Annotated in this window: 51 protein-coding genes, 6 tRNA genes, 2 rRNA genes, 1 other RNA gene and 1 pseudogene (2 of these 61 only partly in view); 24 read left to right on the top strand and 37 right to left on the bottom strand. The window is 30.6% G+C overall.

Annotation, left to right across the window (positions count from 1 at the left end; translation table 4 throughout):
- The 3 genes from ACM0IS_RS01140 to ACM0IS_RS01130 form a co-directional block, all read right to left on the bottom strand.
- Nucleotides 1-1,212: ribosomal RNA gene (locus tag ACM0IS_RS01140) — 23S ribosomal RNA — on the bottom strand; it reaches 1,673 nt to the left of the window's first position.
- A 263-nt stretch (nucleotides 1,213-1,475) separates the two neighbouring features.
- Nucleotides 1,476-2,981, bottom strand: a 16S ribosomal RNA gene (locus tag ACM0IS_RS01135).
- The 16S and 23S rRNA genes sit together here, the layout of an rRNA operon.
- Nucleotides 2,982-3,226: 245 nt before the next feature.
- Nucleotides 3,227-3,616: a hypothetical protein gene (locus ACM0IS_RS01130; protein ID WP_416756437.1), complete on the bottom strand. Its 390-nt coding sequence runs from the start codon at nucleotides 3,614-3,616 to the stop codon at nucleotides 3,227-3,229.
- A 188-nt stretch (nucleotides 3,617-3,804) separates the two neighbouring features.
- On the opposite strand from ACM0IS_RS01130, the gene ACM0IS_RS01125 reads away from it, so the two are divergent.
- Nucleotides 3,805-4,449, top strand: a complete 645-nt coding sequence (locus ACM0IS_RS01125) for a hypothetical protein (RefSeq protein ID WP_416756435.1) — start codon at nucleotides 3,805-3,807, stop codon at nucleotides 4,447-4,449.
- 43 nt (nucleotides 4,450-4,492) lie between these two features.
- Nucleotides 4,493-5,314: an MAGa7180 family putative nuclease gene (locus tag ACM0IS_RS01120; RefSeq protein ID WP_416756434.1), complete on the top strand. Its 822-nt coding sequence runs from the start codon at nucleotides 4,493-4,495 to the stop codon at nucleotides 5,312-5,314.
- A 41-nt stretch (nucleotides 5,315-5,355) separates the two neighbouring features.
- Here the strand turns inward: ACM0IS_RS01120 and ACM0IS_RS01115 are convergent, their stop codons facing one another.
- From ACM0IS_RS01115 to ACM0IS_RS01085, 7 genes are read right to left on the bottom strand one after another with little or no spacing between them, the layout of a single operon-like run.
- Nucleotides 5,356-6,942, bottom strand: a complete 1,587-nt coding sequence (locus ACM0IS_RS01115) for a hypothetical protein (protein ID WP_416756433.1) — start codon at nucleotides 6,940-6,942, stop codon at nucleotides 5,356-5,358.
- A gap of 16 nt (nucleotides 6,943-6,958) precedes the next feature.
- Nucleotides 6,959-8,290, bottom strand: coding sequence for an ABC transporter ATP-binding protein (locus ACM0IS_RS01110; protein ID WP_416756431.1), 1,332 nt, complete (start codon nucleotides 8,288-8,290; stop codon nucleotides 6,959-6,961).
- 1 nt (nucleotide 8,291) lies between these two features.
- On the bottom strand, nucleotides 8,292-9,572 hold the full coding sequence (locus ACM0IS_RS01105; protein WP_416756430.1) for an ABC transporter ATP-binding protein: 1,281 nt from the start codon (nucleotides 9,570-9,572) through the stop codon (nucleotides 8,292-8,294).
- A 6-nt stretch (nucleotides 9,573-9,578) separates the two neighbouring features.
- Nucleotides 9,579-10,652: an ABC transporter permease gene (locus tag ACM0IS_RS01100; RefSeq protein WP_416756428.1), complete on the bottom strand. Its 1,074-nt coding sequence runs from the start codon at nucleotides 10,650-10,652 to the stop codon at nucleotides 9,579-9,581.
- A gap of 1 nt (nucleotide 10,653) precedes the next feature.
- Entirely contained in the window at nucleotides 10,654-11,703 is a 1,050-nt protein-coding gene (locus ACM0IS_RS01095) for an ABC transporter permease (RefSeq protein ID WP_416755627.1), read from the bottom strand.
- A 2-nt stretch (nucleotides 11,704-11,705) separates the two neighbouring features.
- Entirely contained in the window at nucleotides 11,706-14,795 is a 3,090-nt protein-coding gene (locus tag ACM0IS_RS01090) for an ABC transporter substrate-binding protein (protein WP_416756426.1), read from the bottom strand.
- Nucleotides 14,796-14,806: 11 nt separating this feature from the next.
- A complete protein-coding gene (locus tag ACM0IS_RS01085; RefSeq protein WP_416756424.1) occupies nucleotides 14,807-20,347 on the bottom strand; it encodes a PDxFFG protein in 5,541 nt (1,846 codons plus the stop codon).
- Nucleotides 20,348-20,492: 145 nt separating this feature from the next.
- Here ACM0IS_RS01085 and ACM0IS_RS01080 point away from each other — a divergent pair, with 145 nt between their 5' ends.
- Nucleotides 20,493-22,832, top strand: a complete 2,340-nt coding sequence (locus tag ACM0IS_RS01080) for a hypothetical protein (protein ID WP_416756422.1) — start codon at nucleotides 20,493-20,495, stop codon at nucleotides 22,830-22,832.
- A 37-nt stretch (nucleotides 22,833-22,869) separates the two neighbouring features.
- Here ACM0IS_RS01080 and ACM0IS_RS01075 read toward each other — a convergent pair whose 3' ends face one another.
- The 6 genes from ACM0IS_RS01075 to infC all read right to left on the bottom strand — a co-directional run bounded on the left by ACM0IS_RS01075 (nucleotide 22,870) and on the right by infC (nucleotide 29,066).
- A complete protein-coding gene (locus ACM0IS_RS01075; protein WP_416756420.1) occupies nucleotides 22,870-25,818 on the bottom strand; it encodes a hypothetical protein in 2,949 nt (982 codons plus the stop codon).
- A 114-nt stretch (nucleotides 25,819-25,932) separates the two neighbouring features.
- Nucleotides 25,933-26,814: a translation elongation factor Ts gene (gene tsf, locus ACM0IS_RS01070; protein ID WP_416756418.1), complete on the bottom strand. Its 882-nt coding sequence runs from the start codon at nucleotides 26,812-26,814 to the stop codon at nucleotides 25,933-25,935.
- A gap of 22 nt (nucleotides 26,815-26,836) precedes the next feature.
- On the bottom strand, nucleotides 26,837-27,673 hold the full coding sequence (gene rpsB / locus ACM0IS_RS01065; RefSeq protein WP_416755622.1) for a 30S ribosomal protein S2: 837 nt from the start codon (nucleotides 27,671-27,673) through the stop codon (nucleotides 26,837-26,839).
- A gap of 231 nt (nucleotides 27,674-27,904) precedes the next feature.
- Nucleotides 27,905-28,258 (bottom strand): 50S ribosomal protein L20, encoded by a 354-nt coding sequence (gene rplT, locus ACM0IS_RS01060; RefSeq protein ID WP_416738679.1) that lies wholly within the window; start codon nucleotides 28,256-28,258, stop codon nucleotides 27,905-27,907.
- Nucleotides 28,259-28,318: 60 nt separating this feature from the next.
- The gene (rpmI, locus tag ACM0IS_RS01055; protein WP_078747323.1) at nucleotides 28,319-28,507 is read right to left on the bottom strand and encodes a 50S ribosomal protein L35; all 189 of its coding nucleotides are present in this window, start codon (nucleotides 28,505-28,507) and stop codon (nucleotides 28,319-28,321) included.
- The gene (gene infC, locus ACM0IS_RS01050; protein WP_416756648.1) at nucleotides 28,488-29,066 is read right to left on the bottom strand and encodes a translation initiation factor IF-3; all 579 of its coding nucleotides are present in this window, start codon (nucleotides 29,064-29,066) and stop codon (nucleotides 28,488-28,490) included. Before infC ends, rpmI begins: the two co-directional genes overlap by 20 nt.
- 378 nt (nucleotides 29,067-29,444) lie before the next feature.
- Between infC and whiA the strand changes: the two genes are divergently transcribed.
- On the top strand, nucleotides 29,445-30,308 hold the full coding sequence (whiA, locus tag ACM0IS_RS01045; protein WP_416756416.1) for a DNA-binding protein WhiA: 864 nt from the start codon (nucleotides 29,445-29,447) through the stop codon (nucleotides 30,306-30,308).
- A 48-nt stretch (nucleotides 30,309-30,356) separates the two neighbouring features.
- Here the strand turns inward: whiA and ACM0IS_RS01040 are convergent, their stop codons facing one another.
- The 6 genes from ACM0IS_RS01040 to ACM0IS_RS01015 form a co-directional block, all read right to left on the bottom strand.
- Nucleotides 30,357-31,658 carry an aldehyde dehydrogenase family protein gene (locus ACM0IS_RS01040; RefSeq protein ID WP_416756414.1) on the bottom strand — a complete coding sequence of 434 codons (1,302 nt, stop codon included), beginning with the start codon at nucleotides 31,656-31,658 and terminating at the stop codon, nucleotides 30,357-30,359.
- Nucleotides 31,659-31,746: 88 nt separating this feature from the next.
- Nucleotides 31,747-31,830 (bottom strand) — tRNA-Leu (locus tag ACM0IS_RS01035).
- 72 nt (nucleotides 31,831-31,902) lie between these two features.
- Nucleotides 31,903-31,978, bottom strand: a tRNA-Thr gene (locus tag ACM0IS_RS01030).
- 1 nt (nucleotide 31,979) lies between these two features.
- Nucleotides 31,980-32,055, bottom strand: a tRNA-Val gene (locus tag ACM0IS_RS01025).
- 3 nt (nucleotides 32,056-32,058) lie between these two features.
- Nucleotides 32,059-32,134: transfer RNA gene (locus tag ACM0IS_RS01020), tRNA-Glu, on the bottom strand.
- A gap of 5 nt (nucleotides 32,135-32,139) precedes the next feature.
- Nucleotides 32,140-32,214: transfer RNA gene (locus ACM0IS_RS01015), tRNA-Asn, on the bottom strand.
- 708 nt (nucleotides 32,215-32,922) lie between these two features.
- Between ACM0IS_RS01015 and ffs the strand changes: the two genes are divergently transcribed.
- Nucleotides 32,923-33,019, top strand: an RNA gene (gene ffs / locus ACM0IS_RS01010) — signal recognition particle sRNA small type.
- A 53-nt stretch (nucleotides 33,020-33,072) separates the two neighbouring features.
- Here ffs and rplL read toward each other — a convergent pair.
- The 6 genes from rplL to ACM0IS_RS00980 form a co-directional block, all read right to left on the bottom strand.
- Entirely contained in the window at nucleotides 33,073-33,444 is a 372-nt protein-coding gene (gene rplL / locus ACM0IS_RS01005; protein ID WP_416738676.1) for a 50S ribosomal protein L7/L12, read from the bottom strand.
- A 34-nt stretch (nucleotides 33,445-33,478) separates the two neighbouring features.
- Complete coding sequence (gene rplJ / locus ACM0IS_RS01000; protein ID WP_416738675.1) at nucleotides 33,479-33,976, bottom strand: 50S ribosomal protein L10; 498 nt, start codon at nucleotides 33,974-33,976, stop codon at nucleotides 33,479-33,481.
- Between the two features lie 311 nt (nucleotides 33,977-34,287).
- Nucleotides 34,288-34,878: an IS30 family transposase gene (locus ACM0IS_RS00995; RefSeq protein ID WP_416755906.1), complete on the bottom strand. Its 591-nt coding sequence runs from the start codon at nucleotides 34,876-34,878 to the stop codon at nucleotides 34,288-34,290.
- A complete protein-coding gene (locus ACM0IS_RS00990) occupies nucleotides 34,773-35,606 on the bottom strand; it encodes a hypothetical protein (RefSeq protein ID WP_416755905.1) in 834 nt (277 codons plus the stop codon). Before ACM0IS_RS00990 ends, ACM0IS_RS00995 begins: the two co-directional genes overlap by 106 nt.
- Before the next feature lie 771 nt (nucleotides 35,607-36,377).
- On the bottom strand, nucleotides 36,378-36,500 hold the full coding sequence (locus ACM0IS_RS00985) for a hypothetical protein (RefSeq protein ID WP_416756412.1): 123 nt from the start codon (nucleotides 36,498-36,500) through the stop codon (nucleotides 36,378-36,380).
- Between the two features lie 432 nt (nucleotides 36,501-36,932).
- Nucleotides 36,933-37,055, bottom strand: coding sequence for a hypothetical protein (locus ACM0IS_RS00980; protein WP_416756412.1), 123 nt, complete (start codon nucleotides 37,053-37,055; stop codon nucleotides 36,933-36,935).
- Between the two features lie 155 nt (nucleotides 37,056-37,210).
- Here ACM0IS_RS00980 and proS point away from each other — a divergent pair, with 155 nt between their 5' ends.
- The 5 genes and pseudogenes from proS to ACM0IS_RS00955 all read left to right on the top strand — a co-directional run bounded on the left by proS (nucleotide 37,211) and on the right by ACM0IS_RS00955 (nucleotide 40,955).
- Nucleotides 37,211-38,656, top strand: a complete 1,446-nt coding sequence (proS, locus tag ACM0IS_RS00975; protein ID WP_416756411.1) for a proline--tRNA ligase — start codon at nucleotides 37,211-37,213, stop codon at nucleotides 38,654-38,656.
- Nucleotides 38,657-38,822: 166 nt separating this feature from the next.
- Nucleotides 38,823-38,921: pseudogene (locus ACM0IS_RS00970) on the top strand (helix-turn-helix domain-containing protein); the annotation flags it as partial.
- Between the two features lie 105 nt (nucleotides 38,922-39,026).
- Complete coding sequence (locus ACM0IS_RS00965) at nucleotides 39,027-39,680, top strand: IS30 family transposase (RefSeq protein WP_416756409.1); 654 nt, start codon at nucleotides 39,027-39,029, stop codon at nucleotides 39,678-39,680.
- 380 nt (nucleotides 39,681-40,060) lie between these two features.
- On the top strand, nucleotides 40,061-40,603 hold the full coding sequence (locus tag ACM0IS_RS00960; protein ID WP_416756407.1) for an MG284/MPN403 family protein: 543 nt from the start codon (nucleotides 40,061-40,063) through the stop codon (nucleotides 40,601-40,603).
- A gap of 34 nt (nucleotides 40,604-40,637) precedes the next feature.
- Nucleotides 40,638-40,955, top strand: coding sequence for a hypothetical protein (locus tag ACM0IS_RS00955; RefSeq protein ID WP_416756406.1), 318 nt, complete (start codon nucleotides 40,638-40,640; stop codon nucleotides 40,953-40,955).
- Nucleotides 40,956-41,213: 258 nt separating this feature from the next.
- Here ACM0IS_RS00955 and ACM0IS_RS00950 read toward each other — a convergent pair whose 3' ends face one another.
- From ACM0IS_RS00950 to ACM0IS_RS00940, 3 genes are all read right to left on the bottom strand, one after another.
- A complete protein-coding gene (locus ACM0IS_RS00950; protein ID WP_416756348.1) occupies nucleotides 41,214-41,573 on the bottom strand; it encodes a DDE-type integrase/transposase/recombinase in 360 nt (119 codons plus the stop codon).
- A 161-nt stretch (nucleotides 41,574-41,734) separates the two neighbouring features.
- The gene (locus ACM0IS_RS00945) at nucleotides 41,735-41,902 is read right to left on the bottom strand and encodes a hypothetical protein (RefSeq protein WP_416756405.1); all 168 of its coding nucleotides are present in this window, start codon (nucleotides 41,900-41,902) and stop codon (nucleotides 41,735-41,737) included.
- Complete coding sequence (locus ACM0IS_RS00940; RefSeq protein WP_416756072.1) at nucleotides 41,887-42,243, bottom strand: hypothetical protein; 357 nt, start codon at nucleotides 42,241-42,243, stop codon at nucleotides 41,887-41,889. Before ACM0IS_RS00940 ends, ACM0IS_RS00945 begins: the two co-directional genes overlap by 16 nt.
- A gap of 58 nt (nucleotides 42,244-42,301) precedes the next feature.
- On the opposite strand from ACM0IS_RS00940, the gene ACM0IS_RS00935 reads away from it, so the two are divergent.
- The 6 genes from ACM0IS_RS00935 (at nucleotide 42,302) to tig (ending at nucleotide 46,397) form a co-directional block, all read left to right on the top strand.
- On the top strand, nucleotides 42,302-43,222 hold the full coding sequence (locus ACM0IS_RS00935; protein ID WP_416756403.1) for an MHO_1580 family protein: 921 nt from the start codon (nucleotides 42,302-42,304) through the stop codon (nucleotides 43,220-43,222).
- The gene (locus tag ACM0IS_RS00930) at nucleotides 43,188-43,643 is read left to right on the top strand and encodes an MHO_1590 family protein (RefSeq protein ID WP_416756402.1); all 456 of its coding nucleotides are present in this window, start codon (nucleotides 43,188-43,190) and stop codon (nucleotides 43,641-43,643) included. Before ACM0IS_RS00935 ends, ACM0IS_RS00930 begins: the two co-directional genes overlap by 35 nt.
- A gap of 13 nt (nucleotides 43,644-43,656) precedes the next feature.
- Nucleotides 43,657-43,875, top strand: coding sequence for an acyl carrier protein (locus tag ACM0IS_RS00925; protein WP_416755545.1), 219 nt, complete (start codon nucleotides 43,657-43,659; stop codon nucleotides 43,873-43,875).
- A gap of 26 nt (nucleotides 43,876-43,901) precedes the next feature.
- Nucleotides 43,902-43,976: transfer RNA gene (locus tag ACM0IS_RS00920), tRNA-Trp, on the top strand.
- Between the two features lie 46 nt (nucleotides 43,977-44,022).
- The gene (locus ACM0IS_RS00915; RefSeq protein WP_416756400.1) at nucleotides 44,023-45,042 is read left to right on the top strand and encodes an NAD(P)H-dependent glycerol-3-phosphate dehydrogenase; all 1,020 of its coding nucleotides are present in this window, start codon (nucleotides 44,023-44,025) and stop codon (nucleotides 45,040-45,042) included.
- A 53-nt stretch (nucleotides 45,043-45,095) separates the two neighbouring features.
- A complete protein-coding gene (tig, locus tag ACM0IS_RS00910) occupies nucleotides 45,096-46,397 on the top strand; it encodes a trigger factor (protein ID WP_416756399.1) in 1,302 nt (433 codons plus the stop codon).
- Nucleotides 46,398-46,840: 443 nt separating this feature from the next.
- On the opposite strand, the gene ACM0IS_RS00905 is transcribed toward tig, so the two are convergent.
- Nucleotides 46,841-48,490 carry an IS1634 family transposase gene (locus ACM0IS_RS00905; RefSeq protein WP_416756397.1) on the bottom strand — a complete coding sequence of 550 codons (1,650 nt, stop codon included), beginning with the start codon at nucleotides 48,488-48,490 and terminating at the stop codon, nucleotides 46,841-46,843.
- A 221-nt stretch (nucleotides 48,491-48,711) separates the two neighbouring features.
- Here ACM0IS_RS00905 and ACM0IS_RS00900 point away from each other — a divergent pair, with 221 nt between their 5' ends.
- From ACM0IS_RS00900 to ACM0IS_RS00885, 4 genes are all read left to right on the top strand, one after another.
- A complete protein-coding gene (locus ACM0IS_RS00900; protein ID WP_416756396.1) occupies nucleotides 48,712-48,924 on the top strand; it encodes a hypothetical protein in 213 nt (70 codons plus the stop codon).
- Between the two features lie 241 nt (nucleotides 48,925-49,165).
- Nucleotides 49,166-49,672, top strand: a complete 507-nt coding sequence (locus tag ACM0IS_RS00895; protein WP_416756262.1) for a hypothetical protein — start codon at nucleotides 49,166-49,168, stop codon at nucleotides 49,670-49,672.
- Between the two features lie 20 nt (nucleotides 49,673-49,692).
- Entirely contained in the window at nucleotides 49,693-50,007 is a 315-nt protein-coding gene (locus tag ACM0IS_RS00890) for a transposase (RefSeq protein ID WP_416756394.1), read from the top strand.
- Between the two features lie 430 nt (nucleotides 50,008-50,437).
- Nucleotides 50,438-50,809 (top strand): transposase, encoded by a 372-nt coding sequence (locus ACM0IS_RS00885; RefSeq protein WP_416756265.1) that lies wholly within the window; start codon nucleotides 50,438-50,440, stop codon nucleotides 50,807-50,809.
- Nucleotides 50,810-50,976: 167 nt separating this feature from the next.
- Here the strand turns inward: ACM0IS_RS00885 and ACM0IS_RS00880 are convergent, their stop codons facing one another.
- From ACM0IS_RS00880 to gmk, 5 genes are read right to left on the bottom strand one after another with little or no spacing between them, the layout of a single operon-like run.
- Entirely contained in the window at nucleotides 50,977-51,642 is a 666-nt protein-coding gene (locus tag ACM0IS_RS00880) for a ribulose-phosphate 3-epimerase (protein ID WP_416756393.1), read from the bottom strand.
- A gap of 3 nt (nucleotides 51,643-51,645) precedes the next feature.
- A complete protein-coding gene (gene rsgA / locus ACM0IS_RS00875) occupies nucleotides 51,646-52,494 on the bottom strand; it encodes a ribosome small subunit-dependent GTPase A (RefSeq protein ID WP_416756391.1) in 849 nt (282 codons plus the stop codon).
- Nucleotides 52,494-53,489, bottom strand: a complete 996-nt coding sequence (locus ACM0IS_RS00870) for a serine/threonine protein kinase (protein ID WP_416756389.1) — start codon at nucleotides 53,487-53,489, stop codon at nucleotides 52,494-52,496. The genes rsgA and ACM0IS_RS00870 overlap by 1 nt, the downstream gene beginning before the upstream one ends.
- Nucleotides 53,479-54,240, bottom strand: a complete 762-nt coding sequence (locus ACM0IS_RS00865; RefSeq protein WP_416756388.1) for a PP2C family protein-serine/threonine phosphatase — start codon at nucleotides 54,238-54,240, stop codon at nucleotides 53,479-53,481. The genes ACM0IS_RS00870 and ACM0IS_RS00865 overlap by 11 nt, the downstream gene beginning before the upstream one ends.
- Nucleotides 54,230-54,835, bottom strand: a complete 606-nt coding sequence (gene gmk, locus ACM0IS_RS00860) for a guanylate kinase (protein ID WP_416741805.1) — start codon at nucleotides 54,833-54,835, stop codon at nucleotides 54,230-54,232. The genes ACM0IS_RS00865 and gmk overlap by 11 nt, the downstream gene beginning before the upstream one ends.
- Nucleotides 54,836-54,910: 75 nt before the next feature.
- Here gmk and truB point away from each other — a divergent pair, with 75 nt between their 5' ends.
- The 4 genes from truB to rpsO form a co-directional block, all read left to right on the top strand.
- The gene (gene truB / locus ACM0IS_RS00855) at nucleotides 54,911-55,747 is read left to right on the top strand and encodes a tRNA pseudouridine(55) synthase TruB (protein ID WP_416756387.1); all 837 of its coding nucleotides are present in this window, start codon (nucleotides 54,911-54,913) and stop codon (nucleotides 55,745-55,747) included.
- A gap of 1 nt (nucleotide 55,748) precedes the next feature.
- A complete protein-coding gene (locus ACM0IS_RS00850) occupies nucleotides 55,749-56,567 on the top strand; it encodes a YcsE-related riboflavin metabolism phosphatase (RefSeq protein ID WP_416755565.1) in 819 nt (272 codons plus the stop codon).
- Complete coding sequence (locus ACM0IS_RS00845) at nucleotides 56,567-57,412, top strand: FAD synthase (protein WP_416756386.1); 846 nt, start codon at nucleotides 56,567-56,569, stop codon at nucleotides 57,410-57,412. Before ACM0IS_RS00850 ends, ACM0IS_RS00845 begins: the two co-directional genes overlap by 1 nt.
- A 154-nt stretch (nucleotides 57,413-57,566) precedes the next feature.
- A protein-coding gene (gene rpsO / locus ACM0IS_RS00840) for a 30S ribosomal protein S15 (RefSeq protein WP_416741809.1) crosses the window boundary here: on the top strand, nucleotides 57,567-57,671 show its start. It continues 162 nt past the right edge of the window; the window shows 105 of its 267 coding nt (coding positions 1-105); it begins with the start codon at nucleotides 57,567-57,569; the stop codon falls past the right edge of the window.

The following is a 57,671-nucleotide window of genomic DNA, read 5'->3' as shown; positions in this document are numbered from 1 at the left end:
ATGTACCCGTGGCTTCGGTATCGTGTTTTACTCCCGTTACATTATTGGCGCAAGATCTCTTGACTAGTGAGCTATTACGCACTCTTTAAAGGATGGCTGCTTCTAAGCCAACCTCCTAGTTGTTTATGAAATCTCACAACCTTTCTGACTTAACACGATTTTGGGACCTTAGCCGACGATCTGGGTTGTTGCCCTCGCGAGCCGGGACGTTAGCACCCCGGTTCCGACTGCATGATAATACACAATGATATTCGGAGTTTGATTATAGTCAGTACCACTAGACGTGGCCATTCCATATTCAGTGCTCTACCATCAAAGTTTAACATCACACGCTAGCCCTAAAGCTATTTCGAGGAGAACCAGCTATCTCCAAGTTCGATTGGAATTTCTCCGCTATTCACAAGTCATCCGGGCACTTTTCAGCGTACTACGGTTCGGCCCTCCACTTGGGATTAACCAAGCTTCAGCCTGCTCATGAATAGATCACATGGTTTCGGGTATATGTCAACATACTAGTCGCCCTATTAAGACTCGATTTCTCTGCGGCTCCGCTTTTTTCTGCTTAACCTCGCATGTTAACATAACTCGCCGGTCCATACTGCAAGATGTACGCCATCACCCATTAACGGGCTCTGACTAATTGTAAGTAAGTGGTTTCAGATTCTATTTCACTCCCCTCCCGGGGTTCTTTTCACCTTTCCCTCACGGTACTAGTTCACTATCGGTGTCTGATTAGTATTTAGCCTTACCGGATGGTCCCGGCAGATTCAGACAGGGTTTCACGTGCCCCGCCCTACTCAGGATACTATCAAAAGTCCTTGCCATTTCGCATACGGGAGTATCACCCTCTATGCTTAGTTTTCCCAAACTATTCTGCTATAACAAAGATTTGTAACTTTATGTAGATAGTCCTACAACCCCAGTTTAAAAAACTGGTTTGGGCTCTTTCACGTTCGCTCGCCGCTACTGATGAAATCATTTTTATTTTCTTTTCCTGTTGCTACTAAGATGTTTCAGTTCACAACGTGTCTCGCAAATGGAACTATTTTATTCATTCCATAGCAACTAGACATTACTCTAGTTAGGTTTCCCCATTCGGAAATCCCCGTTTCGTTGCTTATATCCAGCTCCACGAGGCTTATCGCAGGTAATCACGTCCTTCATCGACTTTCAGACCCAAGGCATCCACCACAAACTCTTACTTATTTAAAAGTTGTAACAATATTTTCCTATTGTTGTTGATGTATTCAAAGACATTTTAACGAATTATTATTTCTAATAATTTCTCGGTATCACAAAACAAATTGACTAATTTATTTTTTGATGTCGTTGTTATATTAATATCTTTACTATTCAGTTTTCAAAGAACATTGAGAGAAAGTTCTCTCAAAACTAGATATATCCCATGACAAAATTATTTGTTTTATAAAAAGGTAATTAAGTAACAATAAATGTTATTTATGTGTACTCCGTAGAAAGGAGGTAATCCATCCCCACGTTCTCGTAGGGATACCTTGTTACGACTTCACCCCAGTCACCAGTCCTGCCTCAGGCAGTTGTCTCCGTAGTTGACTAAACCGACTTCGGGCATTACCAGCTCCCATGGTGTGACGGGCGGTGTGTACAAGACCCGAGAACGTATTCACCGTAGCGTAGCTGATCTACGATTACTAGCGATTCCGACTTCATGTAGTCGAGTTGCAGACTACAATCCGAGCTGAGAAAGGTTTTTGAGATTTGCTCCATGTCGCCATATTGCTTCTCTTTGTACCTTCCATTGTAGCACGTGTGTTGCCCCACTCGTAAGAGGCATGATGATTTGACGTCGTCCCCACCTTCCTCCCAGTTACCCGGGCAGTCTCCTTAGAACATTTAACCAGAATAAGGGTTGCGCTCGTTGCAGGACTTAACCGAACATCTCACGACACGAGCTGACGACAACCATGCACCATCTGTCATTCTGTTAACCTCCACTATATCTCTATAGCTTTGCAGAAGATGTCAAGAGTGGGTAAGGTTCTACGCGTATCTTCAAATTAAACCACATGCTCCACCGCTTGTGCGGATCCCCGTCAATTCCTTTAAGTTTCACTCTTGCGAGCATACTACTCAGGCGGATGATTTAATGCGTTAGCTGCGCCGATGGTTCCCATCAGCTAATCATCATCGTTTACGGCGTGGACTACCAGGGTATCTAATCCTGTTTGCTCCCCACGCTTTCGTCTCTCAGTGTCAATATGTGCCCAGTTAACTGCCTTCGCCAAGTTGATGTTCTTCCTTATATCTACGCATTTCACCGCTTCACAAGGAATTCCGTTAACCTCTACACAATTCTAGTTAGCCAGTATCCAACGCGATTTGGGGTTGAGCCCCAAGTTTTGACGCCAGACTTAACTAACAACCTACAGACGCTTTACGCCCAATAATTCCGGATAACGCTTGCAACCTATGTATTACCGCGGCTGCTGGCACATAGTTAGCCGTTGCTTTCTGATTTAGTACTGTCAAGATAATAGCATTTCCTCTACTATTTTTTCATCCTAAATAACAGCAGTTTACAACCCGAAGGCCTTCATCCTGCACGCTGTGTCGCTCCATCAGGCTTTCGCCCATTGTGGAAAATTCCCTACTGCTGCCTCCCGTAGGAGTCTGGGCCGTATCTCAGTCCCAGTGTGACGGATCAGTCTCTCAACCCCGTTAAACATCATAGCCTTGGTAAGCCATTACCTTACCAACTAGCTAATGTTCCGCACCCCGATCTTCTAGTGGAGCTTGAGGGCTCCTTTTATATAAGAAACATGCGTTTCTTATAAGTATCCGGTATTAGCGCTAATTTCTCAGCGTTATCCCAATCTAGAAGGTACGTTAAGTACGTGTTACTCACCCATTCGCCAGCTAAGTTCTGAAGAACTCCGCTCGACATGCATGTATTAGGCACACAGCCAGCGTTCATCCTGAGCCAGGATCAAACTCTCGAAAAAATTGACTGTCATGTACATTGTATATATCTAGTTTTCAAAGAACTTTTTTGTGTTTGTTATTCGTGATAACAAGCGATAATATTATAACACCAAAATATTTTTTAATCAACAAATTTTTAATTTATTTTTTTAAATATTTTTTCGCTTTTAAGGCTATGTGTGTTGGAAATATTGATTAAATAATACCACTATATTATTACATTCCTAATAAAAAAATAAAAAATAACCAAAATGGCTATTTATTATTATTTTGATGCTTCTTCAGCTTTAAATCCACTGATAGTAGACACTAATTCGTTTGATTTAGCATTAGTTTTTAAATCTTTTATTTCATATTTGATAGTTATAGTTGTTGCTAAATAAGATTGTGGTTCAACACTTTTAATAGTTATTTGGAATTCTTCTTTATTGTAACCCTTAATTTCGATATTTTCAACTTTAACATTTTTAGCATATGTTTCAGCTTTATTACCATTATATGTAAACTCTAATTTATTATATAAGGTAAGAAAAGACTTAACATCTGGTCCTTGAACTGTTTTTTCTGTAGTTCCGCAAGCAACTACAGAAAAAACTGGTAAAGCTAAAAAAGTAGTTCCAATAACTGAGCTTAATAATAATTTAATCTTTTTCATGTAAGAAATATTACATTATTTATTGCAAAAAATTGAATATTTGCTAAAAAAAATAAATGTGGAAATTCTTTTTTTCATATTTAAGCTTTTTTTAAGATTTATTTAAATCTTAGCCAATTACAATGTATAATAACATAACAAAACAACAGAAAGCTAGTGGCTTTTTTTATATCATAGGGAGGAACAAAATGAAAAAAAATACACACTTAATTATTTTAATCAATGGTAAAAGAAGAAGTGGAAAAGGGCTTTTAAGTACTGAACTATCAAAGAAATTAAAAGAACAATTCGATGATAACATCCACATTTTATCATTTGCTCAACCAATTAAGCAAATTACACAACCAATCTTAGATGAAATTAACTGAGATGGTATTGATAAAGAAATCGTAAGACCTTTATGAATTGCGATGGGTGAAGTAGGAAGAAAAATTGACTCAAACGTTTGATGTGCTAAAGTGTTTGATAAGATTAGAGAAACTATGGAAAAATCATCTAAAGAAAACTTAAACAGTTTATTTATTATTGATGACCTTAGATTCCCAAATGAATTAGATTATTTCAAAGGTAATAAAGCATCACTTGAAAAACACGTAAAAGAAGGAGATGAAGTTAAAGTTTTAGCTATCAGAATTGAAAAATTTATGGATGCAACTAAATTCGTACCTGGAGTTGATGATAACTCAACTGAAACAAGTTTTGATAAATTAGTAAATATTTGTTTTGACGAAATTGTTCCTCAAAATACACTAATTGACTTAGAATGATATCCTAAATTTGACAATGTTAAAGTTATTGCTGATGTCATCATTCGTAATCACATTAATAAATAGTCATAATGACTATTTTATTTTTGCCTTATGTTAAAATTAAAATATGCCTAGAAAATTTTTTAACAAAACTGATTACTATATAGATTATGAAAAACAAGTTTTAATCTTAAGTGACCAACTATATGATAAGCTCCATTCTGCCGGACAATTTGATAAATATAAGAAAATGGGAGGGAGCTCTATTTCAGACATTTTAATTAAAGATGCCTTTAAAAATGAATTCAGTGCCTTTTGCCACATTACCCGTTTAAAGCTACCAGTACTGACACAAAAATATGTACATGCTGGAGTTGTGCTAGAACCTCGTATTTTTGATTACTTGCGTAGTAAGATGCCAAATACTACAATTGAAAATTATGAAGCAGCAGCTTACAATTATGATTTCTTTGCCTCAGATCCAATTATTGGAGGGGTACCTGATGGATATTTACCAGCTAAAAATATGATTTTAGAAATTAAGACTGCTGGTGAAAAGAAAAAGGACCTTTGAGCTAAAGAAGGTGTCGATCCTTCTTATCGTAAGCAAGCTCAATTATATTCATACTTAAAAGGTGCAGATTCTTACTCAATTGTAGCCTTATTCCTACGTCCTGAAGATTATGAGCATCCTGAAAGTATTGATTTAAGTCAACGTAGTTTACAAACTTATGCTTTCAAACTAAATAAACAAGATGCCCTTGATGATATAGCTAAAATTAAGAATTGATATAACTATTATACTAATACCAAAATCTCTCCTCGTTTTGATCTATCAATTAATGCTGATCAAATCGAATATTTAGAATGTGAAAACTTTGCTCAGTGAGAAGCTTTACTTGAAAAATGAAAAGCTCAAGGTAAAGCTGACCCTGATATCAAAGCGTAAAAAAATCCAGTACTAACTAAGCTGTTAGGCTGGATTTTTTCTTATATATTAGCATTAGTTGAAGTTTTTTTAGCAATTTCAATAATGTGGTCAACACCGTAAGGATTATTTTGCTTAAATATATCCTTTTCAGCAGGAGCATTAAATAGTAAGTATGGCTCTGATTTAGGTTTTTCAGCATAATATTGTCTATCAATTGTGAATAGAATTCTAGTTACATATGTACGTTGAGTTCTATCTAAAGAAGAAATAATTCTTAATGAGCCACTTCCATCAGTTGATTTTTCAAATAAGTTTGCAATAATTTTTTCACGTAATGCTTTATATTTTGCTTTTAGTTCCTTATTTAAATCATCATCGGCAACTGGATCTAAATCTCTTTTAATAAATGCAGTTACTTCTTCTGTCGGCTTATTTGCAGCCTTTTTGGTGTATTGAATTTGTAGATAGTTAATATCTTTTGGACTATCAGGACGAACTGGCTTGCTTTCTACTGTTTTAGATGATGGAGTTGTAAAAATGCTTTTTGCCATTGGTGGGAATCCATTTTTAATTTCAAATTCACCAGTAGCACTAATTTCAGGATTGCTAATTGCAGTTAATTTAAATTTAACTTTAAGTCCAAGTTTAGCAAGTAAAAGTGGATCAAGTTTGAATTGGGGTTGTAATCCAGGTTCAACAACTTTAATTACATTGCCTTCTTGTTTAGTTACATCATCTAAAATAGCAAATGTAAAGTTATCTGTATCATAATTACTTGCAATAATATCTTGGCGTGTAATTTGAGAAGGAGTTAACTTATTGTCAGCTTTTACAGATAAACGAATATCTTTAATGTTTGCTGCTAGCGCTTCTTTTAAAGCAGCATTTTTTAATTCAGTATCATCCTTTTTGAAGCCTTCAATATCTAGTAATATAGTTTCTTTTACTGAACCATCTTTAGCAGAAATTGCTAAAGCAACTTCTAAAGTAGTTGAAACTGCCTTTGGTCTACAGCTTTCAATTTCGGCTGTAAATAAATCTTTGTAAGGTGCTTGAGGATCAATGTTGATTGTAATTTGTTCTTTAGTTACATCTTTTGCTAACATTTCTGCTTTAGAAGGTACATCTAATGTAATCTTTTTAGCAAAAGTACTAATGTATTTACTTGCTATTAAAGCATTTAGGTCTGCTTCAGCAATATTAAATCCAGTTAAGCTTTTGAATTTTCTTGGAAATGAAGTAATTGTATCTTTGGCTTTATTGAAAAGTTGAAGTGTTAAATCTAAATCGTAGGCAATTCCTTCATCATTTAATTTCTTTTCTGCTTTTATGACTGTGATTCCAAATTGATCTTTGTTGAAATTTTCATCAGCTATAGTAATTAAACTAGCTAACTGAGTCTTATCCATAGCTACTAATTGATCTGCAGTGTATTGAGCCTTGTTTTTGATATCTAATTTAGTAATGCTATTAATTGTTTTATTTAGTTCTGATTTTAATTTTTCATTTAATTTTGCCTCAGTATCGGTACCTTTATCATCCTTAGTATCTGATTCTTGACTAGGTTGATAACAACTAACAGCTAAAACAGGAGTTGCTGCTAGTGTTAAACCACTAAGAGTTAGTGATATTCCTTTTAATTTCATAATATATTCCTTTATTTTATTTATAAATTCCTTTACGTCACTCATCTAGCTCTTCTGGAGTTGCTAAAATATAGTGATCATTATTAATTTTAATTCATTGTGGTTGGTATAAAGATGTGTAACCATGGATTGCTGGATTATAACTATAACCAATTAAACTACCTTTTTCACCTTCAATAGAAGGAACAGCATCTAATAATGATTTTGTATAAGGGTGCAATGAATGATTCATAATTTCATCAGTTGTTCCAATTTCCAGTAATCTTCCTTTATTCATAACTGCTATACGATCTGAAATATATTCAACCATACGTAAGTCGTGAGCAATAAATAAGATAGTTAAGTTGTATTTTTCTTTAAGTTCATTAAAGATGTTTACCACTTGAGCTTGGATAGAAACGTCAAGTGCTGAAATAGGTTCGTCAGCTATTAAAAGTGAAGGACGAAGCACTACAGCACGTGAAATACCAATCCGTTGTTGTTGTCCTCCAGAGAATTCTAGTGGATAACGTTTAAGTACAGAGTCATCTAGTCCTACTGATTTTAAGATGTCACGGACTAAAATTCTTTTACATTCGACTTCTGTTAATTTATTTAATTCTTCACGATGTTCTTTAGCTTGCTTTAAATATTGGCTAGCATCTGCTAATTCAGGATATTTTGCTAAATCATCTGCTAGTTTGTTATATAAAGCTTCAAAAGCAACATTTTCATTTAGTGCAATATCTGCAGCGAGTTGTTTTTTATATTCACCATAAAATTGTGGATAGCTCTTGCTTGGTAGCCATTGAGTATATAATTCTTTTTCTACGTCTTGGTCAATGTTAAATAAGTAAATTTCTTTCGCATTTTTAACATTAGTTAATCCCTCAGACACAACAGCTTCAACATTAATGTGTGGATTTAATGAGTTAGCAGGATCTTGGAAAATCATTTGAACTTTATTAACCATAAAGTTTTCAATTTCTTTATATTCTTTTAGTCTTTTTCCAAATTTAAATCCTCTAGTCATCTTTTTAGGTACAACTTTATCAAAAATTTTGATTTCACCAAAACTATGTGGCGTTAAACCAATAATTGCTCTTCCGATTGTACTTTTTCCAGATCCAGATTCGCCAACAAGTCCTAAGACTTCTCCACGGTAAATGTTCATATTCATATCAGTAACAGCACGGAATGCTTTGGTTCCAGAACCATAAGTAATATCAACGTTTCTTAAAGTAGCTAGTAAGGTTTTACCTTCTGGTACTTCTAGCATTCCTTCTACACCTGGTGTGTTGAAACGAATGTATTTTTGTTTAAAGAAAAGGAATTTTCTTTTAGTTTCATAATAAGGTTTTTGTGACATATTATTTAGACTTTGCTAAAAACTCCTTTCATAATTTTTGAATGTGTTTTGGTGGCTGATATTCTGGAGCGCGTTCATCAAGTAATGCTGATTTAACTCTATGAGTTTCTGATAAGTAATAAAATTTAGGTTCCTCTTGGAAATCTATTCCTAAGGCATAGTCATTTCTAACTGCAAAAGCATCTCCAACAATATTATTTAGGTTTGATGGAACTGAACCTCTAATTGTTGCTAAACGATCACCTCTATTAACATCAGGCATACTTAGAATTAGTCCTCATGTATAAGGGTGTTGAGGGTGTTGCAAGATTTCTTTTGCAGTACCCTCTTCAATAATTTGCCCAGCATACATAATTGAAATAAAATCACTAATTGAGGCAACTACCCCAAGGTCGTGGGTAATAAAGACAATTGAAAGATTTAATTTCTTTTGTAAGTCTTGAATAACATCAAGTACTAAAGCTTGTACAGTAGGGTCAAGGGCAGTAGTAGGTTCATCCATAACTAAGATCTTAGGTTCAAGAGCAACAATTGCTGCAATAACTACCCGTTGAATCATTCCTCCTGACATTTCGTGAGGATAAAGTTTCATAACCCCTTCAGGGTCTGAAATTTTAGTTAATTTTAAGAATTCTACAGCTCTGTTGTAGGCTTCTTTTTTATTTTTGACAACTTTATTAATTAGCATACCTTCCATGATTTGTTTTCCAACTTTCATAGTAGGATTTAAAGTTGACATTGGGTTTTGGAAGACAGCTGAAACAACTCTTCCACGGTAGTGAGATTTTTCTCAATCTTTAAATGTAAATTTCTCTACATTATTATTATATAGTTTTACTTCACCACTATCGATAACAGCATTATCACCCGTTAATCCATAGAGTAAAGAAGTAATAACTGATTTTCCAGATCCTGATTCACCAATAATAGCATGTACCTTTCCTTCATAAATTTGAAGTGAAGGCCCTCTTAAAACTTTATTTTTTTCACCAGGTCTAGATGGATTAGTAAATGATAACTGTACATCATTGATTTCAGCAGCTATTTTTACTTTTTCACCATTAGGTAAGACTTTATATTGCACATTCTTTTCGAATTCTTCTCAATCAAATAAGTTGTTTTTTGATGAGAAGAATGAGAATTTATTAGCTAGATAAACAGTAAACTTACGTCATAATTTATGCCCTATTGTGTGTCCTGCAGCTATATCACGTGCACGTTGAATTTCGCGTTGACGTTTAGCGATATTTTTTTGTTCTTTTGATAAGTGTTCTGATTTCATAATTTCCTATCTTTGTCTTCTTAAGGAGTCTTGCACAGAAGCACCAATAAGTTGGACACTAGTTGTAATTAGAATTAAGAATGTTGCAGGCACAAAGACATATCTTAAATAGTCTGGGAATAATTTTTGTCCATCTGAAATTAAGTTACCAAGAGTAGGTACATCTTCAATTGCAAGTCCTATGAAAGCAAGAGAAGTTTCAGATAGAACAACTCCAGGAATTGTAAAGACTAATTGAGTAATTAATATTGGTAAGATTACTGGAATGTAGTTTTTAAGAATTTTTCAAGTAGGAGTTCCTAAAATTTTAGAAGCTGATACTCATTCAAAGTATTTAGCACGTTTTACTTGGGCTCTAATTTGGTTTGCCATTCCTGTTCATGAAGTTAATGAGAGTGAAAAGACAATAACTCAGAAACTAGGTGAAATAATAATAGTCATTAAGATTAAGATAATAATTGTAGGCACAATTGAGATAACCTTAATAATAAATGTCATTATTTTATCAAACATTTCAAATTGACCCATCATGATTCCAATTGTTAGTCCAATTACAACTTCAATTGCAGTTACTACAAAGGCAAGCGCAATTGAGTAACGTAATCCTCATCACAATCTAGCTCAGTAATCTCTCCCGACATCATCAGTTCCAAAGAAGTGATAAATATTAAATGAGTCATATGAGTTAAATGTGAGTGATTTAGCTGAAATATTTGTAGTTGTTGGATCTTGAGTAGTAAATGGAATAATGATTGCTAGTAAAACTAAAGTTACTAAAGTAACTAGTCCAAAAACTCCAGCAAATGAACGTGAGAATCTATTAATAAATTCTTTAAATGCCTTGGTTTCTGACCCCATGTGCATGTCAGATTGGTAATCCATAATTTTACCAACCAATTTTCAGCTTTGGTAGTTAAATGGTTGAGTAATTGGGTTAGGTGCTGATAAATCTTGCATATTAGCTTCATTTTGCTTTCCTAATGAAGCACGTTCTTTGATGTTATTAGCTCACTTTTCGAAGAAAGCTTTAGCTTTAGAAGGTTTTTTTGACTGTTGATTTTGTTCGTTTTCTTGTTTCATTCTAAGCTCCTCTTCTTCTGATTCTTGGGTCAATTGCTTCATATAAAATATCGCGGAAAGCATATGAAAGCACTGTTAATAAAGCAAACATAACAATTAAGAATAAGATAACATTATAGTCTTTAGTTTGAATTGCTTGTAGTAAGGTATCCCCAGACCCTGGGATTAGGAAGATTTGTTCAATAAAGATACTTCCGATAAATGATCCAAAGATAACTGCTGGGAAGAATGTTGCAATTGGGAATAGTGCAGGTTTAAGTGCATGCATTCAAACAAATCTATTTTTTGATACACCTTTTAAGTAAGCAAACTTAGCGTGTACAGAATTTAATTCTCTATTTAATTCTGTACGAATGTATTTAATATACACAATGATACTTCCAAGTGAAAGGGCAAGTCCAGGTAAAATGAAAGTAACAAAGTTGGTGTGATCAAATACATAAGGAATTCCAATTGCACGTCCTAAAAAGACTAGCACTAAGGCAAAAATGATTGAAGGCACTGATGAGAAAATACTTACAATGATTGTTGAAATATTATCAACTCATCCACCAGGGTTCTTACCAATTCAAATTCCAAGTGGAATTCCAATCCCTACAGTAAGCACAACTGAGAAAATTCCAACTAAGAATGATTTATAAAATCTATCCCAAATAAAGGAGTTAATTTCTTGTCCAGGGAATAATGAAAGTGAAATTCCAAAGTTTCCTGTAAATAGGCCCTTTAAGTAATTAAAGTATCTTTGGATTAAAGGTAAGTTTAAACCATATTTTTCTTCAACAGCTTTTCTAGATGCCTCATCTAGCCCTTGAGTTAAAGGGTTTTCACCTGGAACTGAGTTAATTAGGAAGAAAGTGATCGAAATAACAATAAGCCCGATAATAAAGAATTCAAGGATAATTTTAAATACTCTTCAAAAGGTTCTTAAAAATGGAGAATCTATGGCAAGTATTTTTTGCATTAAAGTTAGCTCGTTACTTCTTTTGTTTTTGAAAGTAACTTTAGCATCATTTAATAAATAAGCTTCGTTATGATATGTAACTTTTTTCATTATTATCCTTCCCTTGTTGTTGGTAGACCATTTCTTGGAGGTCTAGTCATATCGTAGGCATATTGCAGTGAGAATCTAAATAGTGAATCAACTCCACCAACTTTAGTAACTTCTCAGTTAGTATCAACTTCCATTAGAGGTACTACAATTGCAGCATCTCTAATAACTTTTTCTAGTGATCCGATAAATTGATATACAACACTTTGTTCTCAGTTTTGGCTTAATTCTTCATCAGAAAAGTTTCCTGTAAAGAATGAAGATAATCTAGAAGTATAATCAAAGGCTGATTCATCAAATTTAGGTAAAGCTAGCTCGATAAATTTATCTCAGAATTTAGGAGCAATTCTTTTTTCTCGGTCTTTATCACCTGTATCAAAAATGTTATCTTGGTTAAATTCAAGTCTTTCTTGAGTTGCATTAGTTAGATTTGAAATATCTTGCACACTCATAAAGGTTGGCAAGAAGAGAATGAAAGCTGAATGTAATCTAGCTTGTCTAATATTTGCTTTATGGAAGCGTGCTTGTTCATTATCTTCTTTGTTATCAGCTAATAATAAGTATTCAAGTAAGTTCTTGATGTATTGTTTTGAGTATCTATTTGTAATGGTTGCATTTTTATCAGCCACAGCTTGAGTAATTTGCCCTAAGTAAGCATCTGTAAAGGCTAAAATTTTGCTTGTTTCAGTGCTATTAAGTGTTTCATTAAAGGCTTTGGCTACATTAGCATTGCCATTAATTACTTGTCTAATAGTATCTAAATCACTTTGTAGTAGGCTTAAACGTGAAACATTAGGTTCTTGTTTACGTAGTTGCTCTAGAATTAAGTCAGCTAGATAATCAGCATAAGTAAATGATCCAACTGGGTTTTCTTTAAAAGCGATTGTTTTTTGGTTGATTGTATCAACTTCATCCTTTTTAAAGAATGCCATTACATAATCTTGAGCACCATTTCCACCAATTCTGTCGTAGTTTTGGTAAATAATGTCATATTCACCTTTTTCAATGAAGCTGGCAAAGATGTTTTCAGGTAAGCTTTTTAGTTCTATGTTAATAAAGCCACCAAATGCTTTGTTCATAGCTTCTTTTAGATATGAACCAGCTTTCTTTTGTTCTTCTTGTCCATTGTTTAAGAAACGTAAGGTAATTTGTTTTACTTCTGGGTGTGCTTGTTTAAAGCGTTGGATGTAGAATTCAGCTGTCGGAATATCGTATGCTAAATCTCTACGTTTAGTCTTTTCAAAGTTAAATCCTTTAGCCATGTGGACTACATATTCATAGTTTTGTAATGGGAATTCTTTATCATTCTTTGCTTTAGCTTTCATGCCTTCAAAGAACATTTCAAGGTTTTTACCATCAAACGTCTTGTATTGTCCATAAGCTGTTCAAGTATTAACTGGGAATGAGAAGTCTCAACCCACAAATTTTAAAGCATCATCACGGTTAATTGCATAGTAAATAGCATTTCTGATATCTTGATCTTGTAGATAGCTATCACCATTTGTTTCTTGATCTAGGTTAAATCCGAAAGCAATTGTTCCATAACCTTGGTTTTTGTTTAGATACTTCTTAATATTTTCATCTGCTCAATAAGTTGTCATCTTAGAAGCTGGGATATAAGTTTGAGAAATATAACCATCTTCAAAGAATAAAGCATTAGTATTCTTATTTGTTGAGAATAAGATTTTAATCTTATTTGATATTGTGTTTTCAGAATCATAATATTCTTTATTTTTAACTAAATTAATATAACCATTAGGCCCAAGTAAGATTCCATTTGCGCCTTTTGGAATAACAAAAGGTCCAGTTGTTAAGAATTTATCAGGTTCTGATCCATATTTGTCAATTCCACCAGCTTGAGTTTCAATGTACTTACGGTTAATTGGGTATAGGTTATATAGAATTGTAAAGAGTAAGTATGATAAATCTGGAGTATGGTTTTCATCAAATATTAAGTTGAATGAATTTTCATCTTTTGATAAAGATTTAATATCACCTTCTAAATTATGTGAATCTAATGAGAAAGTTTGATATGGGTTAACATAAGGGTTTTTAACTATGGTAATAGTTTTTTCTTTTTTATCAGAGTCTTTATCTTTAAATTTAAATTCTTGAATTTCTTTATCTAGACTGAAGTCTGGGTTGTATTTTAAGTTCCGTGCAATAAAACTATTGTCAAAATCTAGGAAAAGTTGACCTGTATAGAATCCAAATTCTAAAGCAGCTTGCTTAATAGCAGCTACCTCTTTTGTATCCAATGCTTTACCATTCTTATCAAAAGTTTGACTTTGATAAACTAATGCCTTAGGGTCTTGTACGTAGGTGTTTAACACACTGTTAAATACATAAGGACGACGCCCGAATGGATTTTTGTAAGTCTTATTAAATTTAGCTAAGTAATCTTTTTGTGCATCAATAAACTTATCAGCAGCACGGAAACCATATTTTTTAATAGTGTCTAGTTTTTGAGATCCAGTATTTAGGTCCAAAATATATTCAAAATAGTCTCTGATGTCTTGCGCTGAAACATAATCACCATTTGACCATCTATTTTTCTTAGCATTAACAAAGCCTGTAATAGCCATATAGTTGTTAGTGTTTCTTGGGTTTTTGAAAGCAAAAACTGTGGATTTATTTTTTAACTCAGAACCGCTAGCTGAATCATCAGCAAGTCCTCCAACTGTATTAAATTGATCAATTGAATAGTAAGAACTAGTAATTCCTTTAGTCCCGTTATCTTGGGCTAGAATGCTAGCATTATCTTGAATGTATTTTTCAAAGTTAGCTGAACTCTTGTCTTTTGGATTGTCCATAACAACAAAGTTATAGCTTCTTTTAGATGGTAATACTCTTTTCAAGCTTGTTGAAGGTCCTGTTTTCAAGAAACTATCAACAAGTGAAGGTAAAATTTTATCCATTGACTTATATTTAATATAGTTTAGGTTATTAATTGGCTCAGTTGCTAGTCCTAAATCATAATCAACTTTAATTGATTGTGTTTTATTTTGACCACATGCAACACTTGTAGCTATCAGTCCTAAAGGAGCTGATGCCAACAGCAGATATTTAGATATTTTTTTAATGTTTTTAGTCATCACTCTCCTTTCTAATGTGTAATGTTAAATTGATAATCAATGCTAATAATTGATTTACCTGTTTTTTCCTCAACTTCTATACCATTTTCGATTACTGTTTTAACTTCAGGAATAATCTTAATTGGTGATTGTTGTGAAGCTTTGGCGTTTTCAGAGATAGCATCAACATTTCCTAAATTTACATCTTGAATTGCTTTTTTATCTTTATCTGCAAATTCAATGTAGTATCTGTGTTTTGGTTTTAATAAAGCGTCTCTATATTTAGCCATTAATGCATAGTCTGTTAATCAAGAAGTGTAGCCATAATCTTCAATTGTTTTCTTAGTGCTTACATCTCCTTGCTTTTCAAGTCAGAATATGTTATTTGTTTTATTTGTATTTATTTTTAAGAAAGTCGTTTCTTTTGTATCAACATCTGTAAACTTAATATATTTAGCTTTTGCAGCTAAATCATTTGTTATGTATCCATACATTGCTAAAGCATCAAGTTCTTTGTTTCTGAAAATACCTGAAATACTTCTTTTTGAAACACCATAGTTTAATAATTGTGAAATGAAGAAAGCTTCAGGACGTCTTGTAATTTTATTTCCGTTAAAGTCCTTTAGTCTAATGTTTTCATCCACAATTGGGTTTCGATCTGTATCATAAAGTTCCATACCAATAGTTTCTTTTTCGAATCTATCTTTAAAGAATCCATTGCTATTTGAAATGAATTTTCCAAAGTAATTAGATGATAGGTATGAATCTGCAGTTAGGAAGTTTTTATCACTGATTTCCTTGAAAATAGGTGTTTTAATAGCAATATTGTGTTTAATCTTATTTTCAGTTGCTGTAAAGTACGCATTTTGCTTTGTTAGTAAGTAGTTAGCATAAATTTTGTATGTATCATCACCAGGTTTAATTTTGTTGAATTTTTCAAGTGCAGCTTCGTATTCAGCTTTTAATTTAGCAATTTCTTTGTTTGCTGTAATTTGATCTTGAATAGTTTCAGCAATATATTTATTTCATCTAGAAGATTCTAATGTAGCTTTTAGTCCTTTAGCAATGCCTTGAATATCATTACGTTTATCATTTAAGTAATTTAATTTAGTTCCATCAACGATGTAATCAAGACCAGTAATGGCCTCATTTAATCCAGAAAGGTAATCAGGTGTATTACCAAAATCCTTAGTATCAGGTGAGTAAACTGTTTGAACATAGTCTCTTGTTAAAGTTTCAGCAATACTGTAAATATAGTCCGTAAACTTGTCATTTAATAAAGGTTCAACTCTTGTGTCATTATAGTTAATTACATCACTTGAAGGCTCTCCTGAAGTAAATCCACCTCAAAAGACGTTAAATAAGTTGACATCTTTACTATCTAGGAAACCATGGTCTTTTCACATTAGGTTATTTCCAACTAATGCTAAAAAGTCTGATAAGCTAAAGTATTCAGCTTGTGCTTCTAATTTATTATCTTTTAATAATTCTTGTAAGAAGGCTTGTAATTTAACAGCATCAAAAACTAAGTTAGTATTATCTGTTGCTTTTGAAGTATCTTCCATGTAGAACTTATTAAAGACTGGATCAATAATGGTGATTCCATATAATTTTGAAAAGACTGCACGGTGAGAGATTAAATCAGTTGCTGGAGAAAAGTCTACTACTGAAAGAACTAAATTAGAATGTCTAAATCTATACATTGCATAGTTAGCTAAAGCTTGTTTTTTATCTCCGCTAGCTTGTTTAATAGCTTGAAGTAAGCTTTCTGCTTCTTTATTATTATCATTAGCTGCTAAAAGTTCAATTTGGTTCAAGTCAAATTTAGACTCAACATAAGCAATATCTCAATTGTAGGTTTCACTAGCCAAATCATAGTTTGCTTTAGCATAATCAATTGAAGCAAAATTTAATAATTCATGGAATGAATCTGCCTTAAAGCTTGCTACTGCTTCAGAGTTGCCTGGAAGAGAAACTCTAGCATAGTTTTTGCCACTTGGACCTTTGTTAATTGCTTTTAATAAAGCACGATCATTTGTATTAATTCCACTTGAAAATGGATTAATTACCATAGCACGAACTTGTTCACCAAATTTATTTAATGGGTTAGCTGCTAAATCTCTAACTGCTGAAGTTGACATTAAAACATCGTTTCGATCTACATAACCAAATAATGTGTCATTTTTAGCATTAGGAGTATTGCTTCTAGCTGTTCATCCACTTCCTTCAAGGAAGCTAAAGACAAAGTGACTGCTTCATCTAGCTTGTGTATCATTTGTGCCATAGTCTTTTGCTAAAGAAGAAATTCTGTTAGCAAAAGCATTACGGTAGTTAGCTATATCTCCAAGGAAGTAATTTCCACTCATGTAAGGGAAAACAAATTTGTCAATACTTAAAGCAGTGTCATTTTCATCTTTTCTAAAGGCAAGTACTGGTTCAAGCCCGCTATTTCTATAAATTGTAATCTTGAATTGATCACCATTTAGTCCAGTAGCCATATCTACAATGTATCTATTAATATCATTAATTTCATTTCTAAGTCCAGCTCTTAGTGCTAAGTAAGTATTTGCACTACGAACTTTATTTGTTCCAGTTGCTACAGCATTGGCATTTGAAGAAGGTTCGATTTCAACTTTATTTGCACGACCCTTTAAGCTTTCAAGGATAGGGGCAATATTATTATCTTGGTTAAATAATGAAGTAGTAAAGAAGTCAAACTTACCACCAATTCTAGTTCCACTAGTATCTCAACCTGAATCAAACATGTCTTTATTAATTGTGGCACGGATTGAATCTTCAATTACTTTAGCTTGTGCATGTAAATAACTTAAGCTTTCTTCATCAAGTGGTACATTTAAAGGCACATTGATTACAGGAGAATTATCCTTTTTAAACATGTTAATTTTACGGATGATGTTTGATTTCTTTTCATCAGCTTCATAAATTTTAATTGTGAAGTTGTTATCATCACTAAATGTAACAATGTTGCTTAATGGATTTCCTGCACCATCTTTCATTTGCGAAATTACTTCACGAGCAGTAATTGGGACTAATTTGTAATTGTAATTTCCGCTAGCTTTTTGAATTTTTTCAAAAGCTTTTGCAATTCCTGAGATTCTAGGGTTTAAGGTTCCTGAATCAGCATCAAATGAGTTAGCGATAAATAAGTCACCTAAAGCTACATGTCTTTCTTTTGCTGCCTTTACCATTCCAGCAAAGTCTTGTAAGAAACGACGTTTTTCATTTTTAAGCACATTGAAAATATCATCATTTGATTTTTCAGTTCCTCAAATATCAGCTAGTGCTTCAGTTTCAAATTTAGTTACCTTGCCATTTTCATCAAGAATTCCAAATCTAAAGCGAATAAATTTACCATATTCGGTAGGTTGATTGTTAGCATTAACTCTAATTACATCAATGTTAGTTCTAGCTTCAAGGTAGTTAACTAAAGCTTCATATGAGTAATATGATGATTCATTAGCTCCTCCACGAGTTGAAAGACCACCAACAATAATTGGGTTCTTATCATTAATTCAAGCTTGACCTTGGTCTAGTGTATAGTGGTGTCCGTATTCGTGAGTTGCGACATATTTTAAGAAGTCAGTTGGTACACCTTTAAATCCAGGAACTAAAGCACCTAAAACTAGAGGAAGTCCAATTCTGTCTCCAGGAGTTAATCCACGATATGGTCCATCTTGCAATTGGTATTGATATACACCATCTTGATCGATAGTTCTTACAATGTGAGGTCCATTTAGCTTTCTAAGTAAATGTGGATATTTAGCTGTTACTTTTTGAATTAATCCTGTGTAAGCTTCATTATAAACTTGATATTTTCTAGCTTCCAACCCAACAATAGCTTTTCCATTTTCGTCGACTAAAGTTTTATCTTCAGGTGTATAGAACAATGTCACAGGGTTAATAGTTCCTAAGTATCCTAAAGCATCCTTAAATTGTTCAAAGCCTTCAGGTTGATAGTTGTTAGCTTCACTAGCTGCAAATGAAAGGTATAATTCCTTTTTCTTATTTGCTTCATCTTGTAAAGTTACATTTAAAGTATGCATTTGTACTTCAGCATTATATTCAATTTCCATTTTGGCAATTGAATATTTCTTAACTAATGCTTTTTGTTTTACGTAGCTAGCTTTTGCTAGTTCAGGCACAGAGTTGATAGCTTCTAAGAATGAAGCGAAATATTGCATAGGTTGACCATTACGTGGTTTATAAACAAAGATTGAATCATGCCCATCGGCATATGAATCAATGTCATAAAAGTCTAGGAAGTTTCTAATTTTTCCATTAGCTACTTGTGTAAATAGTTTATAGCTTTCATATGATCTACCTTGGATGGTGGCAAAATTTAATGAAGTGCTATAAACATTCTTGATTTTTTCTCTTTCAAGATTTTTTTCAGCACGTTGGCTAGGAGTATCACTATCTAGATCTTTGATTTTAGCTAGTTGCTCTTCAATTTCTGTTTCATTTACTTCTGGAACATCTAAGTATTTAAAAGTAAGATTTAAATCTAAGTCCTTTTCAATTTCTTTTGGTTTATCTTCGTTTTTGTTATCTACTGCAGTTGTAGCTGAGATAATTTCAACTGGGCGTAACATTTCAAAAGTAGCTTGTCCAAGTTCATCTGGATATTTAGCTTTGAGCTCGTCAAATTGAGCTGGTGTTACATCAAAAGGTAAATAAAGAGTTTGGTTACGGATAACTTGACCTTTAGCATTAATGTTTTGATCAAGCAACACTTTAAATTTTTCTCCATTTAGTTTGGCTGTAATTAAAATTTCTTTAAATGAGCTATAACTTGGTAAAACGCTAGCATTTTTAATTGCTGAAGCATATGGAATATTTTTTAAATAGTCGTCAAGTACTGCTTTTGAAACTTCACTTTTGAATGTTGAATAAGTTAAAGCATCAGGTGCATTCCCTCTTCCACCATTTTGTGAGTAAAGAGGTAATGACCCAAAGAAGGCATCTGGGAAGAATTTAATTTCACTAACTTCTTTATGTAATGTTGAGTGAGATCCTAAAGTAATTGCATTCCCGTTTTGTTCAACCCCAGGTACGATTCTAAATGAATTAAGAGTTAAAAGGTCAGGTCCTCAAGCAACATTTTTAATAAACCAGTTTGAAAATTCGATAAATTGTTCAGGATGCACAGCTAAAACATACTCATTGTAGAAACTAAATGAGCCATATTTTACTTCTAGAACAAATGCTTCATTGAACTTTTCGAAGTATGCGTTAAAGAAATCAGTAAAGTTGTATTTTTTAGATGGGTCTTGAATAAATCAGTATTCAGAAGCATCCGAAGAAATTACAGCAACTTTATTTTTCTTTTGAGGATCTAAAATTGCTAATTCCGGTTTTAGATTTCCTTCTTTGTCATAAATCTTTGCATAGTCATTGTTAAATAGCATCTTATTTGCAGGTGATAAAGGTCCTAATTTTTCATCAGAATTTTCTGCATAGGCAATCATTGAGCCAATTGCGATACCAGCACCAACTGATAAAGTTGCTAATGATAATAAAACTTTTGTTTTTAATGATCAATTTTTAATCATGTTCACATCCTTTTCTTCAATTTATTTTGGTTTATCTTATATTAATATAATTAATATAAGTATTTTACCATAATTTACAAAATAGGGAGTAAGTTAATTTCTAGTTCACTTTGGGGAAAATTTAATTTATAGAATGGAGGACAAAATGAAGAAATGAAGTAAAAGATTTTTAATTACAGGTGGTGTTACTCTTGGAGCATCTATAATCGTATTAGCCAGTGTGCTAAGCGTATATGGCCAAAAGAAAGCTAAAGCTACCCAACCTGATAATTTACATTTAGACAAGGAAAGAAATAAACCAATAGCCCCAAGTATTGATGAACTTGATGATATAACTTTTAAGCCAAATAAAATTCACATCCCACAAAATCCTAAAAAAGCCTTTGAAAATCGAGAATTACTCTATGTTGATTTAGAATCAAGCACGCCAGAAAAAATAACATGGGTAAGGGATGCTAAAAAGACTTATGAAAATATCAGCACTAGTTTTTCTACCCTTAGTGAGACATCTGATAAGAACTTTAAAGCAATGGAATCTCGCTTATTAGCAATTCAAAATATTAGTCAAAATCGTAATGTATATTCAAAATTAGTATCTGATATCTATTGATGAAATAACAATTACAATTTATTAATAACTCAAGGTACAAATAACATTATTTGGGACAAAAAATACCTACAAGATAGGCTTATTAATACTGATTTAAATAGTAAAAATAGACTGAAAGATGATTTAGCTCGTTATGTTATTAGTTTGCATCAATATCTCAGCATTTTTCTAAAAATGCTGCAAACTGGAGATCTTTCTAATGTACCAAAAATTAATATAGACAATAAAACTATTGACCTAAATAAATCGCTTTCAGGCGTTTTAACCTATCAGACAGCAGCAAAAGAATTTTTAAACTATCTGAAATCTATTGTAATTACAAGTAACAACATTGAAGATGTAATTTGAGAAGTGGATGATAGAATGCTAAAATTAGAAAATTTATTGGCTGATTTATTAGCAACTTTATCAGTTAATGCTCACTACTTATCAATTATAGAAAATAGAGAATTAGCAGCATGATTTAATTTAGCTTATGACAATGCTTTCTTGTCAATGTCAAACACACTCGGAACCAAAAACTCTATCTGAGAGCAAAATCTGATTCAAAATCTGCAATATGATATTAGTCTATATAACAGTAACTTGACAAATGAAAAGTTTAATTTAGAAGCTTACTTGCACTTTTTAAACATTAAATATAAGAAATTAGGTGAAAGTTATATTTCCCTTATGCCTCAAAAGGGCCTTGGAAAAGAAGTTAATGCAGTTATTGAAGAATTTAAACAAAATCAAGATAAAATTGATCAAATTGAGCAAAAATATATAAAAAATAAAGTTATTGATCAAATTATTAATTTAAGATATTTAGCCTCTGCTCTAGGGCAAAAAGGTTTAGATACTATTGAACAAAGTAAAAATAAATACTATAACTTTGCAGGTAACAAATTAAAAGAGGCATATCAATTTGCAAAGGAAAATAACGATAAATATTATGAAAATATGACTCAATCTTCACCTATTGAATATACACTTATGTTGCTAAAAGCAAGGCTTAAAACTATAGACTCTTATCTCGAAGGATTAAAGGAATTACAAACAAATGCATCACATTTATCTGCTGAAGTACCAAGTATTTCACTTAACGTAAAAGCAAAGATTGAACAATATAAAGGTTATAGTGATCGCCTCAAAACGATGATTGAGGAAAATGAAACTATTTTGAAAAATGTTCCAAATGATGATTTATGCAATAAAATAGAAAATAATTATGAGGAAATAGAAACATTAACGGTGGATAGTGAATACGGAATCGATTTTCCAGCTGAGGGTTCTTATGCAATGCTATCAAATAACATTAACAACTTATTAGACAATATAGCCATGGTTAATATGCATATAACTCGGGAATTAACTAAAGATTGAAAATTAAGTTGTTCTGTATCAGATATTGATATTGACTATATTTTTAAAGCCTATGAATCAGGCTTAAAAGCTTCTCAACATGAGTATGTTGAATTTCTCAAAAGAACATTTAATATCATCAATTCAAATAAAGATAAGTTAAATAATCAAATTGAAGCACATAATGCAGCTAGCAAGGAATTTTTGGCTAAATCATATGAAGTTCAACGTCAAAAAACCTATGCACAACTAGTTCCTCTTGAAAATGAGTTAAGACAAGCTCTTGACAAAATACCTAAGGAAATTAATAAAAATAAAATTGACTCACAAACTGCTGATTATTTAGTTAAAGGATATAAAATTATTCTTGATTCTGCTATTGCCTTTCGAACTGAAAAATACATCTATAATTATGGAGAATTAGATGCAAACAAAATATTAGCAAATGAGCTAAATCTTTATATGAAAAGAGCTGATTTGAACAAAAAGTTAGCTTCTGATCTGATGTATTCATTAATTAAAAGTGTTTAAGTTCAAAAATATCCCAGCACTACGCTAGGATATTTTCTTATTCATATTGAGGTTGTGAACTTTTAATGAATTCTAATAAATCTTTAACTGAATTGAAATCAGCTAATGCAATTAAAATTTTGGCAGGGTTCTTGTTAATGTCTTCTGACTCAAAATTATAATTTGCAAATGGGTTTAATTCACCAATATATACATTTCCATCTAATTTTGGATTTCTTAATTGTGTATAGTATGCCTCACGAGCAACTTTTAAAGCTTGTTTTAAGGCCTCAAGGTTTTGAGCTTTACTATCTAATGCTTTAAAGTACTCAATGTTTGCATTGTAGTAAGCTTTTTCTAACTCATTTAGTCGTTTAGCTTCTTCAACTGGATCAAAATCATATTCTGGTTCTGGAGCAGTATCTGCTTTAGCACCTGTAATATTTCTATATAGTTCATTGCTTTGTTGAAGTTTCTTAAGTTGTCCAGTTGTTAAATCATAAGCATCAGTATCTAGATTTTTATATAGATCGGTTAATGAATTATTAGTAAAGAAATCAGAATTTGCAATAGCACCTTGTCTAATTAAAATGTAAACTTCATTTAATGGTATAAGAAGTGAGTTTTGCTTGTATTCTTTAGCTTTTTTCTTTTGCACAAGAATTTGAGTTTCAGCATTATTCTTTTCATCTAAAGCATTTATGATAGGTGCCAAAGGAACACCTAAACGTTCAGCATCTTCATATTCTTTTTCATCTTCATCATTAACATAGAAGCTAAGTGCAAGTTTATATGCAAGTTCTTTATATGCGACATATTTTGCGCTTATTTCAGTATCAGGAGTTGTTTCTAAAGCAACTAATTTAGCTTTTAAATCATCCACTGAATCAAGTAACTTATCTATTTTGTCATCCATTTCGCTATCACCAGTAGCAAAGTAATATTTAGTTTGGCCAAATCCTTCTACTGTTCCTTTTGAAGCTGCTAATTCTTCCTTAAATTTGTCAATAATTGCAACATTTGCTTTGGCTTGTTCTTTAATTGCGCTTGCTTCAGTAGCATCAAATTTCATTCCTCTAAATTTATTAATAACTTCTAAGTAAGCATCAATCAGTTTTTGAGTATTATTAAGCTCTTCTTGGAATTGTGCAACTTTAGCATCAGCCTTCTTGCTTTGAGCTTCTAATTTAAGGAATTTACTCATTGTTTCATCATCTACAGTTATATTTAAGTTCTTAAAGTAATTTAGCATTCTATCAAATGTATTTGCTTGGCTTTCGATCTTTTTGAATTTTAATAGCTTATCAAAAGCAGATGAAATATCGCTTTCAAAGACTCTATTTGCACTATTTCTTAAACTTGATAGATGACTTGCAATAGCATGGTACAACTGTTCAGCTACTGTTCCATCTTTTTCTTGGCTTGCGAGATTATTATATCTATAAATGGCTTGATTTGCTTTGATACGTGATTGACTAATTTGATCTTGAAGTTTCTTTAGCTCAGCCTCTGTATCAATTTTATATGAAGCAAGTTTGTATTTAAATTGATTTAAGTAAGTAATAATTGATTGTTTACTAAAGAAATCTTGAATTAAGTTAAATCTTCTCATATCTACTAAATCCTTGCTAAAAGCAGTATAGTAATTTGCATACATTACTGATTTTAAAACAAATTCGTTTTCTTTATAAAACTTGCTATATAATGGTGCAATTTTATTTGCAATAGCTTCAAATTCTTTTAAGGCTTCTTGATCTGTTATGTTATTTAAAAGTGGAAAGACAGAAATTCTGTAGTTAACATCATATTTAGCTTGGAATTCATCTGCGGTTGAAGGGTTCTTAATTTTCTTTTCGAAAGCTTCAACTTCTAGCAACATATATTTGGCAATTTGATCTTTTAATGTTGTTCCTTCACCTTTAGCTTGTTTATAAGTTTCAAGAATGCTATCAACAACCTTAATATTGTCATTTAATTTAGCAATTTTAGCTTCTTTAGCTTTAATATCTTTTTCTTCAGTTGCATTTAATTTTTCTACTTTAGCTAAAGCATCCTTTTGAGATTGAAGTAATTTAGCTAAATCAGCAATTCTTCAGTCAAATAATTGATCCATAAAGGCTTGCTTTGGAAATGGTGATTGTACTTGGAGTGTATCTCCTAAAACAATTCTTTGCGCATTACTAAAGGCCATAGCATCTTTAAGTGCATTATATACCCGAATTGAGTTAGCATATGATAGCTCAATAGAATCAGCATCTTTAATAGTTTGTGTAATTTGGCTTCTTTGTAGTTCAAACATACGTTTGTTTTCTTCAACATTGTAAATTTCTGGTTTTAAATTCTTTACCGTGTTAATCATAAATAAGTTTAAACGACTAATCATTTTGATAGCATCAATAGCTGATGTACCTCTGGCTAGAAGTTTTTTACTTAAAGATTCAACTTTATCTTTAGCAGCATCCAGTAGAGCTTTTTGAGTATTTAATTCTTGAGTTAATTCTTGAATTTTTTCAGATGAAACTAGTTTTAGTTCTCCACCTTCATCGTTATTAAAAATAGCATCTACATCAACCCCTAAATTCTTGAGTTCTTTTGTTAACTTATCCACTTTACTTTGTAAAGTAGCTACATCGTTTTGAGCTATATCTAATTCATCTTGTACATGTCCAATGACAGTGGTACTTAATGATGAAATTTTGTCATTTAGCTCTTTTGCAAAGTCACGTAAGGTTTTAACATCAAGCTCTAAAATATTGTTTTCATCTTTCTTACTTAATTTTGCTTGTAAAAGGTCTTTTCTTTGTTTTAGTGATTTGTATTCTACCGGAGATAAGAAATTTATTGTGTTTAATTTTCCATCCAGTGTAGCTAATGTAGCTTCTTTTTCAACATTTAATTCTTTTCTTCTTTGAGCACTTTCACCATTGTTGCAAGCTAATGCAGTAAATGGCACTAGTGTTAAACTACCGGCACTAAGGGCCAGTAAAATTGATTTAATCTTTGTCATAATTCTTCCTTATGTTTTATCTTAATATCTTCTTTATATTATATAAAAAGTAAAAAACGCATATATACTGAAAAAGTTCAGTAATATGCGTTTACACATAAAATTGTAGTTTTATTATTTAACTACCATACCAGCAACTTCTTCAGCAAAGTTTGATTGAACTTTTTCAATCCCTTCACCTACTTCATATCTAACAGCACTTACTAATTCACAGTTGTGGTTTTGTAAGTATTTTGCTACAGATAATGAGTCTTCCATAACGAAAGCTTGTTTTTCTAAAACAAATTCTGATAATTGTTTGTTTAATCATCCTTCTGTTATAGAAATTTGAATTTTTTCAGGTTTATTTTCGAAACCAGCTGGTTTAACGAATCCTTCTTTGATTGATTCAAGTCTGTCAGCTGGAATTTCGTTTACAAGAATAAATTCAGGATTCATAGCTGATACATGCATTGCAACATTTCTTGCTGCTTCTGTGTTGTTTCCTTTAACAGTAACAACTGCAGCAACTTGTTGGTTTGCGTGAACGTATATTCCTAAAACTTGGTCTTCTTTAGCTTCTACTCTTGTGAAACGACGTAGAGAAATTTTTTCTCCAATAACTGCTGTAGCGTTAACTAAAGCTTGTTCAACTGTTTCACCACTTGCTAATTTAACATCTAGCCCTTCTTGTAATGTGTTAGCTTTTGAGTTAAATAAAGCTGTAGAAACTTCACTTAATAATTGCATAAATTTGTCGTTTTTAGCAACGAAATCTGTTTCTGAGTTAATTTCAACTAAGATAGCATGCTTGTCATCTCCAAGAGCTGTTACAGCACCTTCAGCAGTAATACGTCCTGCTTTCTTAGCAGCTTTAACAATTCCATTTTCTTTAAGCCACGCAATAGCAGCTTCAATTTCATATCCTGTTGCTTCTAAAGCTTTTTTACAGTCAACAAGAGCTGAGTTTGTTCTAGTTCTTAGTTCTTTGATTAATTCCATTTTGTTATCTGCCATGATAACCTCCTAAATTTTTTAATTAGTTTGCTTCTGTTGTTTGAGCTTCTGTTTCAGATGCTCTGTTTGAGTTGTTTCCAAATGATGGTAATACAACTTTATCATCTTCTTGGTAAGCAAATTTAACTTGTCCACCACGAGCTTTCACAATAGCATCAGCTAAAATTGTCATAATTAACATGATTGATTTAGCTGAATCATCGTTTGCAGGGATACCAAAGTCAAGTAAATCAGGGTTAGCATTTGTATCTAAAATACCAATAACCTTAATTTTCTTTCTTTTAGCTTCTTTAACTGCGATTTCATCTTCGTTTGGATCAGCCACAATCATAACTTGTGGTAAACGTTGCATATCACGAATACCATTTAAGTTTTTGTGTAATTTATCTAATTCTTTGTTAAATTCTAAAGCTTCTTTCTTTGTGTATCCAGCAAAGTTTTTAGCAGCTTTTGCTTCAAGGTCTTTCATTTTTTGTACACTTGACATGATTGTTTGGTTGTTTGTTAATGTACCACCTAATCATCTTTCTGTTACATATAATGAACCTGTTCTTTCAGCAGCTTCTTTAACAGCTTCACGAGCTTGTTTTTTTGTACCAACAAAAATAAATGATGCACCTTTAGATGCTAATGTGTTTACAAGTGAGTAAGCATATTCTAAGTATTTTTGTGTTTTTGTAATGTCAATAATGTGTGACCCTTTGTTCTTTTTATTTGGAACAATGAATTCCTTCATTTTAGGGTTTCAAGCGTGAGTTTTGTGTCCAAAGTATGCACCAGCTTCTAATAATTTAGTCTTTGATACAATTGGAGTTTTTTGTTCTTTTTGAACTTTTTCTTTTTTGTTTTCTGTTGTCATTGTAATTTTCCTTTAGTTTGTTTTTGCAAAATAAATATTTCGAACACCTAGCACTATGATTAGCACACCCAAGTGAATCCATATTTATTGATTTAGTTATGTAAGATTTATTTAATAAATAATTCTTGTTTATATTTTATAAAAAAGTTGGTTTTTTTGAAACTACTTTTTATTTTTTTTACTACTACGCTGTAGCCAATAAAATAAAAAAGGCTATTACTAGCCCTTAAATTATTTAGCTTCTTTAGCGATTTGAACTAAAACAGAAAATGTTTTTGGTTCGTTAATTGCTAATTCTGAAAGCATTTTACGGTTAATTGTAACATTTGCTTTTTTAAGTCCATTGATAAATCTTGAATAGCTCATTCCTTCAGCTCTAACTGCTGCGTTAATACGAGCGATTCATAATTTTCTAAAGTTTCTTTTAACTTGTTTACGGTCTCTGAATGCATATGTTCATGATTTAACAACTGCTTGTTTTGCTACTTTGTAACCAATTGACTTGTGTCCAAAGTATCCCTTAGCTAATTTTAGTCACTTTTTACGTCTTGCTCTTGTAACTGTTCCACCTTTAACTCTTGCCATAATTATTCCTTTCTAATAACGTAATTATCTATGTATTTGAAATCTAATTGATTAACAAGATTAGATTAATGCTTTAAATCTTTTAAGATCTGATTTTGACATTTGAGCAGATTTACGTGATTGACGTTTTTGTTTTGTTGTTTTGTTTTGAGCTAAGTGAGAACGATATGCTTGTTCTCTTAAAATTTTACCTGTTCCTGTAACTTTGATACGTTTTTTTAACGCACTTTTAGTTTTCATTTTTGGCATTTAATTCTCCTTCTTTAGCTTCTTGATTTGATTCAAGATTCTTTTCTTTTAAGTATTTTTGAATTTTTTGTTTATTTGGTTGGAGATTCATGTCAAGGAAACGATCGTTAACCAATTTAGGCTCTGAAGTTTTTTCTGCAATATCTTGCACTAAGGCAAAGAATTTTTCAATTGTTGCAAAACCTAAATCTTTTCTTCCTATTTCACGACCTCTTAGTTTTAAAGAAACCTTAATTCTGTCACCCTTTAAAAGAAATTCTCTAGCTTTTCTTGCTTTAGTTTGCAAATCGTTTTCGCCAATCATTGCAGTTAATCTAACTTCACGATTTTGAATTGTTGTTTGCTTTTCTTTGAGTTCCTTGTTTTTCTTCTTACGGTCATATTTGAATTTTCCGTAATCTAAAATACGACAAATTGGTTTAGGTTCAACGCTAATTAAAACTAAGTCCATTTTATAGCTTTTTGCTATTTCAATAGCTTCAGGTGTATATTTAACACCAAGTTTTTCACCATCAGGTCCTAATAAGAAAACTTGTTTAAATGGAATATCACCATTAATGTAATGCTCTGAAGCTGGTTTTTTTCCTTTTGTTTGAATAATAACTCCTTAAATAAAATTTAAATTTAATAAAAAGTGGTTTCCCACTTCATCTACTAAAAAAGGTATCAGAATTATGATACGTTTAATTGTAGCTAAACCCAAGACTATGGTCATCAGGTGAGAAGTGTCTTCTACTTTTCTGCAATTAACTCTATTGCTTTTTAATTTTAACAAAAAAATTATGATTGTGAAATTTATAAATTGCTTGATTTGGATTTTTTAATAACTTATAAGCCTATATTTAGGTTGGATTCATTTTGTCTGGCATTTTGAATGAAAAAAATTTAAAAAAATCAATCGTTTTGAATACAAAAATAATTTTTTATAATTAATTTTATGAAAAAGACACATTCAACTTCATTTAGTTTTGAAGTCAAAAAAGAAGTAATTAATAGCATTAGTAAAAAGCCTGAAATCGTCTCATTTATTAATGGGTTAGTTTTTTGTTCTGGTGAACTAGATAAAAATAATAATTATGTCTTATCTATTAAAAATGAATATTTAATGGATAAGGTGATCCGTAAGCTAGATAAAATTCATATGCCTTATCAAAAGCAAGCGAATTGAAAATCTAAACTTGTCATTTTAGCTAATACAATGATTTATCCAGATCTTGATTATAAAGACTATCTAACATATTTCTTTGCTGGTGTCTTTTGTGGTGGAGGGAGCATTTCTGGTAAAAATTCTACTTCATATCACTTAGAAATCGCTTCACATAATCAAACTCATTTACAGCAAATTCAAGCAAAACTGAATGAATATGAGTTTAATTTCAACTTTTTAGCACGTGGAACTAAATTTATTATATATAACAAAAATAAAGAAAAACTAATTGATTTCCTTGCAGCAATTAATGCTAAAAACTCATGATATGATTTGCAAAACTTAATAATTAAGCGGGATTTTGAAAATGTAACTAATCGAATCAATAATATTGATCTAAGCAATATTAATAAAATAGCCCAAAGCACAATTCGCCATATCGAAAATATTAACTATATCTTTGAGCATAATTTAGAGCAATCTTTTGACGAAAATCAACTAGTTGCCTTCCGTATCAAGTCAGAAAATAAATGAATTTCATTAGCTGAATTATCTTATTTATTAGAACAGCAACATAATATTTATATTTCTAAAAGTGGTCTGAATCACTGATTTCGAAAGCTTGATATGGTTGTCAAACAAGATAAAAAGTAATTTTAAAAATACGGAGCCCTCTATGGTGCTCCTATTTTTAAAAATTTCCTATTTTTTAAATTTAAGAGATTGTTTTATTATTCTGTGTAAATCTCTAGAAAAGATTATTTTATTTAAAATACGCGTGGGCATAATGCGTTTATTTCTACCAATAAAAATACTTCTTTGGTGACTAAAGGTAATAAAACCAATGTTACCATGATACTTTCCAATTCCACTATTACCAACGCCACCAAAAGGTAAGTTTTGATTATAGATAAATTGAGAAGTTGCATTTCAAGCAATGCTTCCGCTTGATACTCACATTTTTATTGTGTCAAATATTTTTTTGTCTTTTGAAAAAACATATGCAGATAATGAATCTTCTAACAGTCCTAGTTCATAGGCTAATTCATCAAGGTCATGATAAATTCTTATTGGAAGTATAGGCCCGAAGATCTCTTCTTTGGCTAATTTGCTCTCTTTTTGCAATTGGCAAAGGTAAATTTTATGGTCATTATAGTCAATGTCTTGCTCTAACATTTGATTTAAACGACTGATACTATTTGCATTTATTAAGTGTGCAAATTGTCCTTTGCCATTCAATTGATTGCTTAGCAATTGATGCAACTGAAGAGTAAACTCTTTACGAAAGCTTTCAGCAATTGTTGCATCAATCAATATAAAGTCTGGTGCCAAGCATGTTTGACCAGCATTCATTAATTTAGAAAAGATTAGCTCTTGACATGTTAAGACTAAGTCTGCGTCCTTAGTAATGATAACTGGATTTTTACCACCTAATTCGAGTACACAAGGAATCATCTTGCTAGCTGCTTTTTGATACATAATCTTTCCAACTGCCTGAGATCCTGTGAAAAATAAGAAATCTGTTTCATTATCAATAATTCAATTAGTTTCTTCTCTGCTGCATTCTACAACTTTGACTTCATCCTCTGTAAAGACATTAGCTATAATTTGCTTGATAATTGCATTAGAATGCTTTGAATGTTCAGATAGTTTTAAGATCGCTTTATTTCCAGCTGCAAACGCATTAATTAATGGAATGAACGCTAATTGCAATGGATAATTTCAAGGAGATATAATAAATACGGTGCCATATGGTTCATACTCTATTATAGATTTTGTACCTAAAAGAGAAATTGGCGTAGCAACAGTCTTAGGTCTTGCTCATTTATTGATCTTTCTTATGTATAAATTTAATTCATTAATAATTGGCAAAATCTCTGTCATGTTAGCTTCATTTTTAGATTTTCCTAAATCTTTTTCTAACGCTAAGCACATATCATCTAAATTATTATAGATTGCTTTCTTTAGACTCTTTAACTTGTTTTTTCTTTGTTTAATATCCATAGTATAAATATTAACAAATTTTAAGAAATAAAAAAAATAACGTTAGAAGTTCTAGCGTTATCTTATTTAAAACTTTTTATAAGATAATTGGTGCGCGAGAAGGGACTCGAACCCTTATGCCGGAGGCACTAGAGCCTAAATCTAGCGTGTCTGCCAATTTCACCACTCGCGCATAAAATAAGGTTTAAAAATTATTGAACATGACGTCCAATAATAGATAAATTTTCCAATTTAAACCAGTTATTGGTGCCGTTTATAGGACTCGAACCTACGACCTACTGATTACAAGTCAGTTGCTCTACCAACTGAGCTAAAACGGCATGGTGGAAGATAAGGGACTCGAACCCATGACATTCGCCTTGTAAGGGCGACGCTCTCCCAACTGAGCTAATCTTCCAAATGGCAGTCTGTACGGGGCTCGAACCCGTGCATGCATGGATGAAAACCATGTGTGTTAACCACTTCACCAACAGACCATAAATGGCGCCGATTATTGGGATTGAACCAACGACCAACTGGTTAACAGCCAGCTGCTCTACCGCTGAGCTAAATCGGCACTCCTTATTTATTTATATCGCTTATATATTATAGCACACATTCAAAATTTAAGAAAAATATTTTTTATTTTTTTCGTTCAAATTTTTGCCTTGTGTTTAAAAGCAAGAATATTATAGCATGAAAATTATAAATCATATATTTTTTATATAAAAAATATTACTTTGTAGAATAAGCTCTATTTTGTCACCCCTAGGCAAATAAAATAAGCCTTATTTTCCATCCGCTACAGCCAACGAAATATGACAAAAAATATATGATATTTACCCAATATTAAATACCATCTTTTATATTAGAAGACAATGCTTTGAGACTACAGAAAAAGTTATTACATTATCTTTTTTCTTTGTCAAATACAGCATAATTAATCATCCCGCATTTGGCAACACTTTTCTATTTAATTTCACATCCACGCTTCAATTTTGTCTTTGTGACCATTTATTAAAAAATCTTTTTATTTAAAACGCTTTTTAATCTAAAATTGTAATAATTCTTAAAATCTGCTGGATGTTCTTTAAGATCGGAAAGAGTTTTTCTTATTTTATAATCTGTTAGTCCATTTATTTTATTTATGTCTATTTTGAAATTCATATAAGAATTTTAGACATCGACCATTATTTCTAAAAGGGGGGTGACAAAATAAATCTTATTTCACAAAATTTATAGAAAAAAATAAAATTTTGAATAATAGACTAAATAATTGATATAATAATTATGCCATTAGAACGATAACACCCTAACCTGGTCAGGATAGAAATAAAGCAGCCACGTGGGAAAGTATTGTGTCTAGTGGTTTTTGTTTTAGCTAAAAAAAAATAAAAAGAAGCAAGTGCTTCTTTTTTAAATTATATATAAGAAATTATTCAACTGTAACTTCAGCACCAGCTTCAACAAGAGCTGCTTTAATTTGTTCAGCTTCTTCTGGTTTGATGTTTTCTTTAATAACAGCAGGTAATGTATCAACAATTTTTTTAGCGTCCATTAATGGTAATCCTAATAAGTCTTTAACTACTTTAATAATAGCAACTTTTTTACCATTGTCAGCTTTTAAAACAACTTTAACGCTTGATTTTTCTTCGCTTGCACCTTCTGCTGGAGCAGCAGCAACAGCAACAGCAGCTGTTGGGTCGATTCCGAATTCTTCTTTCATTGCTTCTACAAGTTCCATAACTTCTTTAATTGACATTTCTTTTAATGATTCAATAAATAATTCTTTTGTTAATTTAGCCATAATATAATGTCCTTTCTTAAATTTGATTTATATATTATTCTGATTTACCTTCACTTACAAGTTTAAGTGATAATGAGATTTGTTGTAATGGTGCCATCATTGAACGTGCAAGGATACCAAGTGCTTCTTCATATGTAGGAAGTGTAGCAACTTCGTTAACACCTTTAGCATCAATAACTTTTCCTTCAAAAGTACCAGCTTTAACTACCATTAATTTGTGTAGCTTAGCAAATTTTGTTAATAATTTAGCAGCAGACATATCATCATTGTTTGAAAAAGCAAAGATGTTAGGTCCTACTAAATAATCAGCTAATTCACCGATACCTGTTTCGTTTGCTGCAAGTTTAAATAGACGATTTTTGTAAACTTTAATATCAACACCTAATTTTTTAGCTTCTTTTCTGAATTCTTCTAATTCTGAAACTGTTAAACCACGGTATTCAGCAAAAGCAACAGCTTGTGAGCTTTTGATTTTGTCAACGATTTCTAAAACAACTTCTTTTTTAGCTGCTTTTAATTTTGATTCTGACATATTTTCTGCCCCCTTTCAAAATTTATTGCAATACAATTGAACATTTGAAGTGATACACTCGGTAACCATAAATTAAGCTTGCGCAGTTACTGTCTTTATGTATTGCGAGTAAATTATAATATAAAAAATCTAAAAACATAACTAAAATGTAGTTTTAATTATATTTATAAATTAAAAATATGATTTTCCACTAAAGGTCTAATTTTGATTGTAAAACCAATGTTGTTTTAATTTTAAAGGTTTTTTATAAAAAAAGCAGTAGAAAAGGCACCTCACCCATAAAAATTTGATGAGGTTATTTTAAAAGTTTGCTATTTTTTAACAATATGTTGAATAAAATTCATATGCACTCATGCGCACAGTGTATAAACTACCCGGAATTTTATATTCTCTTTTGAGCTATTGATAATATGGCAAATGTTCATTATGTTTTGATCATTTATTCAGGAATAATATTTTCCTTTTGGAATAAACTTTCGTAATTCTTTGTGTCAACATTCAATTCCACCTTTTTGATACGAAGAATAAGGGTCACAAGTATAGATTTTTCCTATTCCTGGAATTGTGTGCAATAATGTGTTTTCAGAGCCATTATCTATTGTTAATGTCTTAATTGTAAGACCATAAAGTTTAATGATTTTTTGGACAGTTTTAACAACTGATTGAGCATCTCTTTTTGAAAGCATCGCATATCCTAATCTTGATTTTCTTTCATAAACAGTTACTAAAATAAGTTTGCTAGACTTATTAAACACAACTGTATCCATTTCGTAATGTCCAGCTTCTTCGCGGTTGTTTATGCTTTCATCTCTATTATGAATAGAAGTTGCGCCTTGAATTTTTGACTTTGTGTATTTTCGTTTTTTCTTCTTTTGAGATTTGTCAAATGATGAATTGCTCATTCCTTTTTACCCACAAACATACTGAAGTCGATATCTAATTTAGTGTCTATTGCATTATAAAATGTCTTTAGTGTAGGGATAAACACATTTTGACCTTTATATTTCTTGGTATATTCATCTAATAAACGAGCTGCTGATACTTGCATGGTATATTTAATATTTTCACCAAGATCCATATCAGGATTTTCTTTTCTTAATTTTTTGTATTTCTTTCTTAAATTACTTCACTCAATCAAAAAGTCTTGTATTGGTTTTAATCTTTCACAACTTTTCATTACATTTGACTCATAAATATTCTGAGCTAATGCAATTTTTGTATAAGTTCATTCTTCTAGCGATAAATATGTAACAGTCATCATCTTTGATTTACATCTCTTACATTTTGCTGTTGTTGTATATTTGTATTCTTCAGCAGCGTTTTCGATGTTACTTTTGATTGTTTTAATATTTATATTCATCACTTTAGAGATTTCAATTAAGCTATTGTATCTCTGTAAGTTATCAAACAAACAAGATAAGTTACTTAATTGGAAATAATTAGTGTTTTGCTTTCTAGCTTTGTTAAGTTCATTGTCAAGTTTAGTCTTTAATGTTTTATCCTTGTAAGGTCTCAAAATAAAATGTTCGCATTTTGTAATTTGTTTTTTTGTGTTATCAAAATTGTCTATTCTTATTTCTGTTTCAACACAAATTATATTTTTCTTGTGCATTTTAGTTGCAGTTATCATATAATTAAATTGGTTCCTTTCTTTTGTTTTTGTACACTAATTTTACAACAGGAACCAAAAAGATGACAGCTCCACTTTACCTTTAGTGGAATGTCATCTTTTTAATTTTTATTTTAATTATATTAACCATTTTTTAATCTTTACTCTCTTAATTTAATGCTAAAGGTAGTTTTTAAATCTACACAACTGCGAGATTTTATAATCTTTTTATATCTTGAAATAAAAAAGCTTAATAATGAACTATCAAATAGTAGAAAAGTAATTGCCTTCTTCGTAAGCAGTAACTACTGTAGCAATAGTATTATTATTAATATAACAGCTTTATTAATTGAATTAAATTTAGTTATAAAAAGTTCTTACTCACATATGTTCAAGAAGTGACGAAATAAATCTTATTTGGAGGAACGACAAAATAAATCTTATTTCACAATAGGTGTTTTTATGCAATTTTAAAACAAAAATAAGTGTAGAATAAGCTCTATTTTGTCACCCCTAGACAGGCAAAATAAGCTCTATTTTTGCCATCGCTACAGCTAATGAAATATGGCAAAAGATATATGATAATTATTCAATATAAATACCATATTTTATATTAGAAGACAATGCTTTTAGCCTACAGAAAAGTTATTGCATTGTCTTTTTTCTTTAATAAATACAGCATAATTAACTATCGTACATCTGTCAACACTTTTCTATATAATTCAACATCTACTCTTCAATTTTTTCTGTTTGCGCCCATATTATTAAAAAATATTTTATATTTAGTACTCTTTATAATCTTAAATTGTAATAATTTTTAAAGTCTGCTGGATGGTCTTTAAGATCAGAAAGAGTTTTTCTTATTTTATAATCTGTTAGTCCATTTATTTTATTTATGTCTATTTTGAAATTCATATAAGAATTTTAGACATCGACCATTATTTCTAAAGGGGGTGACAAAATAAATCTTATTTGGAGGGGTGACAAAATAAATCTTATTTCACAATAGGTGTTTTTATGCAATTTTAAAACAAAAATAAGGGTAGAATAAGCTCTATTTTGTCACCCCTAGACAGGCAAAATAAGCTCTATTTTTGCCATCGCTACAGCTAATGAAATATGGCAAAAGATATATGATAATTATTCAATATAAATACCATATTTTATATTAGAAGACAATGCTTTTAGCCTACAGAAAAGTTATTGCATTGTCTTTTTTCTTTAATAAATACAGCATAATTAACTATCGTACATCTGTCAACACTTTTCTATATAATTCAACATCTACTCTTCAATTTTTTCTGTTTGCGCCCATATTATTAAAAAATATTTTATATTTAGTGCTCTTTATAATCTTAAATTGTAATAATTTTTAAAGTCTGCTGGATGGTCTTTAAGATCAGAAAGAGTTTTTCTTATTTTATAATCTGTTAGTCCATTTATTTTATTTATGTCTATTTTGAAATTCATATAAGAATTTTAGACATCGACCATTATTTCTAAAGGGGGGTGACAAAATAAATCTTATTTGGAGGGGTGACAAAATAAATCTTATTTCACAATAGGTGTTTTTTATGCAATTTTAAAACAAAAATAAGGGTTTTTGTTTTATAATATACCTGATTATGAAAATAGATAGAAAATTAGAAAAAATTACTCCATTAGAACAAGATTTCTCACAATGATATACAGATGTTGTCCAAAACGGAAAATTAATGATGTATGGTCCTGCAAAAGGAACAATGATTTTATTGCCAAATGCTTATGGTATTTGAGAATTAATCCAAGCTGGATTAAATGAAGCTTTTAAAGAAAAAGGGGTGCAAAATGTAAACCTACCTCTTTTAATTCCAGAATCATTATTTAATAAAGAAAAAGAACATATAGAGGGATTTAATCCTGAGCTAGTTACTGTTACTATGGTGGGTGATAAAAAGTTAGATGAAAAACTTTTTGTACGTCCTACTTCTGAAGTATTATTTGCTTATTTATATAAGAATTCTATTAATTCATATAAGGACCTTCCAGTTATATATAACCAATGAGTAAATGTTGTTAGATGAGAAAAAACAACTAGACCTTTTTTAAGATCTCGTGAATTCCTATGACAAGAAGGACACACAGTTCATGCTGATCCTAAAGAAGCACGTGCATTAACAAAGGATATGATTAAACTATATGCTAAATTCTTAAAGAAATATTTAGCTATACCAACAATTATTGGGAAGAAAACCCCTAATGAAAAATTTGCTGGAGCATGTACTACATGAACAATTGAAGCTATGATGAAAGACGGACAAGCATTACAAGCTGGAACTAGTCACTATTTAGCTCAAAACTTTTCGAAACCATTTGAAATCACATTTAAAAACGAAGATAATGAATTTGATTATGCATATCAAACATCATGAGGTGTTACTACAAGATTAATTGGTGCGCTTATCATGACACATGGTGATAACCGTGGTATCATTATTCCACCCTTTGTTGCACCAGTTCAAGTAGATATATTAGAACTATTTTCAAATAAAGAACCAAAAGTATCACAAGTTGCACAAGAACTATATAAAAACCTATCAAGAAAATACCGTGTTAGATTAGATAGCTCAGATAAGAATCCTGGTTTCAAAGCTTCTAACTCAGAAATCCAAGGAGTTCCTGTTAGAATAGAAATTGGACCTAAAGATGTTGAAAATGATTGTGTTACTATAGTTCGTAGAGATACTCTTGAAAAAGTTCAAGTTAAAATCGCTGATGTTAAGAAACATATTAATAAGTTACTAACAGATATTCATGACAACTTATATGAACAAGCTGAACAAAGACTTATTCATAATAGAGTATATGTTTACAATTATGATGACTTTAAATTTGAGATTGCAAATCACAAATTTGTTGTGGCCCCATTTTGCTGTGGTGGCGAAGTAGAACAAAAAATTAAAGATGAAACAGGTGCAACAGCAAGATGTATTCCAATGTCACTTAACAAACCAAATAAAAATGTTAAATGTATTAACCCGGAATGCAATAATGAGACAAATCGTTATGTAGTTTTTGCTAAAGCATATTAATGAAAGTAGCTTTTTTGCTACTTCCTGGATTCTTAAATACAGCCCAACACCCTATACAATATTTATGGGGTGTTTTTGTATATTCTTGCATAAGAAAAGCACCCTGTTTAATTGACGAACCGAGTGCTTAAATAATTATATAAGTATGTAGAGAAAATACAAACGATTATCTCTGAAAGAAAGAGAAAATATTGAGGTGTTGTACTTTACTAGTCATCACACAATAAGAGATATCGCTAAAATTATAAATAGAAATCCATCAACTATTTCAAGGGAGTGAAAACGAAATACTGTTAATAATGAATATGAGTCTCAAAAATCATTCTTAATGTCTATGCACAGATATCATTTTAAAAGATCATTTCCGTGAATGGATGAAAAATATTCAAAATTCCTTAAACATTTTAAGGCTGAATATTCTAAGAGTGTAATTAGTATCGAAGCAACGTGACATAAAGTTAAAAATAAATGGGATTGTTTTATGCCATCAATATCTACAATTTATCGTTGAATAGATTATTATCACTGAAAGCCAGACTGATTAAAAAAGCCTAGATATAAGTCAAAAAACTCAAAGCGTAAACCCGGAATTCATAGGCTAACTCATAATAAATATACTTTTCCAATTGCACTTAGACCACATAAAATCAATGATAGAAGTGAATTTGGACATTGAGAAATAGATTTGGTTATAGGTAAAAAAGCAGGGATTCATGATCATTTATTAACTCTAGTTGAAAGACAAACAAGACTTCTTAAAATTATAAAAGTTCATGGAAAGGACCTATTTGAAATTAATAAAAAACTCTCAAAACTTATAACAATAATGGAAAGTGAAGGGATGTATGTTTATTCAATCACTGCAGCTAATGGGCTAGAATTTGAAAAGCTTCAATTTGTCGCTAAAAGAAAAGGCTTTCAAATATACAAGGCGCAGCCTTATTGTTCTTTTCAAAGAGGAACCAACGAAAATGCAAATGGATTAATAGAAGAAGATATAAAAAAACAAATTTTGATAATTTAAATGACAAATCATTGCAGAAATTAGAGAATGAAATTAATTCAAAACCAAGAAAAATTTTTGAATGAAAATCTGCTCTAGATATTTTTGAAAAACTCAAAAAAAAGAAAGGAAAAAAGCACTTAGTTCACTTCGTAAAATTAAATAACAATCGCAAGAAAAAATCTACGCCACAAAATTAGGTGTAGATTTTTAGTGTTATACTGCGCATAAGAATACAGGAAATAGCTTTTTTGCTACTTTTTTTTGATCAAATTTGTATTTAGGGCCAAAAACTGCTCATTTTTTGCCAAAAATCATCAAAAATTGCCTAAATAAAAAATTTTTAGAAAAAAACATGCAAAAAATAAAAAAATTAATGTATTAAGTGAGAAAGGAGAATTATGGACAAAAAAGAAAAGACCCATAAAGCGACTTTAGCTCGTGGCTATAAAGAAGTTATTAAGAATCTTAATGCTGCGCTAGATAAAGAAGCTCAAGATATAAAAGAATATGCTCAAACGGGTAATATTGATGCTCTAAAGAATATTTATGACTCAAATGGTCTTAATTTAAAAAGTCTTTATGATGCAATAGAAAATATAATTAAATATATTATTACAGCTCATAAAGAAACAGAGTCAAAAAATAAGCAAAGATTAGCATTGCTGTGAATTCAATATATGACTACAAAAGACGAACAAATTAAAGAAACCATTGATGAAATGGAACAAGGGCTAAAAAGAACCAATAGCATTTTTAGTTATATCTTGGCAATGATGAGTGCTGAAAACTCATGAATCATTCATAAAACATATATTGATCCTGAGACGAAAGACAATAAGCATTGATATCTCGAACATTTCTCAAAAACTACGTTTTACAAAAAGAAACATAGTGCTATATTAGAGTTTGGAAAATTTCTCTTACAATTAGATTATGATTAATATAGATTACATTAATCAAAACGACACCTATATAGTGAATGAAAGACGGATTAAAGTTAATACGTTAGTTTCTGATCAAGCTATAAGTGGTTTTAATGCAAGATTTGCATTAACAATAGATCGAATTGCGTCAAATGGTTTAGCTGATATAACATTCGGATTTGAAGATAACCTATACGAGTGACGTAAAGATTTAATTAATAGTACCGATATTAATACATTAATCACAGAGAGTATAATCCCTCATAATGTAGTAAAGTTGATTAGGGACAGTATCATTAAGCATAGTCTTGATGTTCATGCCTCAGTCTACATAAATAAAAAACTATTCGTGGAATTTAGCATATATTAGGATAAAAATTTTAGACACATAGCGCCATATGATTAGAAATATCATATGGTGTTTTATATTCTAAATTTCTTTGTGGTCTTTCTGTGTTATATCAAAACACGAATGAATTAATTAAATTATAAACTATTTCATATTCTAAATTGGATGTATTATAAAAGTCAAAAAGTTCTCTTTGAAATATTGAAAATAAGAATTCTGATGGCCTATTTCTTAATGAATTGCCCTTTGGAGACATTGATTGAGCTATATTAAGAGACTTTAAAAATTTGAAAACATTTTGTTTGCATATTCGATACCATGATCAGAGTGAAAAACACTTGGTTTTATATTATATTTATCGATGCATGCCTGCAATAAATTTATACTTGCTTGTGCAGTTCTATCAATAGATAATGTTCAGCCAAGTATCGCACCAGAATAAGTTTCAGTAACCACATGTAAATAATGTCAAACACCATTTACTTTCACATATTTAATATCTGCATGTAAAACTTCTCCAAAATAACTTGAAACGAAATTTCCTTTAATCAAATCTGGAGCCCAAACTCTATCATATTTTTCTTCCTTTGGTGGTTTATCTTTTCTTCTATTTTTATATGCATTTGATTTATAACCCAAAGAATCAAAATTAATTCTAAAAGCATAAGTTGAAATTTTATGCCCTGTCTCATAGACGTATTTGTGAAAAAGTTTATCTCTTCCAATGACATTATTTGATAATTCGATTTGCGTTTTTAGCCAATCAATAACAGTATCATCTAAATATTGATTTCTTCTATCTATTTTTCTGCTTTTTCATATGTGCTGTAAATAGATGTTCTGTTTACATGAAATACCTCAGCTGCTAATTTATTGTTATGAAATGATTGATTTTTTTGCTTTCTTTCTTTTATCTTTTGAATGATTACATTTGGATTAATACCATTTTCCTCTAATATTTCTTCCATAATTTCTTGATATAAATTTCTATCATGATCATCGAATTCATTAATGCTTCTACGTTTAGGTGGCCTACCTGATGCTTTCCCTTTTTAGAAGATTTTCCGGTTTGAGATTCTAATTTTGTCATATCAGTATTATATATGTTAATTCAATATTTGATATATTTGTATGCGTATCGATAAGGATTAACATTACGTTTTCTTCTGGCATATGAAGTGTATACGTCTTTGTATCTTTCTTCTCAAAATTCTTCAACAAATTCTATTTGAGCATACTCGATTCCTTTATTTAAAGCAAGATTAATATATTTTAATTTTTGTTCTACAGTGAATTGTTTTCTTGACATAAAAAACACATTCCTTTCTTAATTTTGGAATGTGTCTTAAAATTTTCTCCTAATATACGTGGAATTTAGCACGTATAATGGTACATTTAAAAAACAGATCAAACGTGTTCCATATTCCACGTTAAATCAAAAATTCAGTGATATCGATAATATAGTTATCCAATTTTGAACTGAAAAAGCTTTTAGTGATAAGAGAACCTTATTAAAGGAATATCAGTTAATTCTAGAAAAAGATAAGAACGAGAAAATTGTAATTAACCCTTATTCAAATACAGCAAAAGTAAAGGTTCCATATTCATATAATGTAAATTTTGAAAGTAATAAAAAATATTGGAAAGAATTGTATTATCACAATATTATTCTAAATTTTGAACAATTAGATAATAAAGGATATCACAGCAATATTATTTCAGGCTACGAATATAATGATAAAAAGCTACTACGATTTCCTGACGAGTTGAATTTTAATGAGTATATCCCAATAAGATTTGACTCAATACTATTAAGTCAGTTTAATAGTGAAAAAATCAAACTTTCGACACAAAATGAATACAAAAACAACATCATGTTAAATAATGATATATATTATAAAACTGGTATAGCGTATAATGCTCACTTGGGTGAGATGCTATACACAAATGAAGTGGAACAAACAATAACAAAAAGCAACCTATCCCAAGGATCGTATGCACTTAAAATACCATATAAGTATGATGGCACATTTGATGTAATATATGACATCGATTATACCTACGGAAAAATACAAGCAATAAAAAAGTATAATGTTGTTGGAACTAATGAACATGATGAACAATTTAACAAGAAATTGAAAATAATTGAAATAGAACCGCAAAAAGAAATTAAATATAAATATCTTATTAATTTAGAAGCTGACTATATAAATGTGCTAGGTGACGAATTTAAAATACAGGATTATTTACTAATTGAAGAAAACAAAAAACGTAAGCTCATGAATTAAGTCATTTCTTTTAGTTGCTGTTTTAATTGGTGTAGCTAGTTTGATTGGCACAAGTAGTTATTATATTTATTCTTGAAAAATAAATAAAACCACGAAAGATGATATTGAATCACTAGACAGTTCTATATACAAGGATAAAAGATACTTTTCACAATATAAAAAAGAAAATTTTATACCCAACTTAGAACCAAGATTTTTTGAGAAGTTTATAAAAACAGATCAAAAAAATAATAAATTTATGGACGAGACTATTATCCAAGAAATTGTAAAAGATGTAGTAAGAAGGCTAAGAAAAAATGATGGTAAGCTTTATTTTGATTATAAATTGCTATCACAAAAACACGCTATTATAGACTTCTTATATATCGCTAAAAACAAAACATCAATGGATGAAAAATCTTTTGAGATTCTTATTGATTAGCTATAATATAAATATGGACAATAAAAAAGAAATCATTTTATTAGAATTAAAAAAGCTATCAAAGAAAAAGAATATTTCAGAAGACGATAATATAAAGGAAATAGGAATTGATTCTTTAGATTTAGCTGAACTTTTATTTGAAGCAGAAGCTAAATTTGGTATCGAGATTTCTGATGAACAATTAAGAAATGTTGAAACTGTAAAGGATATAATTTCTATTTTTTCTAATTAATTTTTATAGTATAATTCTAATGCGCTAGGAGTATAGTTCAACGGTAGAACAACGGGCTTCAACCCCGTGTGTTGTGGGTTCGAATCCTGCTACTCCTGCCATTTTTTTATACTCTTTTTTTGATAATAAAGTAAAATTATTACACATATGAAAGAAAACAAATTAAAATTCGGTGTTTTAGGGACTGGAGCATTCGGCTCTGCACTTGCAAACATACTGGTAGAAAATGGGAACAAAGTTGTAATGTATGGGATTTCAGAAACTGAAATTGCAGATATTAATAATGGGCTTAACTCAAAATATTTTGGTGAAGTAAAATTCCGCAATCCTGAGTTAATTTCAGCAACAGATAATCTAGACTTCTTCTTGGATCAAATAGATACAGCCATTCTTGCTGTGCCTTCTGTTGCAGTGGGTTCTTTATTAACAAAGGTATCTACAATTCTAGGGAATAGAAAGATTAATTTAATTAATTTATCAAAAGGCCTAGAACCAAATACAAAACAATTCTTCTCACAATATATTAAAGAAAATTATGGAGACAATATCGCTAACTTTTCATCAATAATGGGGCCTTCATTTGCTGCTGAGGTTTTTGCTGGCAAGCTAACTATGGTAAACATTGTTGGTGTAAATTTAGAATTCAATGCAAAGATTGCTCAATATTTCAATAATTCACATTTTTATGTAAAGCCATTTAGTGAAATTAAAGGGGCAGAACTATTTTCTGCATTAAAAAATGTTTTAGCCATCGGACTCGGAATAACTTCAGTTTTATATCCAGGTCAAAATTCTCATGCAGGATTACTAACTATGGGAACAGGAGAAATATTTAATGTTTATAAAGCTATGTATCCACATGGAGAAAATACAATAGGTTATAATTTCTCATCATTTGGTGATATCTTTTTAACATGTTCATCACCTTCGAGTCGTAACTTTTCGTTCGGTGCTAAAATAGCTGAATTCGGAATTAATAAAGCTCTAGCAGAGCAACAGCTTACTATTGAAGGGTATGATACAGCAAAGACATTACAAAAACTGATTGCTGAGTATCAAATTGCTAATATACCATTCTTACAAAACATTATTAGCATCTTATTTGAAGGCAAATCTGAGCAAGATATATTAGATTTTTTTAAGCCTAAAGAATTCCAAAAAAACTAAAAACAATGTAAAATATAGATATTAATATTTAAAGTACATTAATAGGAGAAATAATGATTAAACACAAAGAAGAAAAAGATAAAGCACAAGTAGTTGTTACACTTACTGTTGATGCTTCAGAATTCCAAAAGAAACTAGATGAAGTTTCAAACAAATTAATGAAAAGTGTAAAAGTTAAAGGATATAGACCAGGTAAAGCTCCTGAAGAAAAATTAAGAGCTCATTTAGACCCTCAAGTTGTACTTGGTAAAACAGTTAAACACTTTAATGGTCAACACTTTGGTGAAGTTATTGAATACACAATCAAAAACAACATTAAAAGTTATTCACAACCTTTATTATCATATGATTTAAACAAAGATGGTTTAGTATTAGAATATAAATTTGTACTTCAACCAAACTTTGATGTGGACATGAAAGACTTAAAAGTTAAATATACAGCAATTAAAATTGCTAAAAAAGATGTTGAAGAAACTATCAAAGAACTTGAAGAAAACATGTCAGTCGAAGAAGCTGTCGAAGATACAGATGCTACAACTAAATTAGGTGATACAGTTAATATTGATTTTAAAGGATTTATCGATAATGAACCATTTGAAGGTGGAGAAGCTAAAGGATATGATTTAAAATTAGGATCAAATACATTTATTCCTGGATTTGAAGATCAACTTGTTGATAAGAAAATTGGATACAAAGGTGATGTAACTGTTAAATTCCCTAACGATTACTTTGTGAAAGAATACCGAAACAAAGAAGCAGTATTCCAAGTAACAATTAACTCTGTTAAGAGATTAAAATTATTTAAATTAACAGATGAAAATGTTAAAATGTTCCAAGACCCTAATGTAACTGATTTAAAATCATTAGAAAATGTTTTAAAAGGAAACTTAAGAGTTAGAAAATTTGTTGAAGCAAATGTAAACTTCTATGAAGAAGTTGTAAAACAAATTATTGAAAAAGCTAAACCAGTTATCCACGAATCATTAGTTGTTGCTCATGTAGAACACAGCAAAAAAGAATTCGAAAATTCATTAAAACAATACGGAATCAAGAAACAAGAATACTTAAACTTAATCAAATCAACAGAAAAAGACTTAGAAGAAGAGTTCAAGAAACAAGCTCTTGACCAAGTTACAAAAGCTGAAGCTTACAGATCATTAGTTGAAAAATACCATGTTAATGCTACAGCAGAACAAATTAATGAATTTACTAAGAAATTTGTTACATTCGGATTCTCACAAGAAGCTGCACATGAATTTGTAATTTCATCATTAAGAATGTCATTAATCTTAAGTGACATTAACCCAGAATTAGCAGAAAAACTTGAAAAAGACTTTCAAGAAATTGTTAAATAATATTTTAATAGTACAATATGTACTATCTGGAGTGTAATCTCCAGTGCAACACTAAAATACCTGGCTTTATAAACTAGGACACATAAAGTTGACAAGAAATTGTCAGCTTTTTATATAAACAAAGGAGAATATATGGGTAGACACATAAAACCTTTATAATGACTAGAACTAATAAATATGTATAACAACAATGCTAAATATAATGAACTTTATGAAAAGTATTTATCTATGATCGATGAGGAATATACTGAAGGTAGAAAATATAGTTTCTATAAAACTTTAAGGTATAGAACAAAACTATATAATTTAGGCATGACATATTCTTTAACTTCAAAAAAGGATCCAGCATTAACCTGTGTTTCCAAGTTGATAAGGAGTAAAAAACGAATAGCCCCGTAATATAGAGCTATTCGTTTTTTTGTTCTTAAAATTACATAGAAAAATTACTTTATTAAGTTTAAAATGTAATGGTACAGTTCGATTTCTTCTTTAATTTCATCAGAACTTCACATTTTTTCTTCAACGACTACACCATCCACCTTTTTAAAATTAACCATGGCAGATTTTATTGCTAATAATATTTGCTGAGATGTTATTTTATCTAATACACCAAGTTTTTGGGCTTGGTTTTTATTTACTAATCATGTTAAATAATTAAGAATAACTAATGCAATAAAGCAAATTGTTATATGTCCCAGAACATGTTCATCAGTTCTGACAAACATAGGTCTAGTTTCTAAAGTTGTTTTTAAGTCTCTAAAGTTATTTTCAATTCTTCATTGATTTTTATAAATGTCTAAGATTTCTTTAATTGATAAGTCTCATCTTGTGGTTTCAAAAACTATATAACCATCGAGTTTCTTATCTTCTCTAACTTTGTCCATATCCATGGCGAATTTAGATTCTTGTATTTCTTTGAAATATTTATACTTTTTATAAGATATCATGCTTCTTGCTGTGGCTGTTCCATCAGTAGATTTAATTTTATTAAATCTTTCGATAACTTCGTTTCTAAGTGCTGCATCTCTTTTAGCTTTGTATTTATCGTAAATCACTACTTGTCTAACTTTCATTGCATTATTTTCTGCATCAATATTAACTTGTTCAACCTCTTTACAAAGTAAACCATCAATTTCTTTATAATCTGTTTCATTTACAACATACTCTTTGAATTTTTTACTTGTACCTTTAAGTCTAACTGGAAAAATGTAATTTAGGCCATTATTTTTTAATCACATTTTGTTTTGATATTGATTCATACCTTTGTCAGCAATAACTGTGACATTGGTTATGTTATAAATTTCTCCAAGTTCATTTATTGTGGGAATTAAAGTTTTTTGATCAGCAACATTACCAGGTAAAAGTGCAAAATCAAGAGGTATTCCGTTGCTATCTGTAACCATCCCAAGCACAACTTGGTCCTCTTTAAACTTCCCATCTTTTGAATATCCAGCTCTTTTAAGAGTGAATTTTTCTTTTAAGTCTTCATTTGTATTTACAAATGTTTCAAAATATAATGTGGTGGCATCCATGAACACTAGACTAACATTTCTGTTTGTGACTTCTGAAATTTTATTATTCACATTTTTAACTAGTTTTTGCTTATTTTCAGCTACAAAATCTAAGAAATTATAAACAGTTGATTTTTTGACATTAATTTCGTTAATAAACTTATGTTTATTAGTAAAACTTCTCAACATACTTTCAGGTTCTAGTATTCTTTTTGCAATTAGAAATTCAAAAATTTCTTCTGTTTGTTTCTTTTTTCCTTTTTCTAACCCTTGAAAAAGTTCTAAATCCTTAATTATTTTGTAGAGTAATTCAACACCGACGTTATAAGTTCCAAATTCCACCTTAGTTAATTCAAAAGCTTCCGATATTTTAGATTTAATATACTCTTTATCAGCATCAGTAGGCAATGTTTTCGCTATTTGTTTTAAAACATCTAATGCATTTTCATGCGTCTTTTCAAGTACTGATAAACTTCCGATACTTATTGATCTCTTATAACCTTTACCATATCCACCTGAAATTCCAAGACTTACGTAGTAATCATCTTTTTTCTTATTTTTTACGACTATTCATTTTTCCATGCCCTTATTATATCACTTTTCTATGTAATTATGTAATAAAAAATAAAAATTTTTTGGATCAGAAATTAGAGCTATTTATTTCATAAATAGAAAATTAATTTTTAATAAAAAAATACAAAAAAAGTGTCTCCAACTTGGAAACACAGGAGGAATATACTGAAGGTAGAAAATATAGTTTCTATAAAACTTTAAGGTATAGAACAAAACTATATAATTTAGGCATGACATATTCTTTAACTTCAAAAAAGGATCCAGCATTAAAGAAAAAGCGTGGAAGACCTAAAAGCCAAAAAATAAAAAATGAAAAAGGTGAAATAAATTGAGATGCAATACCTATTGAAGACTTAAAAGAAATTGCTAAAAGATATTACGAAATAACCAATAAACTTGACAAAAAATCACTTATATCAGAACCTGTGTTTCAAAGTTGATAAGGAATAAAAAAACGAATAGCCCGGTAATATAGAGCTATTCGTTTTTTTGTATTCTTATGTGCAGTATAACACTAAAAATCTACACCTACTTTTCCTGAGTTTCGAAGTTTGAGCCTGAAAAAACAACAATTATTTTAAAAGTTTTACGTTCATATATCAAAGATATATGGACTTTTTTAATTCTTCTAAATTTTATTATTTTTCTACTTGTATTACTTGTATAAAGTGCTATAATATGAATATGTCAGATAAGTTCATACTAATAAAACACAAAAGAAAAGATCACACATATATTTCAGTTGCCACATCAAATGGATATGGGAAAGGATATAGTAACCAAGTTGGAATTGGAAGATTAGAAAAACTCGAAACATTATGTTCGGACCCGATAAATGTAATTAAAAATGTATGTGAGACTTTAAATATTGATGATTCAAAAGAAAAAATTAAGCAAAGCATAATGTTTGCATTAAATTCTTCTCAAACCGAGGTATACAATGTGAATTATGGTATTAATACACTTTACAGTGTAATTGATAAATTTGAGATTTTTAATGCCCTGCCAAAAACAAGACATAAAGACCTTGAAAAACTTTTAAAATACACAATTGCTAGCAGAATCATTGATGCGAAAAGTTACATATTAATGCATAAAGATAAGTATAAATATGAAGGTGCTCCAGAAACAAGTAAAGATGGATACTATACACTACTAGATCTGGTTAATCAAAATAAAAAGCAATTCTAAATAAAGTTAATGAAAAAATAATGAAAAACACAACAAGAAAAGTTGAATTAGTTTTCTATGACTCAACAACAATGTATTTTGAAAGTTTTTCCCGTTCAGGATTAAGACACAGTGGATATTCAAAAGATGGAAAATTCAAAGAAGACCAAGTGGTGGTTGGAATGGCAACAGATGAAAATGGAATTCCAATTCATTTTAAAACCTTTAAAGGAAATACAGCAGACGCAAACACATTTATCCCATTTATTTTAGAAATGCTTAAAACATACGAAATTAAAAATGTAACCATTATTGCTGATAAAGGAATGTCAACTTCTAAAACCTTAGATTTCTAGAGCAAAAGGAATAGATTATGTAATTTCTTATAGATTAAAAACAGGAACTAAAGCTTTTAAAGAATACGTGCTCGATGAAAGTAATTATCAAGGAAATGAAGAATTCAAATTTAAAGAGCAAGAAGTTGTTTCACTCTTTAATAAAAAAGACCTAATGGTATAGTTAGAAGAAGAATTGTTACATTTAGTAAAAAAGAGCAGCAAAAGATAAAGCAGACAGACAAATATTAATTGATAACTTTAACAAGTTAAAAAACAAAAATGGATTAGTTGAAGCAAGCAAGCTAACCAGTGGTAAAAATATAGATTCTTTAAGAAAATTGGAAGTTCATTTTATGAATTAGATAGCCAAAAATTAAGTCAAGACAGTCAATTAGATGGATTTTATATTTATGAAACTTCAAGACATGACTTATCACCAGAAGAAGTGGTGAATATTTATGCAAAACAATGACAAATAGAAGAAAACTTTAGAACAATGAAGTCATCACTTCAAGTTAGACCTATGTATGTATGAACTGATGATCACATTAATGCGCATTTAATTTTGTGCTTCATATCTCTTGTTATTATAAAATTTCTACTTCACAAGATCAATACAGTTCTTGCAAGCACAGGAGTTATTGATAAATTTTCTAATGATAGACTTATCACAGCGATAAAATCAGCTGAAAAGGTAGTGAAAGTTGTAAATGGTGAAGTTAAAGAAGAAATTTATATTAAAAACACTCAAAACTCAGACCATATTTCAGATTATGAAACAATCGAAACGATATTTAAAAAATTTGTACAAGTAATTTAATGTATGAAAAAACGAATAGCCCCATAATATAGGACTATTCGTTTTTTTGACCCTTAAAACTCCGAAACTCAGGAAATCTACACCTACTTTTGTGGCGTAGATTTTTAAGGCATAGAGTTTTGATTTATTTTAAAGTTATTTGTGATTTAAAAGAAAAAGCCTAAGTCTTATTTTGCGAATTTACCTAAAACTGTTGCAATACGTTCTTTTGTTGGTTCAACAACAATATAAGTTCCAGCTACACAAGCATCAGCACCTGCCATAAAGCTTTCTGGACCTGTTACAGCGTTGATTCCACCATCAACTTGAATTAGGTAGTCATAACTATTATCGTCTCTTAAATGCTTTAATTCAGCGATTTTGTCTAAAGCTGCTGGCATGAACTTTTGTCCACCTGCTCCAGGTTCAACTGACATAACTAAAACTAATGCTAAGCGATCTAAAAATGGTTTTATAGCTGCTACAGGTGTAGCTGGCTTGATAGCTAATCCAATTTTTAAATCATGGTGGTTATTAGCTAAGAATTCTTCAAAACATTCTAAATCATCCTCAATAGCTTCATAGTGGAATGTGATGATATCTACTATATCTTTCACTTCCTCTACATAGTCATATGGATTAACAACCATTAAGTGAGCATCCTTAATGTGTGGTTTACCATTGTGAGCAATATTTGCTATTTCATCAATTTGAATAGCTGTATTTGGAACAAATTTACCATCCATTACATCATAGTGGATTCATTTTATCCCATTTTCAACAAGTGTATTAGCCATTTGAAGTCTCTTATCAGCTTCAACGTTTAATAAACTTGGTGTAACATATTTTTTCATATATTATTTCCTTCCATTTGTAATTTCGTCTAATAATTTAATATAGTTATTATATCTTATTTGAGGTATTAATTTGCTTCCAACTTGTTGTTTTATTGCACAATCTTTCAAGCTTTCATTGACGTGTAAGCAATTACGAAACTTACAGTAATTGCTTAACTCACGAAATACTTTAAAGCTTTTAGCCAACTCTTCTTTGTCCATATCTAAAATTAATGAAGAAAATCCGGGAGTATCAATTAAATAGCCATCTTTAAAGTTAACAATAGATACTACTCTAGTAGTATGCTTTCCTCTTCCTAAAGCCTTAGAAATTTCTTGGGTTAAAAAATTATGTTCACCTAGAGCATTTAAGGTAGTGGTCTTACCTACACCACTTTGTCCCATAAAGACAGAATATTTGCCATCAAATAAGTTTTCTAAATGTGGTAAATAATTATCTGGATTACTGTTATCTATTAGCTCAACACGATATTGCATATCTCGATACAGAGAAGCAATTTCAGCTGCATATTCTGGATTTAAGTCAGTTTTTGTAATAAATAATACTGGCACAATATTTTTGCTTTCTATAATAGCAAAGTATTTATCTACTAGGAATGGCTGAAATTTAGGCTGTTCAATTGACATAAACACAATCATTTGATCAATATTAGCCACTTTCGGGCGAATAAAGCTATTCATTTGAGGTAATATTTCAGTAATAACACCATTTGTTACAATTACATCATCACCAACGACCGGGGATTGTTCAAGATATCTAAGCTTACCTGCAGCTGGAATTTGTAGGGTTTCAGTACTATTTGACACGGTATAGATGCCTGAAACTATTTTAGTAACTTTATATTGCATTAAATGTACTCCAATACTACTAAGGTGACTGTGACTGCAATAATTAATATTGCAATAAAACATAAAGCAGTTATTAAGAAAGCATTTGAATTAATAATATCTGCTACCTTACGTTTTTTCTTTAAGGTTTTTGGACTTAATGGTGCTTCGAAACGACGTTCCGGACTTAAGCAAGTCTTTAGGTCTTTTTGAAATTCATGCACACTTTGGTAACGATCTTCTGGTCTTTTAGCAGTGGCCTTAATCACTACGTTACACATAGCTTGTGGGATGTCAACAAATTCTTTTGGTGAAGGGAAAGTGTTTTTATAGTGCATCATAATTGTATCTTGGTCCCGAGCACCTTCATATGGATATTGACCTGTGAGCATTTCGAAAAGAACTACTCCTAAGGCATAAATATCAACAGCTTTAGTTATTGGAGCACCTTTAATTGTATATTCAGGCGCTGCATAATATGGGCTGCACACTACAGCATTAACTTTAGTAAGACGTTGAGACTCTGGAGTTAAGCTAATACCAAGGTCAATAATTTTTACATTATGTGAATCATCAATTATAATATTTTGACTCTTGATATCACGGTGGATAACACCATTATTATGCAGCTCGCCAATACCTTCAGCAATCTTATTGATATAAGTTTTGGCCTTTTTTATATTTAAAGATCCATTAGCACGAATTATGTTATACAAAGTATTACCAGAAATGTATTCCATAACGTAATATTGTTCAACATTATCACCATAATACTCAATAAGCTGTGGAATATGTTTAGAATGGACTTTTCCAAGTAAGCTAGCTTCATCATGGAAACGTTGATATGCTACTTTATCATAAACATTGGTCATAAGTTTCAGTGCATACTTTTTATTCAGATCAGACTTTAGTACCACTAAAAAGACAGTACCCATTCCCCCACTACCTAAGATACCTTTAATTAGGTATTTATTATGAATACGCGAACTTGAAGGAACATTATAATTAGTTGCCATTGTTACCCCCTTGTTCCACATCTAATATTACTAATGTCATATTATCTGTAGATTCAGAGACAATAGCTAAATCAAGTACTTCTTTCGCAATTTCTTTCAATGGTTTATCTTGTAATATAAAATATTCTAGTTCACTTTTTGACATAAAGCCATGAATCCCATCGGAAGTTAATAAAATCTTTTTAATATTATGAAATCCTTTTGGAGATACCTCAAAAATTTCAATTAAAGTATTATAGTTTGGCAAAATTGCACTTGTTAAATACTTTCGCATTTCTGGATTATATTTTTCAATATCTTCACCTTCAGAAATGAGCTGATTTTCAACATTATGATCAATTGTGACTTGAACTAATTCATGTTCCTTAGCAATATAACATCTGCTATCACCTGAATTAAAAATAATAACATTTTGAGTTTCATGCAAAATAAGACAACCAACAGCTGTTGTCCCCATAGATTCTTTTCCAGCTTGAGTTGTTGATAATTGTTTTAATATACTTTTAGCTTTATCAAATACTGAAAAGACTCATTGCTTTGCGGTTAGATTATTTTTAACGTAAAAATTGTGCATGAATTCTTGTTTAAAAGTGTCTATAACAGTTTGAGCTGCTTCATCACCAAAAGAATGTCCACCAATGCCATCGCACAAAATAGCAAGTGTTGCTTTTTCATTTTGAAAAACACTTGCTCGATCATCATTTTTAGCTCTGACTCCTTGCATGGACTCTAAGTAATAATTAATCTTCAATACCTAACTCCTTGTGAAGGATGGCACGAATTTCCTCAGCTGCTCTCTCAGGCACATCGTTAATAATTTTGTACTTGAATAGATATGAATCAGCTATTTCTTCTTCAGCCTTCTTCAATCTTTGTTTTAATGTCTCACTGTTTTCTGAACCACGTTTTAAAATACGTTCGCGTAAATCAGAAACAGATGGAGGCGCTAAGAATATGGTAATTAAATTATATTTTTCAGCTTCTTTTGAATCTGAAGAGAATTTCTTGATAATTTGTTTTGCACCATTAGTTTCAATTTCTAACATCGGTACTTTATTTTTGGCATGAATTTTGTCTAATTCAGAATAAAGTGTTCCATAATAATTTGATAAATGATATGAGAATTCAATAAATTTACGACTCTTGATTTTGTCCCTAAATCTATCAACATCAATAAAGTGGTAATGGATACCATCTAATTCCCCCTCGCGAGGCAGACGAGTAGTCGCAGAACAAGATAACGATAGGTTTAACTCATCGTATTCAAAAAGCAATCTTTCTACAGTTCCTTTACCAACGCCACTTGGTCCAGTGAAAATAATAATTGGGCTCTTCTTTGTATCCATAATTAAAGTTATTATAACATTATTTTATTTTTATATTGCTATAATTATTTTAATATTTATATTAAAAGAGGTCATATGTTTTACAAGTTCTATAAACCAACAGGAGTATTTGCAAATAAAACCGTTCGCTCCTTGCAGAGAGATCTAAAAGCCAATAAAATAGGTCATATTGGGATACTGGATCCACTAGCAGAAGGGCTTATGATAGTAGCCACTGATTTTGAAACAAAATTACTACAATATATTGATAATAAAAATAAAACTTATATTGCTAAAGTTAAATTTGGCTATTTCTCAGATACTTATGATAGCGATGGTAATGTTCAAAAGGTAAATGAGGATCCTATAACATTAGACCAGCTGCTAATGGCTATTAATTATATAAGTCACACTACTAGTCAAATTCCTCCTATTTATAGTGCTAAAAAGATAAATGGGAAGAAGGCTTATGAGTATGCTTGAAATAACGAAGAAGTTGAGCTTAAACCACAAGCAATTAAAATAGATGAATACAAACTTTTGGGTTTTAATCTTCAAACTCAAGAAGCAGAAGTTTATTTATCAGTTTCAGAAGGGACCTATATTAGAACTATCTTAGTTGATACTGCAGCTTATTTAAACAAACATGCAATTATGACTGGATTAAAAAGAGTGCAAGTTGGAAATATAAAACTTGATAATTTAAAAGCTAATGAATATGAAACAATCGAAATAAGCAATCTTATTTCATTGCCAATTTTAACTTTAAAAAATGAAAATATTAAAGCGATAGAACATGGAAATTCATTTAAAATAGTAACTGCTGACGGGATGTATTTATTACAAAATCCTGCAAATAATTTAATATGTGCAATTGGGGAAGTAAAAGATAATGTTTTCTGGCCCAAAAAAGTCGCACTTGAAAGGATATAAAATGAAACAGTTAAAAGATTTAATTAAGATTGCTGCCTTTGACGTAGATGGAACAATTTTGCCAAATGGTACCACTACATTTTCACTTAATACAAGAAAGATTTTTCCACTTCTTAAAATGAATGGAATTACAACCGTAATTTCATCAGCTCGTGAATTCGCAACTATAGGAGACTTTCTTGATCAATTAGAACCTGTAGACTACTTTATTGGAGCAAATGGAGCATTTATTTTTGATAATAATAAAAAAGAATTTGTTTATAAAAATACCTTAAATCGTGATGAAGTAATTCAAATGTATCATGCTTTTAAAGATAAAGTTGCAGCTTTTGCAGTTGCTGACTTTAACAAAGTATTTAAGACACCTGGAATGAATTTAAGTTCATGATTTATACGTCCATTTGTATCAAATTATTATAATTTTGATGAATCTGAATTAAGTAAGGATGACTTATATGTTATTACATTAAATGTTGATGGTTCAGATGAAATTGCTAAAGAAGTTGAACAATATATTTTAGATCATAATTTAAACATGGAAGTATCTGCTAAATGATCAAGAGGAATTTTTATTGGACCTAAAAATGTATCTAAAAGTCACACTTTAAGCATTTTATGTGATATGTTAGGATACAAAATTGGTGAAAACTTAATCGCATTTGGCGATAGTTCAAACGATTATGAAATGTTACGTGATGCATACTATGGTGTAGCTATGGAAAGAGCAAATGAATGAATTAAGTCAGTTGCTAAAGACATTGCACTTGATTGTGAATATGATGGTGCTTATTTAAAACTAAAGGAACTTAAGTTAATTTAATGGATCAATTAATTGTTTATGAATTAGAGGACTTTAATTCTCAAACTGGTGATAATTTTATTCTAGGTTCATTTGAATCATTCCATCTTGGACATTATCAATTGTTTAAGCAAGCTAAAGCAAATGGTGGCAGAGTCATTCTGGTTTGCTTCAATGCTCAAAAAGGTATGCCAAAATTTAAAGACTCAATTTTTACTGATAATTATGCTAAATATGAACAATTAGCTCGCCTACCTTTAGATGCTATAGTACAACTTGATTTTAATCAAGTTAAAAATTATGAAGGTATTGAATTCTTAGCTAAACTAGCTCAAGGAAATTATGTAACTTTTATAGCTGGGCAAGATTTTAAATTTGGTGCTAATGCAGCCTACGCGTTAAGCGATTTTAGTACGCCTGATTATGAAAACTTGTTTAGAGTGCAAGAAATAGAATTAATGCAAGATATAGGAGCAAAAATTTCAACTTCCAAGTTGAAAGAAAGTTTAGAATTTGGTGATATTGATTTTATTAATTCACTACTAGTTTATGACTATGCTTTTTCTGGTGTTTTAAAAGATAAAAATATCGAAGTAATTGAACAACTGGCTAAAATTCATGCAGGATTGTACTGTGCATTATTCCATATTAAGGAGTTAGTTTACTATGGTATTTTGCATGTGACAAAAATTGGATTAAGAGAAGTATTTTTGATCGGGTACCAAATTAATGATTCAGTACAAAACACTGTTGTGGTTTGTGAACTCAAACATAAGATTAGGGTTGCTATCTCAAACTTTGATGATAAGATTACTGAAGAAGATATTGCTCTAGCAAAAGATTATTTCGCTCGTAGTAAGAAGTAAAATATCTTTATTTTCTTATTTTATAAGTCTAAAAATATTTTATATAAAATCAAATATTTTATATAATACTTAAAACTATTAATTAAACATAAATTTTAAACTTGGTTGATATGGAAATACCAGCTAGGCTTAAAACATAATAAAGGAGAATATTATGGTTTCAAAAGAAAGAAAAGCAGAATTAGTTAAACAATTCGGAAAAAACGCTAAAGACACAGGGAACACAGCAGTTCAAATTGCTATTTTAACAGAAGACATC

It is taken from the genome of Mycoplasma aquilae ATCC BAA-1896 (assembly GCF_048074525.1).
Taxonomy (GTDB): Bacteria; Bacillota_I; Bacilli_A; order Mycoplasmatales; family Metamycoplasmataceae; genus Mycoplasmopsis; species Mycoplasmopsis aquilae.
This window is presented reverse-complemented; position numbering and strand designations above follow the sequence as displayed.